The sequence below is a fragment of the Streptomyces deserti genome (assembly GCF_054782695.1).
In genome coordinates this window covers 1-57671 of sequence record NZ_BAAGRZ010000022.1, presented here as the reverse complement: position 1 = coordinate 57671, position 57671 = coordinate 1, and the positions used below count along the sequence as shown (strand labels likewise).

The 57671-nt window shown below is 70.6% G+C and carries 48 protein-coding genes, 4 pseudogenes and 1 riboswitch (1 of these 53 running past the window's edge); of the genes and pseudogenes, 28 read left to right on the top strand and 24 right to left on the bottom strand.

Annotation, left to right across the window (positions count from 1 at the left end; translation table 11 throughout):
* From ACYVMZ_RS28570 to ACYVMZ_RS28550, 5 genes are all read right to left on the bottom strand, one after another.
* Positions 1–197, bottom strand: the 5' portion of a protein-coding gene (locus tag ACYVMZ_RS28570) for a serine hydrolase domain-containing protein (RefSeq protein ID WP_461084638.1). Its footprint begins 970 nt before the window's first position; 197 of the gene's 1167 nt are visible here — the first part of the coding sequence; the start codon lies at positions 195–197; its stop codon lies off the left edge, out of view.
* A gap of 114 nt (positions 198–311) precedes the next feature.
* Complete coding sequence (locus tag ACYVMZ_RS28565; RefSeq protein WP_461084636.1) at positions 312–1280, bottom strand: acetylxylan esterase; 969 nt, start codon at positions 1278–1280, stop codon at positions 312–314.
* Between the two features lie 318 nt (positions 1281–1598).
* The gene (locus ACYVMZ_RS28560; protein WP_461084634.1) at positions 1599–2183 is read right to left on the bottom strand and encodes an Rv1733c family protein; all 585 of its coding nucleotides are present in this window, start codon (positions 2181–2183) and stop codon (positions 1599–1601) included.
* A gap of 512 nt (positions 2184–2695) precedes the next feature.
* On the bottom strand, positions 2696–3451 hold the full coding sequence (locus ACYVMZ_RS28555) for a ferredoxin reductase (protein WP_461084633.1): 756 nt from the start codon (positions 3449–3451) through the stop codon (positions 2696–2698).
* Complete coding sequence (locus ACYVMZ_RS28550; RefSeq protein WP_461084631.1) at positions 3444–4049, bottom strand: sulfite oxidase-like oxidoreductase; 606 nt, start codon at positions 4047–4049, stop codon at positions 3444–3446. The genes ACYVMZ_RS28555 and ACYVMZ_RS28550 overlap by 8 nt, the downstream gene beginning before the upstream one ends.
* Positions 4050–4126: 77 nt before the next feature.
* Here ACYVMZ_RS28550 and ACYVMZ_RS28545 point away from each other — a divergent pair, with 77 nt between their 5' ends.
* Positions 4127–4279, top strand: a complete 153-nt coding sequence (locus ACYVMZ_RS28545) for a GNAT family protein (RefSeq protein ID WP_461084629.1) — start codon at positions 4127–4129, stop codon at positions 4277–4279.
* Between the two features lie 219 nt (positions 4280–4498).
* Positions 4499–5323, top strand: a complete 825-nt coding sequence (locus ACYVMZ_RS28540; RefSeq protein ID WP_461084627.1) for a putative protein N(5)-glutamine methyltransferase — start codon at positions 4499–4501, stop codon at positions 5321–5323.
* A 92-nt stretch (positions 5324–5415) separates the two neighbouring features.
* Here the strand turns inward: ACYVMZ_RS28540 and ACYVMZ_RS28535 are convergent, their stop codons facing one another.
* A complete protein-coding gene (locus ACYVMZ_RS28535) occupies positions 5416–6519 on the bottom strand; it encodes an amidinotransferase (protein WP_461084625.1) in 1104 nt (367 codons plus the stop codon).
* A gap of 544 nt (positions 6520–7063) precedes the next feature.
* Between ACYVMZ_RS28535 and ACYVMZ_RS28530 the strand changes: the two genes are divergently transcribed.
* Positions 7064–7414, top strand: coding sequence for a hypothetical protein (locus ACYVMZ_RS28530; protein WP_461084623.1), 351 nt, complete (start codon positions 7064–7066; stop codon positions 7412–7414).
* 12 nt (positions 7415–7426) lie between these two features.
* Complete coding sequence (locus ACYVMZ_RS28525) at positions 7427–7621, top strand: hypothetical protein (RefSeq protein ID WP_461084621.1); 195 nt, start codon at positions 7427–7429, stop codon at positions 7619–7621.
* Positions 7622–7732: 111 nt separating this feature from the next.
* Here ACYVMZ_RS28525 and ACYVMZ_RS28520 read toward each other — a convergent pair whose 3' ends face one another.
* Together ACYVMZ_RS28520 and ACYVMZ_RS28515 are read right to left on the bottom strand one after the other, a co-directional pair.
* Positions 7733–8521 carry a hypothetical protein gene (locus tag ACYVMZ_RS28520; RefSeq protein WP_461084619.1) on the bottom strand — a complete coding sequence of 263 codons (789 nt, stop codon included), beginning with the start codon at positions 8519–8521 and terminating at the stop codon, positions 7733–7735.
* A gap of 153 nt (positions 8522–8674) precedes the next feature.
* Positions 8675–10753, bottom strand: a complete 2079-nt coding sequence (locus ACYVMZ_RS28515) for a SpoIIE family protein phosphatase (protein ID WP_461084617.1) — start codon at positions 10751–10753, stop codon at positions 8675–8677.
* Positions 10754–10999: 246 nt separating this feature from the next.
* Between ACYVMZ_RS28515 and ACYVMZ_RS28510 the strand changes: the two genes are divergently transcribed.
* Positions 11000–11368 carry a hypothetical protein gene (locus ACYVMZ_RS28510; protein ID WP_461084733.1) on the top strand — a complete coding sequence of 123 codons (369 nt, stop codon included), beginning with the start codon at positions 11000–11002 and terminating at the stop codon, positions 11366–11368.
* 36 nt (positions 11369–11404) lie between these two features.
* Here the strand turns inward: ACYVMZ_RS28510 and ACYVMZ_RS28505 are convergent.
* A pseudogene (locus tag ACYVMZ_RS28505) lies at positions 11405–12556 on the bottom strand (M20 family metallopeptidase); the annotation flags it as partial.
* Between the two features lie 98 nt (positions 12557–12654).
* Between ACYVMZ_RS28505 and ACYVMZ_RS28500 the strand changes: the two are divergent.
* Positions 12655–14670 carry an NADPH-dependent 2,4-dienoyl-CoA reductase gene (locus tag ACYVMZ_RS28500; RefSeq protein WP_461084615.1) on the top strand — a complete coding sequence of 672 codons (2016 nt, stop codon included), beginning with the start codon at positions 12655–12657 and terminating at the stop codon, positions 14668–14670.
* A gap of 42 nt (positions 14671–14712) precedes the next feature.
* Positions 14713–15264 (top strand): PadR family transcriptional regulator, encoded by a 552-nt coding sequence (locus ACYVMZ_RS28495; RefSeq protein WP_461084613.1) that lies wholly within the window; start codon positions 14713–14715, stop codon positions 15262–15264.
* Between the two features lie 123 nt (positions 15265–15387).
* Here the strand turns inward: ACYVMZ_RS28495 and ACYVMZ_RS28490 are convergent, their stop codons facing one another.
* Both ACYVMZ_RS28490 and ACYVMZ_RS28485 read right to left on the bottom strand, forming a co-directional pair.
* Positions 15388–15924, bottom strand: a complete 537-nt coding sequence (locus tag ACYVMZ_RS28490; protein ID WP_461084611.1) for a hypothetical protein — start codon at positions 15922–15924, stop codon at positions 15388–15390.
* A gap of 308 nt (positions 15925–16232) precedes the next feature.
* Positions 16233–17267 carry a fibronectin type III domain-containing protein gene (locus ACYVMZ_RS28485; protein WP_461084609.1) on the bottom strand — a complete coding sequence of 345 codons (1035 nt, stop codon included), beginning with the start codon at positions 17265–17267 and terminating at the stop codon, positions 16233–16235.
* Positions 17268–17895: 628 nt separating this feature from the next.
* On the opposite strand from ACYVMZ_RS28485, the gene ACYVMZ_RS28480 reads away from it, so the two are divergent.
* On the top strand, positions 17896–18531 hold the full coding sequence (locus ACYVMZ_RS28480) for a glycoside hydrolase family 75 protein (protein ID WP_461084731.1): 636 nt from the start codon (positions 17896–17898) through the stop codon (positions 18529–18531).
* A 69-nt stretch (positions 18532–18600) separates the two neighbouring features.
* On the opposite strand, the pseudogene ACYVMZ_RS28475 reads toward ACYVMZ_RS28480, so the two are convergent.
* Positions 18601–18946: pseudogene (locus tag ACYVMZ_RS28475) on the bottom strand (SDR family NAD(P)-dependent oxidoreductase); the annotation flags it as partial.
* Between ACYVMZ_RS28475 and ACYVMZ_RS28470 the strand changes: the two are divergent.
* Positions 18939–19088, top strand: coding sequence for a hypothetical protein (locus ACYVMZ_RS28470; RefSeq protein WP_461084607.1), 150 nt, complete (start codon positions 18939–18941; stop codon positions 19086–19088). The pseudogene ACYVMZ_RS28475 and the gene ACYVMZ_RS28470 overlap by 8 nt on opposite strands.
* 18 nt (positions 19089–19106) lie before the next feature.
* Here ACYVMZ_RS28470 and ACYVMZ_RS28465 read toward each other — a convergent pair whose 3' ends face one another.
* The 3 genes from ACYVMZ_RS28465 to dhaK all read right to left on the bottom strand — a co-directional run bounded on the left by ACYVMZ_RS28465 (position 19107) and on the right by dhaK (position 21252).
* Complete coding sequence (locus tag ACYVMZ_RS28465; protein ID WP_461084605.1) at positions 19107–19517, bottom strand: PTS-dependent dihydroxyacetone kinase phosphotransferase subunit DhaM; 411 nt, start codon at positions 19515–19517, stop codon at positions 19107–19109.
* Positions 19510–20109: a dihydroxyacetone kinase subunit DhaL gene (gene dhaL, locus ACYVMZ_RS28460; protein WP_461084603.1), complete on the bottom strand. Its 600-nt coding sequence runs from the start codon at positions 20107–20109 to the stop codon at positions 19510–19512. Before dhaL ends, ACYVMZ_RS28465 begins: the two co-directional genes overlap by 8 nt.
* Before the next feature lie 150 nt (positions 20110–20259).
* Complete coding sequence (gene dhaK, locus ACYVMZ_RS28455) at positions 20260–21252, bottom strand: dihydroxyacetone kinase subunit DhaK (RefSeq protein WP_461084601.1); 993 nt, start codon at positions 21250–21252, stop codon at positions 20260–20262.
* Between the two features lie 482 nt (positions 21253–21734).
* On the opposite strand from dhaK, the gene ACYVMZ_RS28450 reads away from it, so the two are divergent.
* A complete protein-coding gene (locus ACYVMZ_RS28450) occupies positions 21735–22673 on the top strand; it encodes a universal stress protein (RefSeq protein ID WP_461084599.1) in 939 nt (312 codons plus the stop codon).
* A gap of 92 nt (positions 22674–22765) precedes the next feature.
* Here the strand turns inward: ACYVMZ_RS28450 and ACYVMZ_RS28445 are convergent, their stop codons facing one another.
* On the bottom strand, positions 22766–23347 hold the full coding sequence (locus tag ACYVMZ_RS28445; RefSeq protein ID WP_461084597.1) for an Rv1733c family protein: 582 nt from the start codon (positions 23345–23347) through the stop codon (positions 22766–22768).
* 307 nt (positions 23348–23654) lie between these two features.
* On the opposite strand from ACYVMZ_RS28445, the gene ACYVMZ_RS28440 reads away from it, so the two are divergent.
* A complete protein-coding gene (locus ACYVMZ_RS28440) occupies positions 23655–23855 on the top strand; it encodes a hypothetical protein (RefSeq protein WP_461084595.1) in 201 nt (66 codons plus the stop codon).
* 170 nt (positions 23856–24025) lie between these two features.
* On the opposite strand, the gene ACYVMZ_RS28435 is transcribed toward ACYVMZ_RS28440, so the two are convergent.
* The 5 genes and pseudogenes from ACYVMZ_RS28435 to ACYVMZ_RS28415 all read right to left on the bottom strand — a co-directional run bounded on the left by ACYVMZ_RS28435 (position 24026) and on the right by ACYVMZ_RS28415 (position 27368).
* A complete protein-coding gene (locus ACYVMZ_RS28435) occupies positions 24026–24949 on the bottom strand; it encodes a phosphotransferase family protein (protein WP_461084593.1) in 924 nt (307 codons plus the stop codon).
* Between the two features lie 404 nt (positions 24950–25353).
* Positions 25354–25845: pseudogene (locus tag ACYVMZ_RS28430) on the bottom strand (SigE family RNA polymerase sigma factor); the annotation flags it as partial.
* 252 nt (positions 25846–26097) lie between these two features.
* On the bottom strand, positions 26098–26448 hold the full coding sequence (locus tag ACYVMZ_RS28425) for a hypothetical protein (protein ID WP_461084591.1): 351 nt from the start codon (positions 26446–26448) through the stop codon (positions 26098–26100).
* A 113-nt stretch (positions 26449–26561) separates the two neighbouring features.
* Positions 26562–26927: a DUF6479 family protein gene (locus tag ACYVMZ_RS28420; RefSeq protein ID WP_461084589.1), complete on the bottom strand. Its 366-nt coding sequence runs from the start codon at positions 26925–26927 to the stop codon at positions 26562–26564.
* Between the two features lie 36 nt (positions 26928–26963).
* Positions 26964–27368: a ChaB family protein gene (locus ACYVMZ_RS28415; RefSeq protein WP_461084587.1), complete on the bottom strand. Its 405-nt coding sequence runs from the start codon at positions 27366–27368 to the stop codon at positions 26964–26966.
* Between the two features lie 102 nt (positions 27369–27470).
* Here ACYVMZ_RS28415 and ACYVMZ_RS28410 point away from each other — a divergent pair, with 102 nt between their 5' ends.
* Entirely contained in the window at positions 27471–27869 is a 399-nt protein-coding gene (locus ACYVMZ_RS28410; RefSeq protein WP_461084585.1) for a ferredoxin, read from the top strand.
* 249 nt (positions 27870–28118) lie between these two features.
* Here ACYVMZ_RS28410 and ACYVMZ_RS28405 read toward each other — a convergent pair whose 3' ends face one another.
* A complete protein-coding gene (locus tag ACYVMZ_RS28405; protein WP_461084583.1) occupies positions 28119–28688 on the bottom strand; it encodes a histidine phosphatase family protein in 570 nt (189 codons plus the stop codon).
* A gap of 100 nt (positions 28689–28788) precedes the next feature.
* Positions 28789–28938: riboswitch (cobalamin riboswitch) on the top strand.
* A 34-nt stretch (positions 28939–28972) separates the two neighbouring features.
* On the opposite strand from ACYVMZ_RS28405, the gene ACYVMZ_RS28400 reads away from it, so the two are divergent.
* The 4 genes from ACYVMZ_RS28400 to ACYVMZ_RS28385 all read left to right on the top strand — a co-directional run bounded on the left by ACYVMZ_RS28400 (position 28973) and on the right by ACYVMZ_RS28385 (position 32110).
* On the top strand, positions 28973–29200 hold the full coding sequence (locus ACYVMZ_RS28400; RefSeq protein ID WP_461084581.1) for a CbtB domain-containing protein: 228 nt from the start codon (positions 28973–28975) through the stop codon (positions 29198–29200).
* Positions 29201–29225: 25 nt separating this feature from the next.
* Complete coding sequence (locus ACYVMZ_RS28395) at positions 29226–29987, top strand: CbtA family protein (protein WP_461084579.1); 762 nt, start codon at positions 29226–29228, stop codon at positions 29985–29987.
* 169 nt (positions 29988–30156) lie between these two features.
* Positions 30157–31335: an acyl-CoA dehydrogenase family protein gene (locus ACYVMZ_RS28390; RefSeq protein ID WP_461084577.1), complete on the top strand. Its 1179-nt coding sequence runs from the start codon at positions 30157–30159 to the stop codon at positions 31333–31335.
* 457 nt (positions 31336–31792) lie between these two features.
* Entirely contained in the window at positions 31793–32110 is a 318-nt protein-coding gene (locus ACYVMZ_RS28385) for a hypothetical protein (protein WP_461084575.1), read from the top strand.
* 277 nt (positions 32111–32387) lie between these two features.
* Here ACYVMZ_RS28385 and ACYVMZ_RS28380 read toward each other — a convergent pair whose 3' ends face one another.
* Positions 32388–32678 carry a hypothetical protein gene (locus tag ACYVMZ_RS28380; protein WP_461084573.1) on the bottom strand — a complete coding sequence of 97 codons (291 nt, stop codon included), beginning with the start codon at positions 32676–32678 and terminating at the stop codon, positions 32388–32390.
* A 442-nt stretch (positions 32679–33120) separates the two neighbouring features.
* Here ACYVMZ_RS28380 and ACYVMZ_RS28375 point away from each other — a divergent pair, with 442 nt between their 5' ends.
* The 9 genes from ACYVMZ_RS28375 (at position 33121) to ACYVMZ_RS28335 (ending at position 46067) form a co-directional block, all read left to right on the top strand.
* Positions 33121–34404: an ABC transporter substrate-binding protein gene (locus ACYVMZ_RS28375; protein WP_461084571.1), complete on the top strand. Its 1284-nt coding sequence runs from the start codon at positions 33121–33123 to the stop codon at positions 34402–34404.
* Entirely contained in the window at positions 34405–35421 is a 1017-nt protein-coding gene (locus ACYVMZ_RS28370; protein ID WP_461084569.1) for a carbohydrate ABC transporter permease, read from the top strand. It begins immediately after the preceding gene.
* The gene (locus ACYVMZ_RS28365; RefSeq protein WP_461084567.1) at positions 35411–36247 is read left to right on the top strand and encodes a carbohydrate ABC transporter permease; all 837 of its coding nucleotides are present in this window, start codon (positions 35411–35413) and stop codon (positions 36245–36247) included. Before ACYVMZ_RS28370 ends, ACYVMZ_RS28365 begins: the two co-directional genes overlap by 11 nt.
* Positions 36248–36346: 99 nt before the next feature.
* Positions 36347–38197 carry a rhamnogalacturonan lyase family protein gene (locus ACYVMZ_RS28360; RefSeq protein ID WP_461084565.1) on the top strand — a complete coding sequence of 617 codons (1851 nt, stop codon included), beginning with the start codon at positions 36347–36349 and terminating at the stop codon, positions 38195–38197.
* A gap of 4 nt (positions 38198–38201) precedes the next feature.
* On the top strand, positions 38202–39350 hold the full coding sequence (locus ACYVMZ_RS28355) for a right-handed parallel beta-helix repeat-containing protein (protein ID WP_461084563.1): 1149 nt from the start codon (positions 38202–38204) through the stop codon (positions 39348–39350).
* Positions 39340–41598: a family 43 glycosylhydrolase gene (locus tag ACYVMZ_RS28350; protein ID WP_461084561.1), complete on the top strand. Its 2259-nt coding sequence runs from the start codon at positions 39340–39342 to the stop codon at positions 41596–41598. The genes ACYVMZ_RS28355 and ACYVMZ_RS28350 overlap by 11 nt, the downstream gene beginning before the upstream one ends.
* Before the next feature lie 130 nt (positions 41599–41728).
* A complete protein-coding gene (locus ACYVMZ_RS28345; RefSeq protein WP_461084559.1) occupies positions 41729–43678 on the top strand; it encodes a glycosyl hydrolase 53 family protein in 1950 nt (649 codons plus the stop codon).
* 254 nt (positions 43679–43932) lie between these two features.
* Positions 43933–45246: an RICIN domain-containing protein gene (locus tag ACYVMZ_RS28340; RefSeq protein WP_461084557.1), complete on the top strand. Its 1314-nt coding sequence runs from the start codon at positions 43933–43935 to the stop codon at positions 45244–45246.
* A 413-nt stretch (positions 45247–45659) separates the two neighbouring features.
* Positions 45660–46067: a RidA family protein gene (locus ACYVMZ_RS28335; RefSeq protein WP_461084555.1), complete on the top strand. Its 408-nt coding sequence runs from the start codon at positions 45660–45662 to the stop codon at positions 46065–46067.
* A gap of 316 nt (positions 46068–46383) precedes the next feature.
* On the opposite strand, the pseudogene ACYVMZ_RS28330 reads toward ACYVMZ_RS28335, so the two are convergent.
* Positions 46384–46546, bottom strand: a pseudogene (locus ACYVMZ_RS28330) (IS630 family transposase); the annotation flags it as partial.
* A gap of 411 nt (positions 46547–46957) precedes the next feature.
* Here ACYVMZ_RS28330 and ACYVMZ_RS28325 point away from each other — a divergent pair.
* The 3 genes from ACYVMZ_RS28325 to ACYVMZ_RS28315 form a co-directional block, all read left to right on the top strand.
* Complete coding sequence (locus ACYVMZ_RS28325) at positions 46958–48001, top strand: transcriptional regulator (protein WP_461084553.1); 1044 nt, start codon at positions 46958–46960, stop codon at positions 47999–48001.
* Between the two features lie 341 nt (positions 48002–48342).
* On the top strand, positions 48343–50187 hold the full coding sequence (gene asnB, locus ACYVMZ_RS28320) for an asparagine synthase (glutamine-hydrolyzing) (protein ID WP_461084551.1): 1845 nt from the start codon (positions 48343–48345) through the stop codon (positions 50185–50187).
* Positions 50188–50245: 58 nt separating this feature from the next.
* The coding region (locus ACYVMZ_RS28315; RefSeq protein WP_461084549.1) for a type I polyketide synthase at positions 50246–57671 on the top strand (7426 nt) is incomplete at its 3' end.

The window sequence follows — 57671 nt, the reverse complement described above, 5'->3', positions numbered from 1 at the left end:
GTGTCCCGCTCCCACCGCCGGGTGCGGGCCCCGTCGGCCCAGCCGCCCCACAGATCCACCACCGGCACGCCGTCGACCATGACGGTCACGGCCGCACCCAGCTCCCCCCGCTCCCGGAAGTTCTCCTCGAACGCCGTACGGACCGCCGCGAAACGCGGATCGCACTGGCCGTGAACCTCGGCCTGCTCTTCGTGCATTGCCCCTCCCTCGACCGTCTTCAGGTCCGGGGCCGCGCTGCCGCGACCCCGGGCGCCCAGAACGTACCGACTGGTCGGACCAAGGGGGAACCCCGCGGGCGGGGAACGGCCGAATCAGGCGTACGACCGTATCCAGCGCAGCTTGGCCGCCTCCTGGAAGGGGCCGCCGCCCTCGTGGTCGTTGAAGTCGTAGACCTCGATCGCCTTGTCGTCGTGTGCCCAGGCGTTGAAGGCCGCGAAGACGGTGGAAGGCGGGCAGGTCTGGTCCTCCAGGGCGGCCGAGAACAGTGCGGGGGCCCGGCCGCGCGCGGCGAAGTGCACGCCGTCGAAGTAGGAGAGCGTGCGCAGGGCGTCCTCGCTGCGGCCCCGGTGCGTTTTCAGGTACAGGCCGATCTCCCGGTACGGGTGACGGTCCGTGAGGGTGGCCGCGCGCGGGAAGTCGCACAGGAACGGCACGTCCGGCGCGACGCCCGCGAGGTCCGGGACGAGACCGCCCACGGCGATCGCGATGCCGCCGCCCTGGCTGGCGCCGACCGCCACCGTGCGCGCCGGGTCGGTCAGCGGATGCGAGCGGGCCGCCTCGATGGCGCGCACCGCGTCCGTGAACACCCGGCGGTAGTAGTAGCTCTCGGGCGCGTCGAGACCGCGCGTCATGAACCCGGGATACGAGGGAGCGCCGCCCACCGGGTCCGCGGTGCCGCCGCCGGCGCCCCAGGCGCTGCCCTGGCCCCGGGTGTCCATCACGAAGTGGGCCCGGCCGGTGGACGCCCACAGCAGGTGCTCGTGCGGCAGGCCGCGCCCGCCTCCGTAGCCGATGAACTCCACGACCAGCGGCAACGGGGCGTCCGCGTCGGCCGGCACCGTCAGCCAGCCCTTGACCGGATGACCGCCGAACCCGGCGAACGTCACGTCGTACACCCGCACCGTCGCAAGACCCGTGTCGACCGGGTCGAAACGGGCGTCCAGGTCGTGCTCGCGCGTCTCCTGAAGCGTCTTCGACCAGAACGCGTCGAAGTCCTCGGGCTCGGTGGAGGCGCTGCGGTACTCGCGGAGTTCGTCGAGCGGAAGGTCGAACAGGGCCATGTAGGACCGCCTTTGTGGAGAGAAGGTGCGGAGACAGTGCGGTGATCACACCGTACGTGGGTGGTCGGAGGACTCGCCAGGTCTTTGCCGCGGTCCACGTCCGGAGCGCGCACGGGTGTGTGGACGTGATGCGCTGGTCAGGCACAGGGAACCGCCCACCGGGCAGGGTGGGCGTGAGGTACTGGGCGGCAGTGCGGTGAGGGCAGGTGACGGCGGGTGGTCGGGTCACCGGCCTCTTTCCGGCGGGGGAGACGTGCCTGTGCGGCGCGTGGGAGTGGCCTCAGGACCGGCGGTGGGTCCGCGCAGTGGGTGCGCGTCTCATGCCCGCCGATGGCTCCACTCCGGCTCCGTACGCGCCCACTCCCGCTCCCACTCGGCCAGTCGGCGGCTGAGCGCGGCTCGGCGCACGACGCCGTGCCCGAGGAGCACCACGGCCACCGCGCCCCCGGTGGCGCACACGCCGACGGTCAGGGTGTGCTGCCAGACATCGGCGCCGTCCACCGGCGGCGTGACGTTGCGCCCCCGGGAGTCGAACCACACGTCGACCTTCTCGCCCTGCCGCGTGTCTCCCGGCACCCGCGCGACGGCCGTGCGCTCTCCTTCGCCCGGTTCCGTCCAGCGCACCGTGGCGCGGTACGCGTGCTGGGCCCCGGCCTGCGCCGACGGCAGCGAGTCGCTGGCCCTGCCGACCACTTCGGCGCGTACGCGGTGCCGCTCGGCGCGCTGCTCCGCCGCGGCTTTCCGCGCCTCGCCATGGGCCCACCCGGCCGCGGCCGCCCCCACCAGGGGCGCGACCACGAGCAGCAGGACGGCGACGACCAGCACCGTCCACGCCTCGACGACATCCGACCGGCGCCGCAGCGGATTGCGCCGCCAGCGCCAGCCGCGCACCCGGGTTCGCATGTCGACCTCCTCGCCCGTCACCGCAGCCGGAGGGCCGGACAAGCCGTACGGGGGCGGCACCGCCGCTCCCCTCGCATCGCGCCACGCGTGCGAGTGCCCATACGGATCTGGTACCCCGTCCGACCGGTATCGATCGCTCACCGCGGCCCGGGTGCGACGGGCGCGGGCGGCTCAGCCACCCTGTACCGCTGCCACCCGTGGTACCGGCGGTACGGGTGTACGGCGTGCGGCCGTACGGAAGAGCCGGCCGCCGGGCGGCGCCGGTGCGGGCGGTCGTCCGTGCGCAGAGGGCGGATCGACGGTGATCCGTGGTGCTTGCCGAGCCCCCGGACAGGTGCCCGGCCGTGCCACGGTGAAACACCGGGGGTCACGTCCTGTGGCAGGGCGCGCACGCTCCCGCGCTGCCCGCTGCCGGAGGTGAGCCGTTGCCGTTGCCGTTGCCGTTGCCGCTGCCGCTGCCGCTGCCGTTGTCGCTGTCGCTGTGGCTGTCGTGAAGCCGGGCATCCCGGCGCTCAGCCGAAGCGCTCGATCCGGACCCTGTCCACGGGCTGGCCGGCTGCCACCAGCAGCCGGGAGGCGTGCTCGGCGAACGAGTTGGACCCGCACACATAGGCCTCCCACCCACCAGCGGGACTCTCGGCCAGGAGGGGCGCCACACGTGCGGCCGACACACGTCCCACGGGCACCCCCTCCGGCGCGCCGCGAGTGAACACGGTCGTCGTCTCCGCGCCGAACTCCCGCGCGTAGATGAGCTCCTCGGGACTGCGCGCGGACACCAGCAGCCGCAGCGGCACGGAAAGGCCGCGCGCCCGGTGGTGCCGCACCATCGACATCAGCGGTACGACCCCGGAGCCGGCGCCGACGAGCAGCGCCGGCCGGTCGCCCGGCCAGGCGAAGAAGCCGCTCAGCGGGCCACGCACCTCGACTTGGTCACCGGGCCGGGCCACCGTGTGGAACCAGCCGGAGACCTCACCGCCCGCCACGTGATCGAGGGTCAGCTCGATGTGCCCGGAGTCGTCGGGCGCGGACGCGATCGAGTAGTGGCGCTGGGCCGCATAGCCGTCCTCGGCGGTCAGCCGCAGCAGCAGGTGCTGGCCGGGCAGATGCCCCGGCCAGCCGGGCACGGCGAACCGGAAGGTCGCGGCGCGCGGGGTCTCGCGCCGGATCTCGGTGAGTGTGGCGGTCCGCCACACCGAGGCGGCCTGCTCGCTCACGGCGATCCGCCCCGGCACGGCGAAGGGGGTGGGAGGGACGAACGTCTCAGTCACCGGAGTACCGCTGCTCCTCCCAGGGGTTGCCGCGCGCGTGGTAGCCGTTCTGCTCCCAGAAGCCCGGCTCGTCGTGGTCGAGGATCCTCAGGCCCGCGATCCACTTGGCGCTCTTCCAGAAGTACAGGTGCGGCACCAGCAGCCGCGCCGGGCCCCCATGCTCGGCGGGGAGCGGCTTGCCGTCGTACTCCCAGGCGATCCAGGCACGCCCGCCGGTCAGGTCCGTGAGCGGCAGGTTGGTGGTGTAGCCGGTGTGCGAGTACGCCACGGCATGGGTGGCGGACCCATGGGGCCGGACCACATCCAGGAAGACGTCCAGGGACACGCCCCCGAACCGCATCCCGAACTTCGACCAGCTGGTCACGCAGTGGATGGCACCCTCGTACGCCGACGCCGGCAGCCGGTGCGCCTCCTCCCACGTCCAGGTGCGGGGCTCCGCCACCCGTCCGTCGATCCGGAAGGTCCAGTCGGCCGGCGCCAGGTCGGGGGTGACCTCGGCGGACAGGACGGGCCAGTCGTCGCCCGCGTCGTACTGGCCGGGCGGCAGCCCGGGGTTGTCGACGCGGGGTCGCCCGGTGAAGCCTCGGGTGACGTTCATGCGGGTCGTGCCTCCGTACGTGATTGCACCTTCAACCGTAAGGGGTCGTCCACCCGGCCCGGCCCCCGGGAGGCGCGGTGGCCGTCGCGTACGGCATCCGGCAACGTGGCGGAAACGTGCGCCTGCACACGGGGACCGGCAACACGAACGCCGTCCGGCTTGACGAGTCCCTGAGCTTCAGCCTCCGCCGCACCGCCGCGTTCCTCACCGCCCATGCGCCCAGCACCTGACGGTGACTGGTCGGTGGCGGCTGGAGGCGGAGCCGGGGCGCCCGGACCATCGGGTAATGTGGCCGTCCGGCTGCGGGCGGTCCCAGCCGTCGCAAGCCGAGGAGGTGAGACCCATCACCGTTGTGTCGGCTCGGGTGCTCTCCCCTCACAACAGCGCGGATCACCGTCAGTAGGTGGCCGCCGGAGCGCCCTTCGGTTCTCGAAAGGCTCTTGGCTTCCATGCCGTCTGTCTCTTCTGGCCCGTCGCCTTTCTCCTTCTCCTCGTCCCGGGACTCCGTCGTGGCCGCGCTGCGCGCCGCGGGCTGCGTCTTCGCCGAGGACGAGGCCGAGTTGATCCTCACCGCCGCCCGCACCCCGGACGAGGTGGCCGCCCTGGTCGAGCGCCGTGTCGCCGGGCTGCCCCTCGAACTCGTCGTCGGCTGGGCCGAGTTCCGGGGTCTGCGCATCGCCGTGGAGCCCGGGGTCTTCGTGCCCCGGCGCCGTACCGAGTTCCTGGTGGAACAGGCGCTCGCCCAGGCGCCCGAAGCGTCCGTCGTCGTGGACCTGTGCTGCGGCTCGGGGGCCGTCGGCGTAGCCCTGGCCGCTGCACTCGGCGGCGTCGAGTTGCACGCCGCCGACATCGACCCCGCGGCGGTGCGCTGCGCCCGCCGCAACATCGCCGCCGCCGGCGGTCACGCGCACGCCGGTGACCTGTTCGAGGCGCTGCCCGACGAGCTGCGCGGCCGCGTCGACATCCTCGCGGCCAACGTGCCGTACGTCCCCAGCGACGAGATCGGCCTGCTGCCCCCGGAGGCCCGGGACCACGAGCCGCTGGTCGCCCTGGACGGCGGCGCGGACGGTCTCGACGTCCTGCGCCGGGTCGCCGCCGAGGCGCCCCGCTGGCTGGCGCCCGGCGGCTGCGTCCTGGTGGAGACGAGCCGGCGGCAGGCCACGACCGCCGTCGACGCCTTCGAGCGCGGCGGCCTGACGACCCGTCTGACGGTCTCCGAGGAGCTGTACGCCCACGTCGTGATCGGCGTACGGCAGGAGACGGGGCGAGGCTGAGCGGTGACCGCCGACCCGGGCGGCACGTCAGTCGAAGCTGACTGCCGACCCGCGGCACCTCAGTCGAAGCTGACCGCCGACCGGGCCGCACCTCAATCGAAATAGGATTCGAGCGTGCCGCGACGCCGGACGTCGAGCGTCGCGCAGTGGAACGAGCCGCCGAACGGCGCGTAGTGCAGCAGGTCGCAGGGGATCGGCTCGAATCCCCACTTCTCGAGCGCGCGCAGCATGTCGGTGTGGTGCCGCTCCGCGATCACCCGTTTCTCGTCGACCATCAGCACGTTCATGCTGAGCCACTTGCCGCACATCGACGTGATCTTGAGCACGCGCTCGTCGATCGGGTTGGGCTCGGGGGCGATCAGGATGTCCCACGACCTCAGGACGTCCGGCAGACGGTCGATGTCGACGTATTCGGGATTGACCAGCACCTTGCCGGGCGCGAGCAGGACGAACGTCGTGTCGATGTGCATGGGGGTGCGGCAGCGGCTCTCGATCTCGTGGATGCGATAGCCGGGGCCGAGATGGCGGCGCAGCCAGTCGATGCCCATCCGGTTGGTGACGTTGCTGCGCGTCACGAAGAGGTCGCGTCCCGCGCGGACGAAGTCCGCGGCGTCGAACACGGGCTCGAACTCGGTGAGGATGTACCGCATGGGCTCGCCGGCCTTGGGGATGCGGAAATCCGCCTCGAACAGCTCGTCGGTGAGCTGCGGCCGGGGAGCCGCCGTCCAGCGCGCGCCGCGCCGGAAGTAGTCCTTGAGGATCGCGCGATAGGAATGCGTCTCGAAATAACGGCACGGCCATGCCATCGGCGTCTCGATGATCTCGTCGCCGATCACGAGCATGCTGTCCCGCGGGCAGGTGTTGCAAAACCCGCGCGACGACCAGTCGGGGGTGCCGAACCGTCGCCGGTGGTCGACCGCGTCCGGACGCCTGACCGTGATATCGAGGGACTCCAGGAGAGCGATGAACTGGTCGAGCTCCTGCTGCGCCCGCTCGATAAGCATCCGCGGATACGTGAAGCCGGCGGCGAGCCCCTGCAACCGCGCCGCCCAGGGGGGCATGTTGCAGGCCACGACCGGATGCTTCGAGGGGATCGTCGCGCCGTCGAGACGCCCGACGATGATCTCCTCCAGCGGGTCCCACTCGTTGTGTGAATTGACCGGCGAATCGAGCGGCTCCGCAGTGTCGTCAGTCATGGGAATGCCGGGCTCCTGCACTACCGCCATGCTCAACCGCGCTTTCGATCGCAGAACCTACTGATGCACTGTATCCAGCACGTCACTCAGAGTGCTCTTCGGAGCTGTCCGCGTCAACGAGCAGGGCCGACCCCGTGGCCGGATGACGACACACACCCCCCGGGGCACGCGGAGCGGCCCTCCCACTGTGGGCCGAGGGCGCCCCAGACCAAAGCGGATCCGTTCGGGACGGGCACCCCCGGCTCAGGGGGCGCGTACCCGCCGTGTCCGGCTCGACACCAGCCGTCGATGCGGCGCGCCGTGCCGCCGTTCGGTTCAGGCCACGGCCGGAGGGGCCGGATCGTCGCCCTGCGGCCGTCCCCCGCGCACGGGACGGCCCCCTTCCGCGCCGTCCGCAAATGTCCTCTCGCGCGTATGAATTTCGGGAAGTGACCGAATAGGCGGCCATATTTGTGCCATCGCAAATGCGGGTGTAACGCGGCAGGGCATGCCGGACGCAGAAGTGAGTGCAAGCGACAGAGCAACGCGTCAGATCGGATTTCCCATGAGCAGCACCGACCCGGCTTCCGGATACCGGACGTACGACCACCCGGAGCCCGACCGCTCCCCGCGCGGCCAGGCCGCCGCACGGCGGACCGCCCTGGCGGTTTGCACGGTCGCCGACATCGCGGCCGGTTTGCTGGGCCTGTGGATCCTGCTCTTCCTGCTCGACGCCAATCCTGCGAATGCGTTCGTCGAGTTCGTGCGTGAAACGGCGGACTGGCTGGCCTGGTGGGCACAGGACATTTTCACCATGGACACAGAGGGTCTACGAGTCGTCCTCAATTACGGTCTCCCGGCTGTTCTGTATTTGCTGATCGGCCACGGGATCGCCGCACGGCTCAACAGGGCCTGACAGCCTGACGGAATGGACAGCGGAAGGACCGGCACCGTGCCCCACACCCCCAGTGGAAACGATCACCTGCCGATCTATGAGGACCTGGTACGCGAACGCGGTGACGTCGTCGCGGAAGCCCAGCGGGCGGCCGAGCGCACACAGCACCAGGCAGCGGAACTGCTGAGCGGAACGGATCCGCACCAGCCGAACGTGCCGACGGGATGACGGCTGCCGATGGTGGGGCGGCCGGTGACGAACGGCCCCCCGCAGTCGGCTGCCCTCGTGGCAGCAGGGGTCAGGCCGTCGCCCTCCGGGCCGCCCTGCGGTGACGGCGTGTCACGTCGCCGTACCGTTGCCCGTCGGGCTCTGTGACGCCGAGGGGGACGGGAGCCGCCCGTCGCGCGGTCCGTGGCCCGGGAACCGGTCGCGCCAGTCACCCCGGCCCTTGCCCTTGTCCCTGGCCTTGTCCTTCTCCCATGCCTTCCAGGCGCCCGCCACCACCCGCGTGGCGGTCCGGTCGCCGTCGTCGGCACGGGTGCCGACCAGGGTGGCCTTCTCGCCCTTCTCCAGGGCACCGGCGCCCGTGCCGGAGGCGCCGTCGTGGTGCACCTTGGTGTCGGAGTTCACCGTCCACGTCCACTGGGTACCGTCCGCGCTCCGGACGGTGACCTGGTCGCCGTCCACCTTCTCGACGGCGCCCCGCTGCCAGGTCCGGACGACCCACTCGCCGGTGTCACGGTCCTTGACGGTCGCCTCGCCGTGCACGCCGCCGAACCCGAACCACGGCCCGTGCCCGTGGCCGTGCCGCCCGCCGGATCCGTCCCGCGGGGCCGACGCCGACGGGGACGCCGAGACCGAGGCGCCGTTCCCCGAGTCCCCCGAGGTCGCCGCGTAGGCGACGGTGCCGCCGAGGCCGAGCGCCACGACCGTGGCCGCGGCCGTCACCGCCCGGGCCCGCACGGACTGCCGCCGCCACAGCCCGCGCGGGACCGCCGACGGCCCCGCCCCGTTCACACCCACCCGCGCCGCATGCCCGGCCTCCGCCGGAACCGGCTCGTTCGGCTCGTAGGGCCGGTCCGGCGACTCGCCGCCGGCGGTGTGCTCCTGCTCCGGATCGTGCGTCACGGCTCGCTCCCCTCGACCACGGCACCCGGTATGTCCGTGCCTGTGCCGTGATTGTGGGACACGGCCGATAAGGACCCGGTAATCGGTTCCTGTGAAGGTCCGTGTGAAGGTTCCTGCGAAAGGCCCCGTGCAGGCGACCGTCCGGCGGTTCCGTCATTCGGGCGGCGTCGCCCGGGCGATGAGCAGGGCCACGTCGTCGGAGTTGTCGGGCTCGTGCAGGGTGCGCAGGAGCAGGTCGCAGACCTCCTCCAGGGGGCGGTCGGGTCCGTCGAGCAGGGCCAGCAGCGTGTCGAGCCGTTCGTCGAGCGGATGCCGTCGCGTCTCGACGAGACCGTCGGTGTAGAGCACCAGGCGATCGCCGGGTTCCAGGTCGACGGTGGTCGTGGAGAAGGCGACTCCGCCGACGCCGAGCGGCACTCCGGTGGGCAGGTCGAGCAGCTCCGGGGGGTGCCCGGCGCGCACCCGGACCGGCGGCAGGTGCCCGGCGTTGGCGATCCTGCACTGCCGCAGATGGGGGTCGTGGACGGCGTACAGGCAGGTGGCGATGGCCTGGTCCAGTCCCGCGGTGATCTTGTCGAGGTGCTCCAGGAGCAGCGCCGGGTCGAGGTCGAGGGAGGCCAGGGTGTTGGTCGCCGTACGCAGCCGTCCCATGGTCGTCGCCGCGGTGATGCCGCTGCCCATCACGTCGCCCACGACGAGCGCCGTCTTGCCGTCGTCCAGCGGGATCACGTCGAACCAGTCGCCGCCGACCTCGCTGGTGGCGCCGGCGGGCTGGTAGCGGGAGGCGACCTCGAGTCCGCCCGTCATGGGCGGGTGGCTGGGCAGCAGGCTGCGCTGGAGGGTGAGCGCGGTGTCGCGGGCGTTCTGGTACCAGCGGGCGTTGTCGATCTGCACGGCGGCGCGGGCGGCCAGCTCGCGCGCCAGGAGCAGGTCGTCCTCGCCGAACGGCTCCGGATTGCGGGTGCGCTTCAGGTCGAGGGCGCCGAGCACCTCGCCGCGCGCGATCAGCGGTACGGCGAGATAGGAGTGGACGCCCGCCCGGCCCAGCAGCTCCGCCGCCTCCGGGGAGCGGGCGATGCGGGGCAGGTCCTCGTCCGTGACCTGCGGCACCATCACCGGGTGCCCGGTGCGCACGCACTCGGTGACGAGGCGGTCGGGGGCGTAGCGCGCCACGTGGCCGGGCGGATCGGCCGCCTGGAGGGCCTCCGGCTCCCGGTCGGCCTGCACGGCCAGCGCGCGGATCACCGCGGACTCCGCCGGGCCGATGGTGCTGCGGCGGCCCTGCACCACCGCGTCCAGCAGGTCGACGGCCGCGATGTCGGCGAGTTCCGGCACGGCGACGTCGGCCAGCTCATGGGCCGTGCGGTCCAGCTCCAGCGTGGTGCCGATCCGGGCGGAGGCGTCGGCGATGAGGGCCAGGCGGCGCCGTGCGGCCTCCGCCTCCAGGCCCATCCGGTACTGTTCGGTGACGTCCACGGCCATGCCGACCAGGCCCAGCACGGCCCCGAGCGGGTCCTCCAGCCGGTACAGCGAGATGGACCAGGCGTGGTCCTCGTCGGGGTCGGCCGGAGTGCGGCCCACGATGCGCTGGTCGACGAGCGGACGGCCGGTTCGCAGCACCTCCCGCATGGTGGCCTCGATGGCGTCGGCGTCGACCTGCGGCAGCAGCTCCCGCACCGTGCGGCCGATCTGCTCCTCGGCGGGAATGCCGTTGAGCCGCTCCAGCGCCCGGTTGACCGACACATAGCGCAGATCGGTGTCCACGAAGGCCAGCCCGATCGGGGACTGCTCGATCATCCGCGTCGACAGCGCCACCTGCCGCTCCAGGCGGCGCACCGTCGACTGGTCGGCGCACAGCCCCAGCGCGTAGACGTCCCCCTGGTCGTCCTGGAGCCGCATGTTGCGGAACTCCACGAGCCGCGTGCTGCCGTCCTTGCGCCGAATGGGGAAGGCCCCGGCCCAGTTCTGGCCGGTTTCCATTACGTCGGAGAACAGCTTGACCACCAGGTCGAGGTGCTGCTCGTGCACCATGATCCGGGCGGCGTACTGCCCGAGCGCCTCCCGCGCCGTGTACCCGAACAGCTCCTCGGCCTGCGGGCTCCACAGCACGATCCGCCCCTGGGCGTCCAGGACCACCGAGGCGACGCGCAGCACCTCGAGCAGGCCGCTCGGCTCATGCGGCCCACGCGCCGGCTCGTCGCCCCCGGCCACGGGAGACCCGGCTGCACTCATCCCACGCCCGCCTTCGCCGTTCCTCGCGGCACGCCGTCACGGTGCCGACTCCCCTTGTTCTACCGCGCGAGGAGCCGTTTCTCCGACGCCTCTGCCGTCTCCTTCCACGATCCCCCAACACGGCGGCGGTCGCCCCGCAAAGTCACGAGGACGGCAGCTCTCTCGCCGGTAGTCCTCCCCGGAAGGTGGTGCTTTGCTGGGGTTGGGGCGGGGCACGGCAGCGCGGCCACGAGAGGAGCGATCACGATGGACAGTGAGCGACCGCACCCGGAGTCCGTCTCGGTGGAGATCAGCGGATGCAGCAAGGACGACGCCCGGATCGTGTTCGACACGCTGTGCGCCTGCTTCTCGTCCGACCGGCGCGCCGACGACATTCCCCAGGAACTGCACCGGACGCGTCCGACGGTGTGGCTCGGCACGTTCGACGTCGCCGAGGCGCACGAGGGCGCCCGCCCGGCCCGGCTGAAGTCCTCCGTCGACGCCGACGTGCACGGCGGCTACTGGGCGGTCGAGCGGTTCCGCAAGACCCTCGACTCCCTGTTCACCGTACACAGCCTGACCACGGTGCCGGGGGACCAGGAGGAGGAGCTGCACGTACGGCTCGAGAACCGGTGAGCGTCCTGAGCCGTCCAGCAGGCTGAGCACCGCCCGCCGGTAGACGGCGTGCACCACGGGCAGGTCCGCGAGGCGCACCCGCTCGTCGACGCCGTGCAGACCCTCGTACGGCAGGCCGAAGCCCGCCGTGGCCGGGATGCCCTCGGCCGCCAGCAGGTTGCCGATGTTCGACGGGCCCGCCGTCTTCGCCCGCACCCGCAGCCCCTCCCGGGCGGCGGCGTCGAGGAGCGCGGCGGCGGGCTGTTCGTGCTCCGCGAGCCGGTACGGCGGCCAGGCCGCCACCGGGCTGATCTCCGTGGGGCATGGGGCGGGCAGTACGGCGTCCAGCTCGGCCGCCGCCGTGCGGACCAGGGCCTCGGCGGCGCGGGCGTCGAAGGCCGGGATGGTGCGGATGTCCAGGCCCACCTCGCACCGGTCCGGCACGACGGAGAAGCCCTCGCCGCCGTGGCAGGAGGTGACCGTCAGTTTGGGCGGCAGCGGGAACTCCCCACCCGCGCCCGGGAGCCGGGCCTCCTCCAGCAGGCGCACGAGACGGGCCGCTCGGGAGACCGCCCCGGCCGTGACCCGGCGCGACCCGGAATGCCCGGCCGCGGCGTGCACCGCGACCGTGGCCCGCCACAGCCCGCGCCCCCCGACCACCACCTCCTCCAGCCTGGGATAGCCGATCATCACCCCGGCCGGGCGTACCGCGTCCGGGTCGGCGAGATACGCGCGGGCGCCGCCGAAGCCGCCGGTGTGCTCGTCGGCGTCGAGGAGCACCGCGAGCCCGCCGCGCAGCTCACCGGCCCGGGCCCGCAACTCGGCCGCGACATGGCAGAACAGCGCCGCGGCGAGCTTCGAATCGGCCGCGCCCCGGCCCAGCAGCCACCCGTCGGCCACCGCGCCGCAGTCCGGCGGGAAGGACCAGGAGGCCTCGTCACCGTACGGAGCGGTGTCCACGCAGGCGTCCAGCGCCCACCAGTTGCCGGGCCGGCCGCCGGCGACCTCCACCAGCAGCGCGCCCGGGCGGCGCGTGCCGTCGTACAGCCGGCGGTACGGCAGGCCGTGCGCTGCGAGCCAGTCCGCCAGGACGGCGAGGACCGGCCCGTGGTCGTCGATCCCGGCCCGGCTCGGGCGGCGGATCAGTTCCTGGGCGAGCTCCACCACGGAGGCGGTGACGCGGTCGTCCCGCCGAAGGTCACTGGTCATGGCCCCACTGTGCCCTCCATCCCCCTTGTGCAACTAGTTGCATAAAACCCCGGGCGTCCTCTACAACTACAGACACGACACCGCGCACGGAGGGCCCGATGACCCGTTACCCGCACCTGCTGACCCCGCTCGACCTGGGCTTCACGACCCTGCCCAACCGGGTCCTCATGGGCTCCATGCACGTGGGCCTGGAGGAGGCCGAGGGCGGCTTCTCGCGCATGGCGGAGTTCTACGCCGCCCGCGCCCGCGGGGGAGTGGGCCTGATCGTCACCGGCGGCATCGCGCCCAACGAGGAGGGACGGCCGTACGAGGGCGGCGCCAAGCTCACCACCGAGGCGGAGGCCGAGCAGCACCAGGTCATCACCGCGGCCGTGCACCGCGCGGGCGGGCGGATCGCGATGCAGATCCTGCACTTCGGCCGGTACGCCTACCACCGCGACCTGGTCGCCCCGAGCCCCCTCCATGCACCGATCAGCCCCTTCCCGCCCCGCGAGCTCACCGACGCCGACATCGAGCGGACCATCGACGACTACGCCCGCGCCGCCCGCCTCGCCCGGCAGGCCGGCTACGACGGCGTGGAGATCATGGGCTCCGAGGGCTACCTGATCAACGAGTTCATCGCCGCCCAGACCAACCACCGCACCGACCGCTGGGGCGGCTCGTACGAGAACCGCATGCGCTTCCCCGTCGAGATCGTCCGGCGGGTGCGCGAGGCGGTCGGTGAGGACTTCATCGTCATCTACCGGCTGTCCATGCTGGACCTCGTGCCCGGCGGCTCCACGCTGGACGAGGTGATCACCCTGGCGCAGGCCGTCGAGGCCGCCGGGGCGACGATCATCAACACCGGCATCGGCTGGCACGAGGCCCGCATCCCCACCATCGCCACCTCCGTGCCGCGCGGTGCCTACACGTGGGTGACGAAGCGGGTCATGGGCGAGGTGTCGGTGCCGCTCGTCACCACCAACCGCATCAACACCCCCGAACTCGCCGAGCAATTGCTCGCCGAGGGCTGCGCCGACATGGTGTCGATGGCCCGCCCGATGCTCGCCGACCCCGACTTCGTGGCCAAGGCCGCGGCCGGGCGCCCCGAGGCGATCAACACCTGCATCGGCTGCAACCAGGCCTGCCTCGACCACACCTTCAGCGGCAAGATCACCTCCTGCCTGGTCAACCCGCGCGCCTGCCACGAGACCGAGCTCGTCCTCGCCCCGACCCGGCGGCGCAAGCGCGTCGCCGTCGTCGGGGCCGGCCCCGCCGGGCTGGCCTGCGCGGTCTCCGCGGCCGAACGCGGCCACGACGTCACCCTCTTCGACGCCGCGAGCGAGATCGGCGGCCAGCTCAACGTCGCCCGCAAGGTCCCCGGCAAGCAGGAGTTCGACGAGACGCTGCGCTACTTCCGCACCCAGCTCGCCGAGCACGGCGTGGACGTACGGCTGGGCACCCGCGTCCAGGCGGCGGACGTGGCCGACTACGACGAGGTCGTCGTCGCCACCGGCGTCACCCCGCGCACCCCCGACATCCCCGGCGTCGACCACCCGAGCGTCCTCGGCTACCTCGACGTCCTGCGCGACGGCGCCCCCGTCGGCGACCGGGTCGCGATCCTCGGCGCGGGCGGCATCGGCTTCGACGTCGCCGAGTACCTCACCGACGGCGGCGACAAGGCGCACGAGGACCCGGAGACGTACTTCCGCCACTGGGGCGTCGACCTGGACTACCGCGCCCCCGGCGGCCTCGCCGCGCCCGAGCGGCCCGCCCCGCCGCGCACCGTCCACCTGCTCCAGCGCAAGGCCACCAAGGTCGGCGCGGGCCTCGGCAAGACCACCGGCTGGATCCACCGCACCGAGCTCAAGCACCGCGGCGTGCGCCTGGTCGCGGGCGTGCGCTACGACCGGATCGACGACGCCGGCCTGCACGTCACGATCGGCGGCGAGAGCACGGTCCTGGAGGTCGACACGATCGTGCTGTGCACCGGGCAGGAGCCGCGCCGCGACCTGTACGAGGAGCTGATCGCCACCGGGCGCGGCGCGCACCTCATCGGCGGTGCCGACATGGCCGCCGAACTGGACGCCAAGCGCGCCGTCAAGCAGGGCACGGAGCTGGCGGCGGCCCTGTAGGGGCGGGACCGGCCGCAGGGGGCGTCTCCCTAGGATGACCGCATGTCACTCCCGCACGCGATCCTCACCGCCCTGCTCGAGAAACCGTCGTCGGGGCTGGAGCTGACCCGCCGGTTCGACAAGTCGATCGGCTACTTCTGGTCGGCGACGCACCAGCAGATCTATCGCGAGCTGGGAAAGCTGGAGGCCGAAGGGCTGATCCGCGCCCTGCCGGCCGAGCAGCCGACACGCGGGCAGAAGAAGAGCTACGAGGTCCTGCCCGCGGGCCGCGCCGAACTGGCCCGCTGGACCGCCGCGTCCCAGGACCCCAAGCCGCACCGTGACGCCCTGCTGCTGAGGCTGCGGGCGGCGGCCGTGGTCGGCACCGCGGGTCTCCAGGCCGATCTGCGACGCCATCTGGAGCTGCACGAGAGGCAGTTGGCGGAGTACGAGGAGATCGAGAGGCGCGACTTCCCGCCCGGCCGGGACAGCACCCAGGACCGGCTCCGGCACCTCGTCCTGCGGGCCGGCATCGACCTGGAGACGTTCTGGACGCAGTGGCTCAGGCGCGCGCTGGAGGAGTTCGGCGAGCTGCCGGACCGGGAGCCGCACTGACGCCGCCCGCCGGTGGGCAGTGCGCCGGGCGGACGGCCGCCGCCCGGCCACGCCGGAAGGACGACCACCGTAGTCGTGACCGGATCGCCGCCCTCGTCACCGCGTCGCCGACTCGTGACCGGATCAGAGCCGGTACGGCTTGTTGCGCCGCCGCAGGCACCAGGCCGTGGCGATGAGACCGGTCCCGACCAGCGCGCCGCCCGCCACCAGCGTGACGGTGCCGTAGTCCTTCGCGGTCCCGCCGATCCCGCCCATGACCCCGCGGGACGGCGAGGCCGTGGGGGAGACCCTCGGCGTGGGGGGAGGGGAGACGATGACGGACTGGGTGCCCGCGGTGTGGCCGTCGGAGCAGATGACGATGACGGTGTACGTGCCCGGGCTGACGTTCGACCAGGCGGCGGACTGGTGGGTGGTCGTCCCCGACAGCGCCACCTGACGCCCCTGGGAGAAGTTCGCCTGGCTGCTGGTGAGCAGGGAGGCCGTGCCCCAGTTGCCGTTCATCTGGGTGCAGGCGCTGGTGGTGACCGAGACCGTGGAGCCGGTGGTGCTCACGGAGATCCCCGGGCCGGCGGCGACCGGGCCGGCGGCCAGGGCGAGCGGAAGCGCGGTGGCGGCTGCCACGGTCAGGCCGGAGCGGAGAACTGGCGATGAGTTGCGCATGTGGACTGCCCTCCGGCGGCACGGTTGGCGGTACATCCCTTGCGCCGCCGAGGATCGGGAACGCCCGTGCTGCCACAGCGTCAGCCAAGGTCCCCGGACGCCCCCGCGCACTCCGGCCGCCGCCGGGCAGGTGACGGATTCCTTCGTCCGGCGGATTCCGGGCCGGGGCGCCCGGGCCCAGGAATTCCGAGCTGGGGCGCCCGGTTTGGGGATTCCGGGCCGGGGCGCCTGGGCCGGGGATTCCGGGCCGGGGAGCCCGGCTCCGGCGATTCCGGGCCGGAGCCCGGCCGATGATTCCGGCCGGTGTGTCACCGCTGCGTGCCCGCCGTCGCCCCGTCCGCCGCACGACCGGCCGCCCCGCCCGTCGTCACCGTCCGCTCCGCCGAGAAGCCGCCCCAGGTCCCGTCCGGCAGCCTGGCCCGCAGCCGCACCCGGTGACTGACCCCGGCGTCCCGGCCCACGTAGAAGCTGTACGTCGCCCGGTCGCGCGGCGCCTGCCCGCCGTACACCAGCGAGGTGGCCGGACGGCCGTCCAGGTGGAGCTCGTACTCCGTGACCACGCCGTCCGTACGCGGCGGGACCCAGCTGAGGTCGATGTAGTACGCCCCGCCGGACCGGCGGCTCGTGGCCCGGAAGCCGGTGGGCGCCGTGGCCCGGCCGTCGTCGCTGCCCGGTGTGGCGAGGCGGACCGTGGCACTGGCGGGCGAGACATGGTCGGCCGCGTCCCGGGCCCGGACGGTGAAGGCATAGCGCCTGCCGGGCCGCAGCCCCGTCACCACGGTGGCCGTCTGCCCGCCGCCCACGCTGTGGATCTTCGTATCTCCCTGGTGGATGTCGTACGACACCACACCCTGGTCGTCCGCCGACGCGGTCCACGACAGCTGGACCGCTCGGCTCCCGACCACCCGGCCCCGGGGCGCCGAGGGCCGGGTCGGGGCCGAACGGTCGGCCGCGGTGGCCGCGGGCGTTCTCGCCCGGACCTCCCGGCTGCGCGGCCCGAGCCGCCCGTCGGCGTCCCGCGCCCGCACGGTGAACACATACAGGGTGGACGGCCGGAGCCTGGTGACATCCACCATGTGCTCCGACCCCGGCACCTCCTCGACCTTCGTGGTGCCGCGATATACCTCGTACCCGCTGACCCCGGCGTCCGCGGTCACCGCGTTCCACATGACGTGCACACTCGTCGCGCTGCCGGCCGCGGCGGTGACGCCCGTCGGCGCGGCGGGCGGCCGGCCGCTGTCGCCGTCGCCGTCGCCCGTCCCGCCCCAGGCGCAGGAGGAGACCAGGGCGAGCACCGTGCCGAGCGCGGCACAGCGCCGAACGGGAAAGGTCACGCCTCGCACGACTCTGCCTCCCCGGGGCGGCACACGGGAACGGCCCGGACGGAAAGGGTCCAGACCGAAATGGTCCGGACCAATATGGCGTCGCTGAGGTGATCGCATCAAGGGTGCCGTCGTTGGTGACCACGCGCGGGGGTTACGTATGCTGAAGCTCCTCACGGCCGAACTCCTTATGAGAACTGAGGAGTTCACGCCTGTGGCGCGGAAACCGCTGTCGTCGCAGATCCCGCGCCGACGCGGTGGTCGGGCGGCCTGAGCTTGCGCGGGCTCAGGCCCCCGGCCACTGTCGGGAGTTCGGGCCGGACCTGCCGGGAGTTCATGGCACGTGCACCGTCCGGCCCCCCACTGGTGGCCGCCCGGCGGTTCAGGGATCAGATTGGGCTGAGTGCCCGTCAGGTCCCCCAGGAGAGGCTTCCGTATCGTGCGTGTCCCGTCACTGACGCTGGCCGTGGCCGGCGCCGCTCTGCTCGCCCCGACGACACTCCTCGCCGCCCCGTCCGAGTCCCGGCTGCGCACCGAGCCCGTGGCGTGGCGGGAGGGTGCCATCCGCGCCGAGCCCGTGGGGTGGTGGGAGGGCGCCGTTCGCGCCGAGTCCGTGACCTTGCGTGAGGGCGCCGTCCGCGCCGAGTCCGTGGCCTTGCGGGAGGGCGCCGTCCGCGCCGAGTCCGTGGCCTTGCGGGAGGGCGCCGTCCGCGCCGCCGACCTGCTGGACAAGGTGCGTGACTGCACCCCCGTCTCCCCTGGCCGTTACCGCAGTGACGCCGGCAGGCCCGCGATCATTCCGGTCTGCGGCACCCCTGACGCCGTCTTCTGGAAGGCCGACATGGACATCGACTGCGACGGCCGCCCCGGTCCCCACTGCAACAGCACTACGGATCCGTACTTCTCCGCCAGTACGGCCTACTCGCAGTCCGACGGCCACCCGTTGAGTGCGGAGGAGCTCCCGTTCATCGTCGTGCCCGCCCCGAGCCAGATCTGGGACTACCGGGCCCATGGCGTCCGGGGCGGGTCGGTCGCGGCCGTCATCCACGGGGACCGCGTCCAGTACGCGGTCGTCGGCGACACCGGCCCGTACGACGTCATCGGCGAGGCCTCCTATGCCACCGCCAAGGCCCTCGGCATCCGCCCCGACCCGAGCGGCGGCGGCACGGCCTCGGGTGTCACGTACATCGTCTTCAAGGGCTCCCGGGTGACGCCCATCGAGGACCACGACGTGGCCGTGGCGACGGGGGAGCGGCTGGCGCGGCAGTTCGTCACCGGCCGCTGAACCGAGCCGCCGACGGGGCGTCAGACGACAGCCCCGAATGCCAGGAGACGCCAGGCTGCTGACGACGCGTCACACGGCCGACCAGCCGTCGTCGACGGGCAGGATCGCGCCGTTGATGTTGCTCGCCGCGTCCGAGGCGAGGAACACGACTCGCGGCGGCCTGCTCCTCGGCCCGCGCCACGCGGCCGAGGTTGACGAAGTGCGGGCCGAGCGTCATCGGCCCGTGGGCGCCCTGCTCGGCCTCCACGGTGATGCCCGTCCGCGTGCCGCCCGGGCAGATGGCGTTGGCGCGTATCCCCTGCCTCCGGTACATCACCGCCAGGGACTTCGTCAGCCCCACCACGCCGTGCTTGGAGGCCGTGTACGCGGCGCCCGCCGCGCTGCCACGCAGACCGGCCTCCGAGGCGGTGTTCACTTTCAACGCGGCCCTGCGTGCGGCGGTCGAACACCACGCCTGGCGGACCGCCGACCCACGGACCGGCCCGGCGACGGCGCGGGACGAGCTGGCGGCGACCCTGCGCTCGGCCCTCGCCGTCGCGGCGGACGGACTGACATGAACGTCCTGCGGGACGTCGTCACACCTTCCGGTACGCGTACGCCTCCGTGGCCGCCGCCTCCACCGCCGCGAGGTCGGCGCCCGTCGACGCCGTGACGACCGCGGCCACCGCGCCCTCCACGAACGGCGCGTCCACCAGGCGCGTGTTCTCCGGCAGTTCGCCGCCCTCCGCGAGCAGCGCCTTCACGGTGAGCACCGCGCTGCCCAGGTCGGTGAGGACAGCGACCCCGGCGCCCCGGTCGACGGACGCGGCCGCCGCGGAGACCAGCTCGGCGCTCGTCCCGAGCCCGCCGCTCCCGTTGCCGCCCGCCGGGGCGACGGGCACCGCCGCGCCACCGCCCGCCAGCCCCTTCGCCAGCTCGGCCACGGACGCGGCCACCTCCGCGCTGTGCGACACCAGCACGATCCCCACCAGCTTCTCGTCACTCACCGGAGGCCTCCTCCAGTGCGGCGATGAGCAGCGCCGACGACGTGGCACCCGGATCCTGGTGCCCGATGCTGCGCTCGCCCAGATAGCTCGCCCGGCCCTTGCGGGCCTGCAGCGGCGTCGTCGCCTCGGCGCCCTGCTCGGCGGCCGCCCGGGCCGCGGCGAACGAGTCGCCGAGCGCGTCCACCGCCGGCACCAGCGCGTCGATCATGGTCTTGTCGCCCGGCGCGGCACCGCCGAGCGTCATGACGGCGTCCACCCCGGCCCGCAACGCCTCGGTCAGCTGCTCCTCGCTGACCTCGGCGGCGTCCCCGAGCGCCTTGCCGGTACGGCGCAGCAGCGTCCCGTACAGCGGGCCCGAAGCGCCGCCGACGGTCGAGATGAGCTGGCGTCCGGCGAGCGTCAGGATCGCACCGGGCGTGGCGGGCCCCTCCTTCTCCAGCGCGGCCGTCACGGCCGTGAACCCGCGCTGGAGATTGCTGCCGTGGTCGGCGTCCCCGATGGGCGAGTCGAGGGCGGTGAGCCGTTCCGCCTCACGGTCCACGGACGCGGCGGTCGCCGTCATCCAACGGCGGAAGAAGTCGGCGTCGAGCACTGGATCTCCTTGCGTGGTAGGTGCACGTGGCAGGTACGCGGAGCAGGCACGCGTGTCGGGTTACGAGGAGCAGGCACGCGTGTCGGGTACGCGGAGCAGGTCCGCGTGTCAGGTGCGTCGTGATCGGTCAGCGATCGATCACCCCGCACGTCACATGCCCCAGCGCAGCCCCGGAGTCTTCACCGGCGCGTCCCACAGCCGCAGCAGCTCCTCGTTGATCTGGCACAGGGTGACCGAGGCGCCCGCCATGTCGAGGGAGGTGACGTAGTTGCCGACCAGGACGCGCGCCACGGGGACACCGCGCTCGGCGAGGACCCGCTGCACCTCGGCGTTGAAGCCGTACAGCTCGAGCAGCGGTGTGCCGCCCATGCCGTTGACCAGGACCAGGACGGGATTGCGTGGCGTGATGTCCGCCAGGATCGCGTCGACGGCGGCCTCGGCGATCTCCGCCGAGGTCATCATCGGCCGCCGCTCCCGGCCGGGCTCGCCGTGGATGCCGATGCCCAACTCCAGCTCACCGGGCGGCAGATCGAAGGTGGGGCTGCCCTTGGCGGGCGTGGTGCAGGCGCTCAGCGCCACGCCGAAGCTGCGGGAGTTCTCGTTGACCTGCCGGGCGATCGCCTCCACCCGCTCCAGCGGCAGACCCGCCTCCGCCGCGGCGCCCGCGATCTTCTCCACGAACAGCGTCGCGCCCGTGCCGCGCCGCCCGGCCGTGTACAGGCTGTCGGTCACCGCCACGTCGTCGTTGACCAGCACCTTCGCGACCTGGATGCCCTCGTCCTCGGCCAGCTCGGCGGCCATGTCGAAGTTGAGCACGTCACCGGTGTAGTTCTTCACGATGAACAGCACCCCGGCCCCGCTGTCCACAGCGGCCGCGGCCCGCGCCATCTGGTCCGGCACGGGGGACGTGAACACCTCGCCCGGACAGGCTGCCGAGAGCATGCCAGGGCCGACGAATCCGCCGTGCAGCGGTTCGTGCCCGGAGCCCCCGCCGGAGATCAGGGCCACCTTTCCGGCCACCGGCGCGTCCCGCCGTACGATCACCCGGTTCTCCACGTCCACGGCCAGCTCGGGGTGGGCGGCCGCCAGGCCACGCAGGGCGTCCGCGACCACGGTCTCCGGGACGTTGATGAGCATCTTCATGGGTGCCTCCTGGTGAGCTCAGTAGGTGGGCTTATGCCCTGTGTTCTCGCTGGTCAAGCCGAGTGACTCAAGTTGACGATCTTGGCGGTCGGTGGCGGTCGGAAGCGGGTTCCGGCGGTACTGGTGCTGACAAGACTCTGACTTTGATGATGGGCTGTCAGTCCAGCGAAGGTCGGTCGGGCGTCGGCTGGAGATCCGTTTGTCGGCAGTATCGACCTTGCGGCAGCGAAGGTCACCCTGCCGGCGCCCGGGGGTCGGCAGTAGGACGATCGAGGCGCCATCGACACCGTCCAGTATCTCGCCATGACCGGTGGGCCGAAGATCTGGCTGCCGGACGCTCCTGGAAACCTTGCTTCTCGAGTAGCCGCCGACGGCCCTCCGCCGTGCCCGGCAGATGCGCTCACCGCCGCGCTCCAGGGGGTGGTGCGCATCCTCCCCGAGGGAGGTGTTCGACGAAACAGTGAGGGCGCGAAGGCGGGAGAATGGAGTCATCTTCCCGGCGCGTGCTGAAGGCGGTGGGATCGATGACGCTGCCCCTGGTCGTGGGCGTCGACGGAACAGAGGCCGGCCTGTGGGCGGCCGAGTGGGCTGCGGACGAGGCCGCCCTGCACGGCCTGCCGCTGCGCATCGTGCATGCCTCCCTGTGGGAACGCTACGAAGGCCCCGTCTTCCCGCAGTCCACGGAGGTCCCCGCCGAGCACGCCCTGGCCGAGGGCATCGTCGGCCGCGCCGCCGAACGGGCCCGGCAGCGCAACCCGGACGTGAAGATCACGGTCGAGATCGTTCCCGACGACGCCGAGGCGGCCCTGTTGCGGGAGGCGCGCCATGCCGCCGCCGTCGTGACCGGGTGCCGGGGTAGAGGACCGATCACGGGCGCGCTGCTGGGCTCGGTCAGCCGCTCCCTGGCGACGCATGCCGCCGGCCCGGTGGTCGTGGTACGTGGCAGCCCGCGTAATCGGCAAGGAGCCAATGGCCGCATCGTGGTCGGCGTGGGCGATACCGCGACCAACGCGGCGGCGATACGGTTCGCCTTCCGCGAGGCCGAAGCACGGCGCTGCCCGCTGGACGCCGTGAGCGCCTGGCGTCGCCCCGCCCACCGCCCCCTGGCGCATCCGCTGTTCGCCGGTGATCCCGCCCACCACTACGAGGACCAGGCATCGGCCCTGCTCGACGACGCCCTGCGCACCCCGGAGCACGTACACCCCGGCGTGGCGGTGCATCGCGTCATCGTCGAGGGCCCGGCCCACCAGGTCCTGCTCACGCACTCGGCCACGGCCGACCTGCTCGTCCTCGGCGCCCCTCGACGCCACGGGCCTCTCGCCCTGCCCCTCGGTCGCGTGGCGCACGCCGCACTCCAGCACGCCGACTGCCCTGTCGCGGTGGTGCCGCAACGCAGCAGCAGCGTCATGGAGCCGCAGTGAAGCGACCGCACATGCCCGTTCGTAGCCCGGTGGCGGCCGTTGCGCCGACGCGGCGGTCGTTCCCGCAGTTGATCGGCCGATGACGCGGCAGGTCAGCCCGTCTTCCATCCCTTCCGGGTGTCGATGCGCTCCCACTCCGCGGCCCACTGCGCCATGCGGTGCCGCTCCAGTCCCAGCCGCACCGCCCAGGCAGCGCCCAGCACGGCGCCGCCCGCACCCGCGGCCGCCAGCACGCCTCCCGAGATGGCGTGCGGCCGGGTCTCCCCCTGGGTCAGGGGCTCGGCCGTGATCTCGCCGTTCCTGTCCGTCCACACGGTGACCGTGCTCCCGGCCCGGCTCCCGGACGGCACCCTGGCTTCGTCCGTGTGCGTCGTGCCGTCCGGCGTCGTCCAGCGCACCGTGGCCCACACCCGGTAGTCGGTCGCTGCCCGCTGCGGCAGCCGGTCCTCCGTGTCCTTGACGAGCACGGCCGAGACCTGCCGCCGCTCCGCCCGCTGCCGCTCGGCGTCCCGCTCGACCGCGGCCGCCGCCGTCAGCCCCGCGAGCAGGCCGCAGACCAGGGCGGACACCCACCCGACGACTATGACCCACGCTTCGACGACGTCGCTGCGCCGCCGCAGCGGATTCCGCCGCCACCGCCACAGCCGTACCCTCGCACACCGTGCCGCAGCCATCGGCCGACACCCCCTAGTGAGCACCGACAGCACATTTCCAGTGTGCTCCCGGTGGGGTGTGCCGCAGTGTTCTCGTACCGGATCGCAGGACCAGCGGCGGTGCTCGGCGGACCCGTCGGCCCGCACCGTGCCCCGTCGGGGAGAACCCGGGCGCAGTCGAGCCCGCACAGGACGGGACAGAGGATTTATCGTGGTCAGGAGACCCTGGTCGTAGGCCATCCAGAGGCCCGAGCGGAGTGCTCAGATAAGGAGTGCTCAGCTCCTTACGCTGCTCCTGCCGTCCGCGGGGGTCGAAATGAAGATCCAGATGATCCAACAGGCTGCCGACGTGCTGTTCGACGTGCCAGACGACATGCACGAGGAGATCATCACGCTCATCACCGCTGTGGCCCAGGACCGCAGGACCCAGGCGTCGGGTCTGTCCGCGGCGTTCGGGGAATGGTGCTGGCTGGTCTACACCCACCGCGGTGGCGTGATCGAAGTACTGGACGTCGGCTGCGCCCGGTGACGGTCAGCGACGCCTGGCGCCCGTACCAGGGCGCGCCTCAGGAGCCCGCCGCGGCTCCGGACGAGTCCGTGGCCGGCGAGGAAGAGGGCCCGCGCCCTGTCGCGGGCGGCCCGAGGACAGCCCGACCGAGTCGCGCGACCGCGGAGCACGCGGGCGGTTCGAGGACGGGATCAGGACGGGGCGAGGCGGTGGGCCAAGCCGGCCGTGAGCTGAGCGACCGCGTGGGTATAGAGACCGCTCCGCAGGTCCTCGGGCGTGTCGCGGCGGGTGCGGAAGTGCAGCGAGGAGAAGAACCGCTCGTACACCTCCCACGCGTCACGGCGCGTCTCGAGGACGTTCAGTGTCTCGTCGCAGGTGTCACAGGCGTGCCGCAGATAGCTCTCCAGGAACCGGCGGATCCGCGTACGATCCAGCGGCAGGTACCACGGCGGAGCCGGTACGCGGCCACCGATGTAGGCCAGGTCCTGTGCCGGGTCGCCGATCTCGGCCCATTCCCAGTCCACGTAACGTGGCGTGCCGGCGTCGTCGACCAGGATGTTGGGAACCACGAGGTCACCGTGGATGGGCGTGAACCGCTTCAGGCGCTGGAACGCGGGTTCCGCCGCCCCCACGAAGGCCGCCACGCGGGGGAGCAGGCGGCTTACCTCCGGGTCGTCGACCACGTGCGGGAACGTCTCGCTCCACCAGGTGAGGCTGGTGGTGAACAGGCGGGTCAGTGACAGACGCGTGGCCTGTTCCTCCGCCGGCGCGCCGATGGGACCGCACCGGTCGAATGCCCGGGCGTGGAGCATGCCCATCTGGCGGGCGTGTGCGGCCAGAAGGCTGTCGCTCCACTCCGCGGGCCGGAGCACGCGGCCGGGAACGTACCCGCACACCATGTAGGGGGACCCCAGCGGATGGTCGCGGGCCTGTTCCAGAAGCACGGCTGAGGGGCCGATGCCGTCGGGAAGGAGGCGGAGGGCGGCGAACTCCTGGCTCATCGGCCTGGGCAGGTCCTCGGGAGCCCGGCGTGTGACCCGGACGACCAAGGGAGGAGTCCCGTCGGCGTCGAGCCGCCAGGCCGTGTAGCTCTCTCCCCGCCCCAGCAGCCGCACCCTGGTGTTCCGTGGGGAAGGCGCTGGTGTCCGCGCGGGCAGGCCCAGGCGCCCGGGCTCGTCCCGCGCCAGGTGCTCGATTCGGGCGGCCAGTTCGTGCGTGGACGGCTCCGGGCTTACGGTGTCAGCTTTCCTCGTCGACCTGATCGCCACTCCTTCAGGACGTACCCCGCGTACGAGCCGGAGGCCAGCGCGGCCGTGCCGAGCACCGTGGCCAGCGAGGGCAGGGTGAGGCGGCGCAGGCCGACGGCGACGGGGACGAAGAGCGGGAAGAGGGGGAGCAGGTAACGCGAGACGTTGCCGAAGTACTGCTGGGTGCCCATCACCATCAGGTAGGACAGAACCGTGTAGACGACGAGCACGGCCGGTGGGCGCAGTTGCAGGAGCAGAACGGTCAGGACCGGCACGGTGTCGGACAGGAGCTGCCGCAGCCGGGCGACTCCGCGCGAGGCGTGGGAGCGGGCGGTGCCCACCGGGCAGCTCAGCGCCTGCGCGACCTGGGCCTCGGGCAGATCCTCGTAGTAGCGCAGCACCACCGCGGCCCGCTGCCGCGGTGTCAGCAGCGCCAGGGCGGCCTCCAGCCGGGAGCGTTCGGCCACGGCGGACGACACGTCACCCGGCTCGGCCCGGTCGGGCAGCCGCTCCACGGGACGCTCACCCCACCACCGCCGCCGGGCCGAGCGGGCCGCCATCCGCACCGACACCTGGCGGACGTACGCCTCCGGAGCCTGCTCGGCGACCTTCGGCCAGGCGAACCACAGCTTGACCAAGGCCTCCTGCACCAGGTCCTCGGCCCGCTGCCGGTCGCCGCCGGTGAGCAGACGCGCGACGTGGAGCAAAGCCGACCACCGGGCAGCCACGAACTCGTCGAAGCCGTCTGCCCGCAACCGCTCCATCCTCACCGTCCCCCGCGTCTGAGCAACCTCGTACACCCCTGAAAGGACGCTGGACCCGCACCACGATGCACCCCTGGCCTGTGATCCACCTCACGCTTCGAGGGGTGCCGCGCCGGCAGGCGCCGAGCGCCGGGGCAGCACAAAGGGCCCGCTTCGGCGCGGGCCCTTCTCCTTCTCGACAGCGCGGCTTCCTCAACAGCGCGGCGTCAGCGGCACCGGCGCACGGATGTCCGTACGCCGGTGCCGGCGACGCTACGTGCGATCACCCTTCGGCTTGCCGCGCTGGTCGGGGGTGCCGTGCGGCGGCGGGCTGAACGGCTCGGGCGAGGTCGCGGGCGACACCGGGGAGCCCGAGTGACCCTCGCCCTGCTCGGGGCGCACCGCTCCCGGGTCGCCGGACGTCGGCTGCGCGCCCGCGCGCAACTGCTCCAGCCGGCTCCCCAGCAGCTCGGTCACCGGCAGGCGATCGGCGTGCGACCGCTCGTACGCCAGCAGTTCCTCCACCTCGTCCGCGGACAGCGACCGCACACGGCTCTCGAGACCGCCGAGCGGCAGATGGTCGTAGTCCGGCAGCGGCAGGGTGTTGCGGGCGGGGTCGGCCATGGTTCTCACTTCCCTGTGTACGACGTGATGTACGACCCGGCGTGCCGGGTGCCGGGTGCCGTGCGGCGCGGCGTCGCCGAGCTGCCGTCCGGCACGGGCGCGGGTGCCGCGGGTCAGCGGCCGCCCGGGCCGCCGCTGCCGAACGAGCCGCTGCTGCCCTCGTTCCAGCGGGGCCGCTTCCCGGACGGACTCGTCCGGTCGCCCATGTTGCCGTGCGCCTTCAGCTCGTGCGGCGTCAGACGGTTCTCGCTTCTCGGTACCTCGTCGGGCTCACGGTTCTCCATCACCTCGCGGACCGGGCCCTCGTCCGGCACGCGGGGCTGCTCCTCGGGGCGCGGCGTGGGAGGTTCCCTGCGCTTGACGCGACTGCCCAGCACGAAGGCACCCAGCAGCAGGGCGACGACCACCACACCCGCCACGATCAGCCCGATGCCGAGGGCGCCCCGGCCCGCGGCCAGCTCCATCCATGCGATGTTCATGGCACGCGAGTACCCCTGGTCCTCTCCATGAACCGCTCACCTCTCCCGCGCGGCCCGGGTCCGCGAACGGTTCGCCTTGCGGATCGCGTCGAGCAGCTCCCCCTTCGACATCCGCGACCGGCCCTCGACACCGAGCCGCTTCGCGACGTCGTACAGGTGTTCCTTGGAGGCGTGCTCGTCCACGCCCTCGCCGCTGCGGCCGCCCTGCTGGCGGGGCCGCGCCGACCGGGGGTCCGAGGGGCCCTTGCGGCCGCCCTCCTTGCGCTCCCAGTGGTCGCCGACCTTCTCGTACATGTGCTTCAGCGCGCCGTAGGCCACGCGATGCGCGCGCTCGCCCTCGCCGTACTGCTCCACGGCCGAGTCGTGCGCCTTGATCCAGGTGCGCTGGGCGTCCTTCGAGGAGCGCTCCAGGGTCGACGGAAGCTCCTGTCGTCCGGGCATCTCACCCACCTCCGTCCGTCGTCGCTTCCGGGGCCGGACGAGTGCCCGGCAGGGGGCCCGGAAAAACCGGGCGGAACCCTTGCGAGCACGGGGTTTGACGGCATGGACGGGGGCTACCCGCGCGGTGTGACTTCGACGACATCGCAGCAGGAGCTGTTCCGGTTCCTGGAGGACCGCTTCGCCTGCGCTCAGGCGTGCACGGAGTGCGCGCGGGCGTGTGCGCTGCGCGCGAGCCTCGTGGATCCCGACGGAACCGAGAACCAGGAACTCGTACGACGCAAGGGCATCATGTGCGCGGAGGTGTGCGACGCGACCTGCCGTGTGCTGTCCGAACAGAACCAGGTGGACGAGAGCGCCATCCGCATGCAGGTGGAGTGGTGCAGGACGGTGTGCCTGGAGAGCGCGCACGTCTTCGACGCGCACCCGGGCGCGGAGGAGACGGCGAGTGCGTGCCGGGCGTGCGCCCGGGCTTGCACGGACTTCCTCGCGACCTTGAACTGACGAGCGGCGTGCTCCGCGACCGGCGGTGCGGGTGCACACCGTGGGAGGCGTGAACGACTGACGCCTGCGGCGAGCGGGGGCGGGGGCGAGGGCGGCCGACGGGGTGGTGGTCGGCCGGCTGCCCGGCGTACGCCGCCGCGCCGATCACTGGCGGCCTTCGGCCGATGAGCGGGCGGCGTCGGATCCGGTGCTCGGTTCGTGGCGCTTGCCGAGCCTCGCGGGGGGCGCGTACGGCGATGGGCCGTTGTGCTACACCTCGAGCGGCTGCCCCAACCGTACGTTCCAGCGGCCCGACCGGCCGCTGACCTCCACCGCCGTCAGCGGTGGGACGTCCGTGCGCCAGAACGCGGTCTCCGGGGCCCCGAGCACCTGTACCACCACGGCCCGTACGACCTCCGGCTCGACCACGGCCACGGTCCGGCCCGCCACCGCGGCGGCTGTCTCCAGCCAGGCCGCGACCCGGTCGCAGAGTGCGCGTACCGACTCTCCGCCGTGCGGTGCCGCGCCGGGGTCCGTCAGCCACCGGGCGAGGGCCTCCGGCTCGCGCGCGCCCACCTCCGCCAGGGTCGCCCCCCGCCACCGTCCGGCATCCAGTCCCGCCAGCTCCGGGACGGCGACGGCGTCGAGGCCGAGGGCGTCGGCCGTCTCCCGGCAGCGCACGGTGGGGGAGGCCCAGGCCTGCCGGGCCGCCGGAAGCGAGCCGGCGGCCGTACGGGCGTGTCGCAGCCCGGACGCGTCGAGGGGACAGCCGTCGTCGAAGCGGGCCTCCCGCAGGGCCGCGGTGATCGCGGGTGAGATCAACATCACTCGGCTGGTCATCCGTCCACTCCTGCGCTCAACATCCTTTACTCGTCCGCCACTTGACGGCATGTATCCCACTCCGAGGGGCGCTCGCGGCCTTCCGCGCGCCCTTGGCCGGATCCGCACGACGCGGTACGGTCTCGTCGACATTCACGACGGCACGGCGGAAGCCGGTGGGACTCCGGCACGGTCGCGCCACTGTATGCCGGGCACGCACGCGAGTGCGGGCCCGGTGAGTCAGACCCCCTGCCGTCGTTCGTGCACCACCGATTCGGGACGCGAGTTTCCCAGGAGGTTCTGCCATGGCGCAGTCCGCCGCCCAACCGGCCACCACCCCCGCCACCACTACCGCCCCCGCCAAGCTGCCGCTCGGCGCGATCGCCCCCTGGGCGGTCTTCTTCGGCATCCTGATGCTGGTCCTGCTCTACTTCGTCGGCGCCGAGCAGGGCGCCACATCCGTGCTGGCCGGGGAGGACGTGCACGAGTGGGTGCACGACGCCCGCCACCTGCTCGGCTTCCCCTGCCACTGACGGCGGGGGAGGAACGTACGAGCTCATGAACTCGACAACCGTCCGCACCCTTCTGGTGCGCGGCATGCTCGCGGGTCTCGCCGCCGGGCTGCTCGCCCTCGTCGTCGCCTACTTCCTCGGCGAACCCCGCGTCGACGCGGCGATCGCCTTCGAGGAGGCGCACGCCCACGAGCACGGCGGGGAGGAGATCGTCAGCCGCACGATGCAGTCCACCGCGGGCCTGTCCACCGGTGTCCTCGTCTACGGCGTCGCCTTCGGCGGCATCGCCGCCCTCGCGTACTGCGTCGCGCTCGGCCGGATCGGCCGCTTCGGGCCGCGCGCGAGCGCGCTGCTCCTCGCGGTGGCCGGCCTGCTCACCGTGTACGTCGTGCCGTTCCTGAAGTACCCGGCCAACCCGCCGGCCGTCGGCGACCCCGACACCCTCGACCAGCGCACCGCCCTGTACTCCCTGATGGTGGTGCTGAGCGTGCTGCTGGCCGTGGCCACCGTGATCCTGGGCAAGCGCCTCGCGCCGCGCCTGGGCAACTGGAACGCCACGAGCGCCGCCGGGGCGTTCTTCGTCCTCGTCGTCGGTCTCGCGTACGCCTTCCTGCCCTCCTACGACAACGTCCCCAAGGAGTTCCCCGCCACCCTGCTGTGGCAGTTCCGCCTGGCGGCGCTGACCGTCCAGGTGACCCTGTGGACCGCCTTCGGGCTGATCTTCGGGGCCCTGGCGGAACGGGTGCTCGCCCCCCGGCCCACCACGCACCAGCCCACCGCCGCGCGGCCGACTCCCGTGCCGCACTGACCTGTTCACCCCGCCCGACATCCCACCGACAGGGCCCCCGGCATCCCGGGGGCCCTGTTCCCTGTCGCCGCGACCCGTAGGTGCTTTCCCCTGCCGCGCCATTCCCAATTTCTGAAACACGTTCTACGGTGTGCGCCGTCAGGACCGGCCTTGGGAGCCTGGAGGCGCCGTGCATCTCGACTACACGCCCGAGCAGCAGCGGCTGCGGACCGAACTGCGCGCCTACTTCACCGAGTTGGTCCCGACCGGCGCCTCCGCCCGGCACTTTGACCCGGCCGCCCAGAAGCGGTTCTACCGCGAGACCATCCGGCGGCTCGGCGCGGACGGCTGGCTCGGCGTGGGCTGGCCGAAGGAGTACGGCGGACGCGGCCTGACCGCGATGGAACAGTTCATCTTCTTCGACGAGGCCGCCCAGGCCGGCGTACCGCTGCCGCTGATGGCGCTCAACACCGTCGGCCCGACGATCATGCGGTACGGCACCGAGGAGCAGAGGGCGTACTTCCTGCCGAGGATCCTCTCCGGAGAGATCGACTTCGCCATCGGCTACAGCGAGCCCGACGCGGGCACGGACTTGGCGTCCCTGCGGACGCGCGCGGTGCGGGACGGTGACACGTATGTCGTCAACGGCCAGAAGATCTGGACCACCAACGGCGACACCGCCGACTGGGTGTGGCTGGCCGTGCGTACGGATCCGGACGCCCCGCCGCACAAGGGCATCACCCTGCTGCTGGTGCCGACCACGGACCCCGGCTACTCGTGCACCGTCATCCGCACCCTCGCCGGACACGACACCACGGCCAGTTACTACGAGAACGTCCGCGTCCCCGTCACCCACCGGGTCGGCGCCGAGAACCAGGGCTGGCGGCTGATCACCAACCAGCTCAACCACGAACGCGTCACCCTCGCTGCCCACGGCACCATGGCGATCCGCGCCCTGCACGACGTGCAGCGCTGGGCCATGGAGACCAAGCTCGCCGACGGCCGCCGCGTCGCCGACCTGCCCTGGGTACGCCGCCGCCTCGCCCAGACCCACGCCCGGCTCGACGCACTGAAACTCCTCAACTGGCGGATGGTCGCCGCCGTCCAGGACGGCACCCTCACCCCGCAGGACGCCTCCGCCGTCAAGGTGTACGGCTCGGAGGCCCGGCGCGACGCCTACGCCTGGCTCATGGAGATCGTCGCCGCCCCGGGCGCGCTCAAGGAGGGCTCGGCCGGGGCGGTCCTGCACGGCGAACTGGAGCGCGGTTACCGCTCGGCGGTCATCTTCACCTTCGGCGGCGGCAACAACGAGATCCAGCGCGAGATCATCTCGTGGATCGGGTTGGGGATGCCGCGGGTGCGCCGCTGACGTCTCGGTGTGACGAAGGATTATCGAGTGCTGGGCGTGCCCAAACCTGCGGTGGCTCGCGGTCGGTGGCAGGCTCGGTGGGATGGTTCGCGTGATGGGCCTGCGCTGGGGAAGCCCCCGTCAGCAAACCGACGAGGACTCATGAACGATCGAGGCTGATCTCCTTGGATTTTGGCTACTCAACTTGATTGGGCGATGTCGGGTGGCGTGGGCCATCGGTCACCTGCGCCGGTGGCCGCCGCGACCCACATGGGCCGGCCCTCGGTGTGCATACTGTGACCGGCAGGGGGCCGTCGTCCGACCGAACGCGATGGGCAGGGCCGATAGGCCACGGGCCGGGCCGGACGATCAAGCAGACCAGCGATGGATGAACAGGAAAGCTTGCGCCGCTACGGGCTTCGCCCCGTCGGCGCGGACCTCGACGAGATCCGTGCACTCCTCAGAGAGCACACGGCGCGTGAGCGACGCCCAGGGCGAGGGCGACACCGTGCTGATGAAGCTCTGCTGCGTCCAACTGTTCAACAGCGGCGACCTCGACGACGTGCTCCTGGTCTGGAGTGCGAAGCAAGCCAGCTTCGACGCAGCGTGCTCGATCGACACCGAACTCCTGCTTGGGCACGGGCTCGACACCACGAAGGCCCACCTCTCGGCCAACCGTGCACCTTCTGCGGCGGCAGCACTGGGTCGACTGCGCGAGCTCGAGGCGGACGGTGAATTCGAGGGCTTCTCAGTGGAGGAGTACTCCGCCGTCTACGACCGGTACTACGTCGACTGACGAATCTGCAGCGCCGCTCAGTCGTCCGTGATGAGGCCGGTGCCCGCAAGGCAGCTGTCGACGAAATCCGGGCGGTACTGGATCTGCTTGAGCCTGCTGGGCGGCCTGGTCTCGCCGGCTACGTCCGGCCCAGACGGCCCGCCGCCCCCGTCGATGCAATGACGGCGGATCGTGGTGTTGCAGGCGCTCACGGCCAGGGCGGCAGGCGAGCCCTCTGTCGCGAGTGTGCTTCACTCGGCGTCCGACCGGGCATCGAGCTGTTACTCAACCAGGTCAGTCAGGTGATGTTCGGGTGCGCGTTCCCTGGCGCGAGGTGGCCGTCGGAGACATCGGCCCACCTCGAGGAGATCTTCTCCGGCGACGGCACTCGGCCGATGCGGTTGCCGGTGGCGGCGATCGTGGCGTTGCTGGGCGAGTTCGACGTGGCCGTCGGCGCCGCCCGTACGACGATCAGCAGGCTGGCGCGTCGAGGGGCGCCGGAGGGCAGTCGGCAGGGCGGTACGGCTCGTACCGACTGACGCGGGAGGCCGCTGTCGATCCGGTGGAGCGGCGGTGCCTCGATCGCCACGTCACCACGTGCCGGCCGACTGGCCTCGGTCCCGGGCGAGGGAAGTGTGCGTCGCGGTGGACGACGGTCTGGCCCTGAGTTCAGAGGGATTGGGTCGCAGCGATTGACAGATGAGAGTACGGTCGCGACTCTTTCTGTTATTCGAAATGGTGTGGGAGCGTTCACAGTCATGTGATCGCAGAGAGCAGATCGCATGCAGCGCTCCTCGCCGCCTCGGGCCTTGGTACCTCCGCATCAGTGGTGACAGGAGGCATCTCCATGCGTGAGTTACGGCTGGTCGGCTCGACAGTTGCGGTGGTTCCCCGCGTTCGCGTGGATCACGAAACGGCGGATGGTCGCGCCGACCCCTGTTCAACCAGAGCAGCTGTTCACGATGTCTGTTCGGTCACCACCGGAGCGATCAAGGGGTGGGCCGCTCGCTCGGAAGGTGGTGCACGCGCCCATGGCAGTGTCACGAAGGCGGCTTCTGGCGCTGGGCGCCGGAGCGGCCGCCGGAGGGCTCGGGCTGGCCGGCTGCGGGTCGCAGCGCTCGCTCGGCGACTCGGATGAGATCACGCTGTGGACCTGGGACCGGTCGGTGAGCGACGAGCTGGTCGCCCGGGCCCAGACGAAGGGCATTCCCGGGGCCGAGGGCTTCAGACTCAGCCGCACCAACATCGGCGGCCACTTCAACACCAAGGTGCGTACCGCGCTCGCCGGCAAGTCCCTGGTGCCGGACATCATCGGCATCAACTCCGACGTGGCCACCTACTTCCCCAACCAGGACGTGTTCGTCGACCTGAACGACTTCGGCGCGGCCGAGCTGAAGAGCCAGTACCTGGACTGGAAGTGGAACGAGTGCATCACGCCCGAGGGCCGAATGATCGCGTTCCCCATGGACACCGGCCCCACCGGGCTGTTCTACCGCGCCGACCTGCTTCAGGAAGCCGGGATCACCACCGACCCGAAGGAGCTGGCCGACCGCGCCCCGGACTGGGACGGCTTCATCGCGCTGGGCAAGGAGCTCCAGAAGTCCCAGGAGCGCGCGGTGGTCTGCCCCAACATCCGCCACGTCTGGGCCATCCGGCTGGGCCAGCTGGCCAGCAGGTTCATGACCGAGGATGGCCGGTACATCGGCGACCGGGACGAGCTGCGCGAGGCATTCGAACTGGCCTACCGGATCGGCAGGGACGGCCTGTCGGCCGGCGCCCGGGAGGGCTCCACCGACTTGTACGGCGTGGTCACCAGCGGCCGCCAGCCGGTCGGCATCGGCGCGGTGTGGTGGGGCTTCGCCTTCCCGGAGTCGGCCGCGCCGAAGACCGAGGGCAAGTGGCGCGTGGCCGACCCGCCCGGCGGCGCCGGCAACGTCGGCGGCTCCTTCCTGGCGATCACCAAGTACTCCAAGAACCCGGAGGCGGCCTACAAGTTCATCACCTGGCTACAGTCTCCGGAGAACCAGGTCAAGGCGTTCACGGAGATGTCGCTGTTCCCGTCCTCCCCGCGCTCCTTCACGAGGCCGGAGATGCGTGAGCCTCGGCCCTTCTACGGCGGGCAGCGCACCATCGAGGTGTTCGGCCCGTCGGCGCGGCAGGTCAAGACCGTCTACAAGAGCCCGTACGACCGGGTGATGGACCCCGTCTTCGCCGCCGAGCTCGCCAACGTGGAGTCCGGCAAGAACGTCGACACGGCATGGAGGGACGCCCAGGACACCATCGAACGCGAGCTGACCCGCGAGGGAGCGATCTGAATGGGCCTCGCCGATGCGCTGCGCGGGAAGGCCGTCGAGCCGCGCGGGAGCGCCGTCAAGCCGCCGCCGGACGGGTCCAGGCCGCTGCCCGGCTGGCGCCGCTACTGGCCGATGTACGCGGCGGTCTCCCCGTTCTTCATCCTCTTCGCCCTCTTCGGCATCTTCCCGGTCGGCTTCTCCGTCTACCTGTCGTTCATGTCGTGGGACGGCATCGGAGAGACGCAGTCGATCGGCTGGGAGAACTACGCGTACCTGGTGACCGACTCCGACTTCTGGCAGTCGATCGGCAACACCCTGATCATCTGGCTGCTGTCCACCGTCCCGATGATCTTTCTGGCGCTGGTCATCGCCTACGCGCTGCACACCGCAGTGCGGTTCAAGGCGTTCTACCGGGTGGCCTACTTCGTCCCGAACATCACCTCGATCGTGGCGATGACCCTGGTGCTCGGCTCGGTCTTCAGCGACAGCTCCGGGCTGCTCAACAGCGCGCTGCGGGCGATCCACGCCGGCGAGGTCGGCTGGCTGTCCGACCCGTGGGCGATGAAGGTCTCCGTGGCGGCGATCACCACCTGGCGGTGGGTCGGCTACAACGCCATCATCTGCCTGGCCGGCCTGCAGGCCATCTCCAGCGACGTGTTCGAGGCGGCCAAGGTCGACGGCGCCAACAACCGCCAGACGTTCTTCCGGATCACCATCCCCATGCTCCGCCCGGTGATCCTCTTCGTCGCCGTCACCTCCACCATCGGCGGGCTGCAACTGTTCACCGAGCCGCAGGTGCTGTTCCCGGTGGACGACAACGGGAACGTCGGCGGGCCCGGCGGCGAGGCCACCACCATCGTGCTCTACCTGTACCAGCAGGCGTTCATCTTCAACCGGTTCGGCTACGGCGCGGCCGTCGGCTGGGCGCTGTTCCTCCTGATCGCGGTGTTCTCCGTCATCAACTGGCGGCTGATCGGCGGCCGCGACGAGGACGCGATCGGCACCGGGAAGCGGAAGGGGAAGTCCCGTGCGCGCTGAGACGGCCGCCAGGTCGCGGACGATCGTGGGCCACGCCGTGCTCCTGCTGGGCGTGCTGATCACGATCTTCCCGTTCTACTGGATGTTCGTGATGGCCTCGAACACCACTGGGGACATCTTCGCCTACCCGCCCAAGCTGATCCCCGGCCCCCACCTGTGGGAGAACATGAACAAGGTGTTCGACGGCATCGACTTTTGGGGGTCGATGGGCATCACCGTCGTGGCCGCCACAGCCGTGACGTTCCTGGTGCTGCTCTTCGACTCGCTGGCCGCCTTCGCCTTCGCCAAGTACGACTTCCCCGGGCGGAGGGCGCTGTTCTGGATCGTGCTGGCCACCTTCATGATCCCGATGCAGCTGGCGCTGGTGCCGCAGTTCGTCACCCTGGCCTGGCTCGGCTGGGTCGGCTCGCTCAAGGCGCTGATCATCCCCGGTGCGGCCAACGCGTTCGGGATCTTCTGGATGCGCCAGTACGCGCAGGGAGCGATCGCCGACGAGCTGATCCAGGCGTCGAGGGTCGACGGGGCCGGGTTCTTCCGCCAGTGGTGGACGGTGGGGCTGCCGGTGCTTCGCCCGGGGCTGGCGTTCCTGGGGATCTTCACCTTCTTCCACATCTGGAACGACTACCTGTGGCCACTGATCGTGATGACCGACCCGGGCAAGGTGACGCTGCAGGTGGCCGTGCAGCAGCTGAACGGCGTCTACACCACCGACCAGTCGATGGTCATCGCCGGAGCGTTCATGTCGGTGATCCCGCTGATCGGGGTCTTCCTGATCGGCTCGCGCCACTTCATCGCCAACCTGGCCGCCGGCGCCATGAAGTTCTGAAGAAGCACGCACATGGTCGGCGCCTATCGAAAAGCAGTCTCCGCACCTGCGTCGAGTTCTTCAGGCAGGCACGAGCCCTGCCCCTGCACGGGAGGATCCATGAAACAGTCCATCAAGGTCTCGTTAGCCGGGGCCACAGCCGTACTCCTGTCCGTCGCGGCTACGACGCTCGCAGTAGACGCGGGTGCCGCGACGCCGACGGACGGCGTCGCGGCGGCCGCCAGACCGATGGAGAACCTCGGCCGCGGCGTCGTGGCCGTGCGGTCGAGCAACACCAGTGTTCTCGTCTCCTGGCGGCTACTGGGACTCGATCCGGACGGCATCGGGTTCAACGTGTACCGGTCCACCGCCGGAGGCCAGGAGGTCAAGCTCAACTCCGCGGTCCTGACCCAAGGCACCAATTTCACCGACAGGACGGCCGACTTGACCCGGTCGAACAGCTACCGGGTACGGCCCGTGATCAACGGCGCGGAGCAGCCACCGAGCGGCGCCTTCACCCTGACCGCCAACCACGCCGTCGAGCCGGCCGTTCGCATACCGCTGCGCGCCGGTGGCCCGGTGAAATTCGTCTGGGTCGGCGACCTCGACGGCGACGGTGAGTACGACTTCGTCCTGGACCGCCAGACATCACCGCAGACACTCGAGGCCTACCGGCGCGACGGGCAGCTCCTCTGGTCGGTCAACATGGGGCCGAACAGCACCAACCAGAACAACATCGAAGGCGGATCGTCCACCATCGACGTCGGCCACAACGACGGCGTGACCGTCTACGACTTCGACAGCGACGGCCGCGCCGAGGTTGCCGTGCGGATCGCCAACGGCGTCCGCTTCGGCAACGGCACCACCTTCACCCACAGCGACAACAACCGCCAGTTCATCGCGATTCTCGACGGCATGACCGGGGCGCCTCGCGCGACCGCTCCCGTGCCGACGGACTACCTGGCGGACGGCCCGATGTACGCCCGATTCGGTGTGGGCTACCTCGACGGTTCCCGGCCCAATCTGGTCGCCTTCATGAAGAACCGGAGGGGCAACGGGGCGTTCAACCTCATGATGGGCGCCTGGCAGTTCACCGGCCAGTCCCTGACCCAGCAGTGGACGTGGCTGCGCGGCAACCAGAACACACCCGACGGGCACAACACCCGCGTCATCGACGTCAACGGCGACGGGACCGACGAGGTCGCCGAGATCGGGTTCGTGCTCAACGGCAACGGCACCCTGCGGTACTCCCTGGGCCCCGCAGGCGTCATCCACGGCGACCGCTTCCACATCGCCAAGATGGACCCCAACCGTCCGGGCTTGCAGGGCTATGGCGTCCAGCAGGACAACCCCAGCGGTCTGCGCGAGTACTACTACGACGCCACCGACGGCTCCATCATCTGGCGACACACCGCGTCCGGCACCGCCGACGTGGGACGCGGCATGGCCGGTGACATCGATCCGCGGTTCCCCGGCATGGAGGTCTGGTCCTTCTCAGGCCTCTACAACGCACCCGCCAACCGCCTCACCGAACCGAACACCTCGCTGCGTCCCTGGCCGCAGCTGGGCCTGTGGTGGGACGGCGACATCACGATGGAACTGCTCAACGACGGCAAGTTCGAGAAGTGGGACCCGAACAACCCCAAGCCCAGCAACAGCCTGGCCCGGCTGCTCACCACCTCGAACTACGGAGCGGTCGACGCGAGCCAGGACGTCCAGCCCACCTTCTACGGCGACATCCTCGGCGACTGGCGTGAGGAAGCCGTGTACACCAACGCGAGCTACAACCAGCTGATCATCTTCACCACCGATCATCCGACGAGCATCAGGCTGTACACGCTCGCGCACAACCCCGCCTACCGCAACGCCATGACGCTCAAGGGATACATGCAGTCCCACCACGTCGACTACTTCCTCGGTGCCGGCATGACCTGGCCACCTCGGCCGAACATCACCTACGCCGGGAGATGACGCTGTGAGAACCGCGAAGTCCGTCACCCCTGCCCTCCTGCTCTCGGTGGTCACGGCGAGTTCCGTCGCGATGGCCCCTGGCTCGGCGTCCGCGAGCGATGCGGCGGCCGGAAACACCTATTACGTCGTCCCGAACGGAAATGACGGCGCAGCCGGTACGCAGGCCGCTCCGTGGGCATCGATCGCCCGTGCGCGGGCCGTCGCCAAGGCGGGCGACACGGTCTATTTCCGGGGCGCCACCTACGCCTACACCCGCGCGAACAGCGCCTGTCCGAGCCCGACCGCCAGAGTCGACGCGATCACCCTGAACAAGAGCGGCAGCTCGGGCAACCCGATCCGGTACTGGGCCCATCCGGGCAGCACCGGCCTGTTCATCAGCGGCGGGGGCGGCAACCTCGTCCTCAACTCGGACGCGCATGACAACTACGACCCGCGCAGCAATGACGGGCCCGGAGAGAACGCCGATGGCTTCGGTTCGCACTACACGCCGGCCGGCCGCCCCGCGAACGTGTTCCGGGGGTGCCGCGCGTGGTGGAACGCCGATGACGGGTTCGACCTCATCTCCACCTACTCGCCCGTGATCATCGAGAACTCGTGGGCCTGGCGCAACGGGTACGTGCCGGGGACGACGACGCCCTTCGGCAACGGAACAGGCTTCAAGTCGGGCGGCTACGGGGGCGAGTACGAAGCCAACGCGCCGAAGCACACCGTCCGCTCCTCGGTGGCGTTCCTCAACAAGGCGGCCGGCTTCTACGCCAACCACCACCCGGTGGCCAACGACTTCTTCAACAACACCGGTTACGGAAACCACCCCAACTTCAACATGCGTGGCGTCGACTCGAGCGGCGCCGCCGTCGGCCGGGGCAACCTGCGCAACAACATCGCCTATACCGGAACGCCGACGTCGTACATGACCGGCACGAACGCCGCGTACAACTCCTGGAACCTCGGCGTCCCCCTGTCGGACTCCCAGTTCCAGAGTGTGTCGACGTCCGGCTGGGACGCGCCCCGCCAGACCGACGGGAGCCTGCCCGTGCTGCCCCGCCTCCGTCTCGCGGCGAACAGTGCCCTGATCGACAAGGGCACCGACGTGGGACTGCCCTTCAGCGGAAGTACGCCGGACCTCGGCGCCTTTGAGAACGATGGAAGGTGACATCGTGAGGCAAAGATCGCGTGTCGTTTCGAAGTACTGGAAGGCGGCCGCCGCAGCGTTGTTGTCCCTGGCGTTAGCGGCACCGCTCTCGGAGAGCACCGCTGCGGCGGAGACGCCTGCGACGCGGACACAGGCAACACAGACTCAGGCAACACAGACACAGGCAACGCGGACACCGGCAACGGCGCTCCAAGACCAGGGTGCCGCTGCTGGACCGGCGGTGGATCGCGGCCTGAAGTACCTGGTGTCCGACTACCAGACCCGCACTCCGTCCAAGTACACGGCTGACTCCTGGAAACCCTTTGCCAAGGCGTTGAGGACCGCGGCCGATGTCGCCGACGACACATCGGCCACCTCGTCGGACGTCACCGCCGCGAAGACGGCACTGATGACCGCCGCCGCCGATCTGAAGGCCGCGGACGGGGGCACGTTCCAGACCATCACGAACAACACCTTCTGGAACGACACCAGCGGCAACCCCATCTATTCGCAGGGCGGCGGAGTCTTCAAGTTCGGCGACACCTACTACTGGTACGGCGTGCACTACACCGGCGCCGAGCTCTACCGGGCCAATCCGACGAGGAAGTACGACGGCGACATCAGCTTCGTCTCGATCCCCGTGTACTCGTCCAAGGACCTGGTGAACTGGAAGTTCGAGAACCGCGTCGCGACGCGCTCCACCGGCGTGGGCAACGGTGCCAACCTGGGTGGTGCGGGCTGGGTCGGGCGGCTCGGCGTCTCGTACAACGAGAACACCGGCAAGTACGTGCTCGCCGTGCAGATGTGGCACACGGGCAGGGGCGGGCACGGCGTTCTGCTGCTGCAGGGCGACTCACCCACCGACACCTTCGACTACGGCTACTTCCAGACCCAGATCACCAACTCGCCCACGACCGGCACCGGGGATCAGACCGTCTTCACCGACGACAACGGCAAGGACTACCTGATCTTCTCCAACCGCGAAGGACGCTCTCGCGCCTTCGTGGCCAAGTTCCGGGAGTCCGACTCGCTGCGGATCGAGCCAGGCGTGGAGATCCGCCGCGGCGACGGTCGCGAGGGCAACGCCATGTTCAAGCTCGACGGCAAGTACTACCACGCGGCGTCGGACCTGCACGGCTGGAACACCTCTGTCAACTACGTCAATGAGTCGACCAGCAGCAACGTCCAGGGCTCCTACAGCAGCGAGTACGTCCTTGCCGGCACCGAGATGGACTACAGCCACGTGACCCAGACCGGGTTCTTCGTGACGGTCAAGGGCACCAAGCAGAACACGGTGATCTACGCCGGCGACCGCTGGGCCGACTTCGCCTGGAACGGCATCGGGTACAACCAGTGGGTGCCGATCACCAAGACCGGCGCGAGGCCGCAGTTCCACTCGGTGAGCCAGTGGCAGTTCAACGTCACGACCGGCGAGTGGCGCGTCGGGCCGACGAACAACTACATCCTCAACCCCGACATCCAGGCCGACCGCATCATCGTCTCCAGTGTGCGCGGATGGCGGAACCTTGGCGGTTCGGTGACCAACGTCAACGGTGGTGCGAACGGGTCTCGCTTCGCCCTCCAGGTGAGCAACAGCGGCGGCGTCGAACAGCGGATCGCGTCGGTGCCCGCAGGCACCTACACCCTGTCCCTGCAGGCTCGGGGTAGCGCCGGACAGGTCGTGATCACCGACGCCAACGGCAGCCAACGCACCCTCGGCCTCCCGTCGTCGAGCGGCTGGGCCAAGCGCGAGCTCACCGGCATCCAGCTACCCAGCGGGGCCGCCACCGTCACCGTGCGGGCGTCGGGTTCGGGCGGCGTGATCGTCGACCAGCTCTCACTCGTCAAGACCTCTCCCGACACACCACCGCCTCCGGGGCGTTACGAGGCAGAGACCGCGCCGGCGGTGTGTCAGGGCACGATCGACTCGAACCAGGCGGGCTTCTCCGGTAGCGGGTTCTGCAACGGCAGTGCCGCCGCAGGGGCCTTCGCGCAGTTCACGGTGACCCGGGCGACCGCTGGTACGGCAACGGTAGCGATCCGGTTCGCCAATGGCTCCAGTAGCGGTGCGAGGCCGGCGAACCTGGTCGTCAACGGATCCACGGTGGGGACGGTGTCGTTCGAGTCCACCGGTGCGTGGACGACGTGGTCGACCAAGACCGCGACCGTCCCGCTGAACGCCGGCAGCAACACCATCCGGTTGGATCCGACCACGGCAGCCGGACTGCCCAACGTCGACTACCTCGATGTCGGTGCCACGACTGGCTGACATCCCACGCTCTGCCGGTCTCTTCGACCGGCAGAGCGTGCAGGGGCACGTTCAGTGCCCATGAGAGCGACGGCCGACCGCGTGGGAAACAGCACTTGCCGCAAGTACGTCACATCGTCAGGAGAAGGACATGAGCAGCAAGCGTCCGGCCCGCGTCATCGCGGGCACGACGACGTTGGCCACCATGATGTCCGCGACTTTACTCATGGTGCCCGCGCCGGCCCATGCGACCTTCGGAACCGCGGACATCAAGCCGATCGAAAGCAACATCGCTGCCAAGCCCTGGGCCTCGGCGACGGCCGGCGACGGCTCGTCGAACGCCGGGCTGGCCATCGACGGCGACCCGACGACGTCCTGGCAACCCGGTCGTGCCGGCGCCCGGCAGTGGCTCACCGTCGACCTCGGTGGAACCTACGACAACCTGCGTAAGGTCAAGGTGATGTTCCCGGACCGTGGCGTGGCCTACCGGTACGTCATCGAGGCTTCATCCGACGGTCGCCGGTGGAAGACCATCACCGACAGGTCCCACAACCGAGCCGTGTCACGAGGGGAAGTGCACCTGTTCACCCGGCCGGCAACGCGCTTCGTCCGGCTGCTGTTCACAGGTGAGCCGGGCCGTGCCCGGGCTGGTGTCAGCGAGCTCCAGGTCTTCAACTACCTACGCAACGACCTCGTCCTCGGCGCCGATCTGTCCTGGATGGACGACGTCCAGGACCAGCAGTACTGGGTCGATCCCCTGGCCGAAGACCGCGGCGCCGGGCCACACCTGCTCGACGTGGCCAAGGATCGTGGCATGCAGCACACCCGGCTGCGGATATTCAACGAGCCGCGCAGCGAGAGCACCGGCCAACCGACGCCGATACCGCGCCAGGGTCCGGAGCGCTCACTGGTCTCAGCGAAGTGGATCAAGCAGCGGGGCATGGGCCTGGGTATCGACTTCCACTACGCGGACTCATGGGCGGACCCCAGCAAGCAACCGAAACCACGCGCCTGGGCCGAGCTGGAGTTCGCGGACCTGACCCAGGCCGTGTACGACTTCACCGCCGACTACCTGGACCGGTTGATCCAGCAGGGCACCACGCCGGAGAAGGTGGCCGTCGGCAACGAGATCATCAATGGGTTCATGTACGGCAGCGAGGCGGCCCACATCGGCACGACGAATCCGCCGTATTTCGTCGACCAGGCCGATATCTACCAGTCGAAGCCCGGCGGTGGCCTGCTGTGGCGGTACTGGCGGTCAACCGACCCGGTGGAGCAGCAGCTCTACGACCAGGCGTGGGACCGGTTCACAACCCTGGCCGCGGCCGGGATCAAAGCCGTCCGCGACGCGTCACCGACATCCAAGGTCGAGATACATGTGATCGTCGACAAGGACAAGCTCGCCAAAACCATGGAGTTCTGGCACCAGTTCCTCACCCGGGTGAAGGCAAAGGGACAGAACCCTGATGTGCTGGCCATCTCGTACTACCCGGAGTGGCACGGTACGCCCGAGGCGCTGGATCTCAACCTGAACGCCATGGCCACCACCTATCCCGGCTACGAAATCGACATCGCCGAAACCGCCTACCCCGCCTCGGGCGGCGACGGTACGCCCTTGCCCAACTCACCCTTCCCGCGAACGATTCAGGGCCAGGCGGACGCTATCCGGAGGGTGTTCCAGGCCGCCAACGACGTGGTCGACAACCGAGGTTCAGGTGTGCTGGTGTGGGAGCCGGCCGGCTACCAGCCGATGTTCCGGGCCGTGCCCGGACTGGCGAACACGTGGGAGCCGCACGCGTCCATCAACGTCTTCAACGCCGGCCGCGCCAAGCACATCCTCCAGGACACCGTCCACACCGCCACCGTGGTGGGAGCCGCCCCGAAGCTGCCCTCCTCCATCCGCATGCTCACCACCGCCAACAACACGGTCACCAGTGTCCCCGTCCGCTGGCAGCCGTTGCCACCTGGCGCGACCGACAGGCCGGGTGAGGTGACAGTCACCGGGACGACCGACACGGGACCGGTCACGGCGGTCATCGACGTCGTTCCCAGACGCGACGCATATCAGCAGTCGGAGCCCGTGCAGGGGCGGGCGCGGTAGCCGAGCCGGCGGACGTGGGCCAAGACCCCGTACCCGTACACCACGGCCGACCACGACGGCACCGGCGACATCCTCCGGTGGCTCCCCTGACAAACGGCGCAAAGCTCCTGCCGCCCCTCGCGGGTGGCAGGAGCACCCACACCCGCTTTCGCGCCGCGCGTCCAGTCCGACCTGCCGCCTGACTGGACGCACCCGGCAACGGGCCCAGCCGAACGCCAGACGCTCCACCCATCCCTGCACCCAAGGAGTCATCCATGACCATGCAACGACGCACATTCCTCGGCATGAGCGCGGCCGCAGCGACGGGCGTGGGCCTGTCCCTGCTCGGCGCGGGACAGGCAACGGCCGCCGTCGGACCGCTGGACACGGCGCCGACCACGCCGTTCCCGGTCGGCGTGCGCCGGTATGACTGGACCCGCGGTAGCCGCCCGTGCACCACCTACGTCTACTACCCCGCCACCGGCACCCCCGGCGGCAACCCGGTGACGAACGCCCCGGTCGCAGGCGGTGTCTTCCCCGTCTACAACTTCACCCACGGCTTCCAAAGCAGCCCGCAGAACTCCCTGTTCATCATCCGGGCGCTGGCCGCGGCGGGCTTCATCGTCCCCGCCCCGCACTTCAACCACAACTTCACCGACGTCAGAAACGGCAACACCTCCAAGGACGTCTCGCAGATCCTCACCAACACCCTCGCCCTCAACACGAGCGGACCGCTGGCGGGGCACATCAACACCGGCATCGGCGTCGGCGTCTCGGGCCACTCCCTGGGCGGCATGATCACCCATGGCCTGCTGACCTCCTGGCCCGACAGCCGGATCATCTCCGCCAACCCGCAGTCCTGCGAGGACATGGGCAACCCCGCCGCCTCGGTCTCCGCCAAGGTCCTGTTCGTCCACGGCGACCGGGACTCGACCACGTCGTACTCCTCGGCCCGGCAGGCGTACACGGAGATGACCTGGCCCAAGGCGTTCCTCACCTTCGTCGGCGGCAGCCACACCAGCTTCTGGAGCGACAACCGCTTCCCGAACACCGTCGTGGACTGGGCCCGCTGGACGATGTACGGCGACACCGCCGCACGGGACCGCCTCCCGGCCGACGCGGCCGGGCCCAACACCAGGTGGGAAGCCCGGCTGGGTGAGTCACCCGGCGGCCCGGCCGCCTACACCCTGGTGGCCCAGCACAGCGGCAAGGCAGCCGACATCTACGAGGCCTCTACCGCTGCCGGCGCCCGGCTCGTCCAGTGGACCACCAACAGTCGCTCCAACCAGCAGTTCGAATTTGTGGACGCCGGCGACGGCCACGTCCGCGTCAAGGCCCGGCACAGTGGCCTGTTCCTCCAGCCCACGGGCACCGCGACCGGCGCGGACGTCGTCCAACGGGCCGACACCGGCGCCACCGGCCAGCAGTGGCGCGTGGTCGACCACGGTGGTGAGGTGATCAGCCTCGTCAACCGGGAGTCCGGCCTGGCCATGGATGTCTGGGAGCACTCGACCGCCGACGGCGCCCGCATCTCCCAGTGGACCTACACCGGCAACCCCAACCAGCGCTTCACCCGCCGCCGCGTCTGACCCGACCTGTCGGAGCACCGCTCGGGCAACAGGGCGGGCGGTGCCCCGACATGGCGCCGACAACCCTTCGCGACCACGCCAGGCACTCGGGCAGAGGCTTTTCGACACGCGGCCCCGCGGGGCCCTTGACGGAGAACGCGTCGCGGACCGGGTTCAAGGCATTGGCGAGGGTCTGCGCGGGGGGACGTTCCACAAGTCCCGCGGAACATCGAAGGACCGGGTCACCGCACGCGGGTTCTTGACTCAGTCAGAGCGCCGCATGCGGAGGGACCCGAGATTCTGCCACTCCTCATCATGATCGGCGGCTGCGGGCCTCACTTATTGGTCAGGTCAACTGCCCGGCTGTCGCGGCCGATTGGAAATTGCTCGCTTTGCTAGTGTGGCCGCGAAGTACCTGACAACGAGGAGTGTGCATGACCATCAAGTTGTTGAATCCGGATGGGCTGCCGAAACCGGAAGTGTATCGTCAGCTTTCCATCGCGGAAGGGTCCAGGATCGTGTTCTTGGCCGGCCAGGTGGCCCGCGATGCCGAAGGCAATCCGGTGGGCACCGGTGACTTCGCCGCGCAGGTGGAGCAGGCCTACCTGAACGTCGGTCGGGCGCTGACCGAGATCGGCGGTTCGTTCGACGACGTGGCCAAGCTGACGATCTACGTCGTCGACTGGCACCCGGACAAGTACCCGCTGCTGGGGGAGGGTGTCTCCCGTGCCGCCGCGAAGATGGGCGTCGACCCGCTGAAGCCGATCACGCTGCTCGGAGTGTCGGCTCTGGGCGAGCCGGACATCATGGTCGAGGTCGAGGCCACGGCAGTGCTGGACTGATCGGAGCGCGCGCCGCGACCGGTCCCGATCGCACTCCAGCTGTCGGTAGACCTCCGGGCGGCCGCCCGGATGACGAGCGGGAATGCTTCCATCCTGTATCGCCGCGCTGGGCAGGGTTTCGAGGCCCTGTCCAGCGCCGCCGGCCGTGGTCCGGGTGACGAAAAGCTCTCTCCACCAGCACGCGATGATTTCCCCGCCACGGCCGTTCCGGATAAGCGGATCAATCCAGTCCGGGAATCTCACCCTCCGTACTTTCACGTTGTTCGCCGCCGCCCATGTCGCGACCCGCTGGTACCGCTGCACCGGGTGCGACCCGACCTCGGCGGCCAAACTTGTGGAACACGTCCCGGAACCCGGTCCGGGCTGGTGAACTCACCTCGGCGATCTTCGCCACGGGGATGCCCTGTGCGGACAACAGCCCCACCTGGGCCCGCCACGGTCACCACCGAACCAGTGCCTCTTCGGATGATCCGCAGCACCTGCCTGCCTTCGTGTCAGCAATCTTCCGGGGAGTCGCACACGTTCAGCCACGTGATGATTCTGACCGTCAGGTACCGGGAGTTGGTGTAGTCGCGGATCTGCTCCGCCAGGACCTGGACGTTGAGAAGGCGCCGCGACCGATGGGCACGATCGCCCCACTCCGGCTTCCCGGCGGCATAGCTCGCCGGCAGTCAAGGTCTTGCATCGTCTCGGTCGTCCTGAAAGATTGTTCGGGTCGGTTCTCGACATTGCGTTACGGGGGAAGTTCGATGTTGTACCACATTCCGATAGCCCATCACAGCTCTTCCTGCCCTCGCCCCGTGGTTCGCCGCGCTGCCTGAAGTCATCCGTTGCCGGATGCGTCGTACGACAGCTGGTAAGTCCGCTGGAAGTTGGTAGGGGGAAGACCGATGGACCACGTCTCTGCATCCGCAGAGAAGCCGATACAACTCCACTCACGTCGTCCCGACTCGTTCCACGGGGCGCTTTTATCGGAGATCACCCAGGTTCCGATAAGCCGAATCCTGGTCGCGGACTCACCCCGGACGGGCGGGGAGGATCCACGGCACATCAACGCGCTTGCCGAGGTTTGCGCCGATCTGCCGCCGATCGTGATCCACCGGCAGACGATGACCGTCATCGACGGTGTGCACCGGCTCAGGGCGGTTGAGCGCAGCGGCGCCACGCGCATAAGGGCCGTGTTCTTCAACGGTGACGAGCGAGAATCCTTCGTGCTCGCGGTCAAGTTGAACAGCAACCACGGACTGCCGCTCTCCCTGGCCGACCGCAAGGCCGCGGCCCTCCGCATGCTCGCCGACTTCCCGGAGTGGTCGAACCGGCGGCTGGCCGAGATCGCGGGCCTGTCGGACAAGACCATCGCCGCGCTCAGGCGGCGGTCGGGTGCGGAATTTCCGCACCCGACCGCCGTGCGACTCGGGCGTGACGGGGTGACCTACCCGGTGGCGGCGGCCGAAGGCCGCAGTCGTGCCCTGGCGTTCCTCGCCGCCAACCCCGACGCGTCCGCGCAGGAGGTGGCGCTCGCCGCGGGCATCTCGCTCACCACGGCGAAGGATGTGCGAAGGCGGGCGCGCTCTTCCGGAGAGGAACGGCAGACGACGGCGCAGTCGGACGACGGGTCGTCCCGGGACGGCGGGACCGGCGGTCGTGCGGTCGTGAAACCTCCCAGGGAGCGCCCGGGGAGCGCGGATCTGTCGGCGACGGTCCGGCGGCTGCGCGCCGATCCCTCGCTCCGGTTCACCGAAGTGGGCCGGAAGCTGCTGCGGATACTGGACGTCTCGGCCGCGCAGCCGCACGACTGGACGGCGATGGCGAGCAGCCTCCCGATCCACTGCGCGCCGATGATTGCCGAACTGGCGCGGCGCCACGCCGAGAGCTGGCAGCTCCTGGCGGAATCGTTGACGGAACGGATCAATTCCCGAGACACTGACGCATAGTTGTTCCACCGGTTCAGCAGACAGCGTTGCCGGAATCCTGGGATGCATTCGGTGCATCCGGTTGATTTCGTCGGCATCGTCTTCGTCCAACTTCTTCCGGACTCCTCCGTAAAACGCGGCCGCAACTGATTCGCGGGCACCCGTGGGCTTTTCACCCACGGGTGATCGCGACTGCCGGCGGACGGGGCGACCGGTCGCATCGACGTCTGTTCCGACTGAGTGGTGAACGAGTAGTTTCCGGATGAATTCTGTTCTGCTGAGGGGCAGTTCGATAACTCGCTGTTCGAGTCGAAACCGTTGCAGAGTGCTGGGCGTAGCTCGGTTGTCGGAAGGTGTGGGACATGTGTGGAATAACCGGCTGGGTGGACTTCGGGACGGATCTGCGCTCGTGCCGTACGACGGTCGAGTCGATGACGGACACCATGGCGTTGCGCGGGCCCGACGACGGCGCGGTATGGATGTCGCCGCACGCCGCGCTCGGCCATCGGAGGCTCGCGGTCATCGACCCGGCCGGCGGCGCGCAGCCGATGGTGCGCGGCGCCGCGGTACTGACGTACAGCGGTGAGGTGTACAACTTCCGCGAACTGCGCACTGAACTGGCGGCCAAGGGGCACGAGTTCACCACCAGCAGCGACACGGAAGTCGTCGCCCGCGCCTATGCCGAGTGGGGCGAGGACTTCGTGAGCCGGCTCAACGGCATGTTCGGATTCGCCATCTGGGACACCGAGAAGGAAGAACTGCTGCTGGTCCGGGACCGGGTCGGCGTGAAGCCCGTCTACTACTACCCGACCGACCACGGGATCATCTTCGGCTCGGAGCCGAAGGCGATCCTCGCCAACCCCGCGGCCCGCCGGGTGGTGAACCCGGACGGATTCGCCAGCTTCCTCATGCTCCAGGCGAACATGGCCGGGGTCACGCTGTTCGACGGGATGTACGAACTGCAGCCCGGCGAATACCTGAAGGTGAGCCGGAAGGGGATCGACAAGCGCCGCTATTGGCAGCTGGAAGCCCGGCCGCACGAAGACGACCTGGACACGACCGTCGCCAAGGTGCGCTCGCTCATGGAGGACATCGTCGAGCGGCAGCTGGTGTCCGACGTCCCGCTCGGCATGCTGCTGTCGGGAGGCATCGACTCCAGCCTGCTCACCGCCCTGGCCGCCAAGGCGAACACCGGCGACGTGCTGCACTCGTTCTCCATCGACTTCGTCGGCTATTCGGACTCATTCGACTCCGGCGCGGACGGGCTGCGCACCACCGACGACGCCCCGTTCATCCGGCAGGTCGTGGACCACGTCGGCTGCCTGCACGAGTCCGTGGCCGTGGACACGCGAGGGCTCAGCGACCCGGACGTCCGCCGGGAGGTGCTCGCGGCCTGGGACCTGCCCAACCACCTAGGTGACATGGACGTCTCGCTCTACCTGCTGTTCCGCGCCGTGCGCGAGTACTGCACCGTGGCGATCTCCGGCGAGGGTGCCGACGAGGTCTTCGGCGGCTACCCGTGGGTGCACGACCCGAAGGTCCTCGAGATCCCGATCTACCCCTGGATGGCGTTCCAGGTGCTGCGGGGGACACCCGGTCCGTTCAGCCTTTTCAGCTCCGACGTCATCGAGCGGACGGGCATGATGGAGCGGCTCGGCGGCATGTACAGCGAAGGGCTGGCCGAGGTTCCCCGGCTCGACGGCGAATCACCCGAAGACGCGCGGATGCGTGAGGTGAACTACCTCGACGTCACCCGGTTCATGCGGGCGCTGCTGGACCGCAAGGACCGGATGAGCATGGCCTTGGGGCTCGAAGTCCGGGTCCCCTTCTGCGACCACCGGCTGATCGAGTACATGTTCAACGTGCCGTGGTCGATGAAGAACCGGAACGGCGTCGGAAAGTGGCTGCTGCGCGCGGCCGCCGGCGATCTGCTGCCGGAATCGGTGCTGCAGCGGCCCAAGTCGGCTTTCCCGGCGACGCTCGACACCGGTTATGACGACATGCTCCGCATGGATCTCAAGCGCATTGTGGACAACGGCGACGACGAGCCGATCCGTCCCCTGATCAATGCCGAGGCGGCACAACAGGTCATCGACGGTACCGATTCGGCCGGTGGCGGTACCTGGAACCGCCTGCGCACCGAAAGCCTGATTCGCGCCAACACCTGGATCAAGGAGTACCAGGTGGACGTGAGCCCGCTGTACTGAGCGCGCGCCTACAGCCCCGTTCCAGCGTTGACCTTCGGAAATTAGGTGTGGGTGCCTCGTGAACGAGAACGTTGTTGAGGATCAGTCGTCAGCCCGGCTTGTGGAGTACCTGAAGAAAGTAACGCTGGAACTCCTCGAGACCCGTGACGGCCTGGAGCGGTTGCAGGCCAGGATGGACGAGCCCATCGCCATTGTGGGTATGAGCTGCCGGTACCCGGGCGGTGTCGAATCGCCGGAGCAGCTGTGGGATCTGGTCGCGTCGGGGCGGGACGCCATTTCGGAGTTCCCGTCCGACCGCGGCTGGGACCTGGACCGGTTGTTCGACCCCGATCCGGACAAGCCCGGCACGTCGTATGCGCGTGAGGGCGGGTTCCTGTCGAACGCGGCGGAATTCGACGCCGGTTTCTTCGGGATCGGGCCGCGTGAGGCGTCGGCGATGGATCCCCAGCAGCGTTTGTTGCTCGAAGCGTCGTGGGAGGCTCTCGAACACGCGGGAATCGATCCGACGTCGTTGCGGGGCAGCGACACCGGTGTGTTCGCCGGCGTCATGTACCAGGACTACGGGTTCGCGGCGCAGTCGACCGCCACCGAGGGATACGTCGGCACCGGTTCGGCGGGCAGTGTGGTGTCGGGCCGGGTCGCGTATGCCTTGGGTTTGGAAGGTCCGGCGGTCACGTTGGACACGGCGTGTTCGTCGTCGTTGGTGGCGTTGCACCTGGCGTGTCAGGCCCTTCGCCAGGGGGAGTCGTCGCTGGTGCTGGCGGGCGGTGTGACGGTGATGTCGACGCCGTTGCTGTTCGTGGAGTTCTCGCGGCAGCGGGGCTTGTCGCCGGACGGCCGGTGCAAGGCGTTCTCGTCCGCCGCTGATGGTGTGGCGTGGTCCGAGGGTGTCGGTGTGGTGGCGTTGGAGCGTCTGTCGGACGCTCGGCGGCTCGGGCACAACGTTCTGGCCGTGATCCGTGGTAGTGCGGTGAACCAGGACGGTGCGAGCAACGGTCTGACCGCGCCGAACGGTCCCTCGCAGGAACGCGTGATCGCCCACGCACTGGCGAGCGCCGGGTTGTCGCCCGCGGACGTGGACGCGGTGGAGGCGCACGGCACCGGGACCACCTTGGGCGACCCGATCGAGGCGCAGGCGTTGATCGCCGCGTACGGGCAGGACCGCGCCGAGCCGCTGCGGATCGGGTCCTTGAAGTCGAACATCGGTCACACGCAGGCCGCCGCCGGCGTGGCCGGTGTGATCAAGATGGTGCAGGCGTTGCGGAGTGAGCGGTTGCCGCGGACGCTGCACGTGGACGAGCCGTCGCCGCATGTGGACTGGTCGGCCGGTGCGGTGCGGCTCCTGACCGAGCCCGAACCGTGGCCGGCGACCGACCGGGTCCGCCGGGCGGGTGTGTCGTCGTTCGGGATCAGCGGCACCAACGCGCACGTGATCATCGAGGAGGCGCCCGCCGAGTCCACGGCGCCGGACGCGTCCGACGCCGAGCCCCAGTCGGGTGAGGCACTCGTCGCCACTGACGTCGTGCCGTGGCCCCTGTCGGCAAAGAGCGAGGCGGCGCTCCGGGCGCAGGCACAGCGGATGCACGACTGGCTGCTCGCGCACCCCGGGGCGGACCTCGCCGAGGTCGCCCAGGCGCTGCTGAAGTCGCGGGCCCAGCTCAACCACCGCGGTGTGGCGGTTGCCGCGGACCGGGACGGCATGCTCGCGCGCCTGGCCGAACTGGCCGCTGGTTCCGCGTCGTCCGCAGCGGTCGTGGGAACCGTCGGCACGGGGAAGACGGCGGCCTTGTTCACCGGCCAGGGCGCGCAGCGGGTCGGTATGGGCGCCGGGCTGTACCAGGCGTTCCCCGTGTTCGCGGCCGCGTTGGACGAGGTGTGTGCGCGCCTCGACCCGTTGCTGGGGCGTTCGCTGAAGGACGTGATGTTCTCCGGTGACGACGTGCTGGACCGGACCGACTTCACCCAGCCCGCGTTGTTCGCCTTCGAGGTGGCGGTGTTCCGGCTGCTGGAGTCGTTCGGTGTCACACCGGACGTGCTGATCGGGCACTCCGTCGGAGAGATCGTCGCCGCCCACGTCGCCGGGGTCTGGTCGCTGGAGGACGCCTGCACGCTGGTGGCCGCGCGAGGCCGGCTCATGGCGGCGATGTCCGAGGGAGGGGCGATGCTCGCCCTCGCGGTCCCTGAGGCCGTGGCGGTGCAGGCGATCGCCGGATTCGACGGCCGGGTGTCCATCGCCGCGGTGAACGGGCCCGCAGCCGTGGTGCTCTCCGGTGATCGGGACGCGATCGAAGAGATCCGGCAAGGGCTGTCCGCCGAGGGGCACAAGACCTCGTGGTTGCGGGTCTCCCACGCTTTCCACTCGGCCCACATGGAGCCGATGCTCGAAGAGTTCGAGGCGATCGCGCGCACGATCGCCTACCACCCGCCGCGGATTCCGGTGGTGTCGAACGTGTCCGGCGCGGTCGCCGGGGCGGAACTGCTCGACGCGGCCTACTGGGTGCGGCAGGTACGGGCCGCCGTGCGGTTCGCGCCGGGTGTGGAGACGCTCGCCGCCCTCGGCGTGCGGCGGTTCCTGGAGACGGGGCCCGATGGTGTCCTGGCGGCGCTGACCCGTCAGTGCCTGCCGGAGGACGTCGAAGCGCGGTCGCTGGTCGCGACGGCCACGCGGCGCGGCGAGGACGAGGTGGGCCAGGTCCTGTCCTTGCTGGGCGCGGCACACGCGGCCGGCGTGGACGTCGAGTGGGCCCCGTTGTTCGCCGGACGCCGGACCGCCCGCGTCCCCCTGCCGACCTACGCGTTCCAGCGCAGCCGGTACTGGCACGACCCGGCGTTGGGGGACACCCGGATCGGTGACGTCACGCAGGCCGGGCTGATGTTCCCCGACCACCCGTTGCTCGGTGCGGCGGTACAGCTCGCGGGCCGGGACGAGTGGTTGTTCACCGGCCGCATCTCGGCGCGGAGCCACCCGTGGCTCGTCGACCACGTCGTCCACGACGCGGTCGTCGTGCCGGCGGCGGCCCTGCTGGAGATCGCGTTGTGCGCGGGCGGCATGCTCGGTTGCGGGGGGATCGAAGAGCTCACCTTGCAGGCGCCGATGGTCCTCGCCGCGGACCGGGCGACCGAACTGCAGGTCACCGTTGGTGCCGCCAACGCCGACGGCGCCCGGTCCGTGACCTTCCACTCCCGCGTCGAGGGCGATGCGGACGGAGCGGGCTGGGCGTTGCACGCCGAGGGCTTCCTGTCCACCTCCGGACCGGGGGAACTCCCGGACAGCGACGACTGGCTTGAAGCGGACGAATCGGCTGAATCGACGACCGGTGACGCGCTCTACGACCGGTTGACCGAGCTCGGATTCGCCTACGGGCCCGCGTTCCAGGGTGTGACGGCCGCGTGGGGAGACGGCGGAGAGGTCGTCGCCGACGTGTCGCTGGACGAGACCGCCGCGCAGCAGGCGTCGCGGTTCGGCATCCACCCCGCGCTGCTCGACGCGACCATGCACGCCGCCATCGACTTGCTCGCGCCGGACGTGCCGGCCGGACAGCTGCCGTTGCCGTTCGCCTTCTCCGGCGTGCACGTCCACCGCCGCGGCGTCGACGCCGTCCGGGCGCGGATCACCCGCATCGCCGCGAAGAAGATCGTGATCGAGGCCGTCGACACGACGGGGGCCGCCGTTCTGACGGTCGAGTCGGTGCTCGCGCGGCCGATCGACGCGCAATCGCTCGAAGCCGCCCGCGGTGACGGGCGCGGCACGGTGCTCGCGGTGCGGTGGACCGAGGCGCCCGCCGCGGCCCCGACCGCCGAGTCGATTGCCGTGCTGGGCAGTGCCCTGCACGGCATCGAGCGCCGTTACCCGGACCTGGCCGGTCTTCTCGCTGCCGAAGCGGTCCCGGACTGCGTGGTGTGGCCGATCGAGACCGACGACGACGCGGAACCCGTGGCGGCGACGCACGACCGAGTGCACGGCGCCCTGCGGGTGCTGCGCGACTGGCTCACGGCGGAACGGCTGACCGACACCCGGCTGGTGGTGGTCACCCGCGGGGCGGTCGCGCTGCCGGGGGAGCGGCCCGACCTCGCCGCCGCTGCCGTGTCCGGTCTGGTACGCAGCGCGCAGTCGGAGAACCCGGGCCGGATCGTTCTGCTCGACCACGATGGCGGCGAGCTCCCGGCCGAACTGGTGTCGGCGGCTCTGGCTTCGCAAGAACCCCAGGTGGCCGTGCGCGGGCACAAGCTGTTGATCCCCCGCGTCGCCGAAACCGGCCCGGCGTCGACCAGGACAGCCGAGGCGTTCGGATCGGGCACGGTGCTGATAACCGGCGGCACCGGCGGACTCGGAGCCCACGTGGCCCGGCACCTGGTGACCGCCCACGGCGTCCGGCGGCTGCTGCTGGTGTCCCGCCGGGGCGCACAGGCCGAGGGTGCGGCGGACCTGGTGCGGGAGCTGACCGAACTCGGAGCCGACGCACGAGTGGCCGCCTGCGACGTCGCCGACCGCGCGGCACTGGGGGACCTCCTCGGCACCATCCCGCCGGAGCACCGCCTGACGGGTGTCGTGCACGCCGCGGGTGTCCTGGACGACGGCACACTCCAGACCCTGACCGGCGAGCAGGTGACCAGGGTGCTGGAGCCCAAGGTCGACGCGGCCTGGAACCTGCACGAGCTGACCCGCACGGACGACCTCGCCGCCTTCGTGCTGTTCTCGTCGGTCGCCGGGATGCTCGGTGCTCCCGGACAGGGCAACTACGCGGCGGCGAACGGGTTCCTGGACGCGCTGGCACAGCTGCGGCGCACCGAGGGACTGCCGGCGGCCTCGCTCGCCTGGGGACCGTGGAACCCGGACAGCGGCATGACCGGGAATCTGGACCGCACCGCGCTGGCGCGCATGGCACGGCTGGGTATCCGCCCGCTCGACGACGAGCACGCCCTGTGCCTGTTCGACCGGGCCTTGTCCACCGGCGACGCGGCGCTGTCGGCCCTGGTCGAGCTCGACCGTCCTGCGCTGGTGGCGCAGGCGCGTTCCGGTCTGCTGCCCGCGCTCCTGAGCACGCTCGCACCCGTTCCGGCGCGGCGGGCCGTCGCGACCGCGGCGCTGGCGCAGCGGTTGGAGACCACCTCCGACGACCGGCGGGACGCGGTGGTGCTCGACTTCGTCCGCAACCAGGCCGCAGCGGTGCTCGGGCACGACTCGGCGGAGGCGATCGGGCCGGAGGTGCCGTTCAGCGAACTCGGCTTCGATTCGCTGGGCGCGGTGGAGTTCCGGAACCGGCTCGCGAAAGCCACCGGGCTGTCGCTGCCGTCGACGCTGGTGTTCGACCACCCGACCGCGCTGGCGATGTCCGCGTTCGTCCGCTCCCGGATCGAAGGCACCTCGGGACGGGCGACCACGCGACGTCGGGCATCGAGGGCGCGGGTCGACGAGCCGATCGCGATCGTGGGCATGAGCTGCCGGTACCCGGGTGGCGCCGAATCGCCCGACCGGTTGTGGGAACTGCTGGCCTCGGGGACGGACGCGATCACGGGGTTCCCGTCGGACCGCGGCTGGGACCTGGACCGGCTGTTCGACACGGACCCCGACAAGCCGGGCACCGTGTACACCCGCGAGGGCGGCTTCCTCGCCAACGCCGGTGATTTCGACGCCGGTTTCTTCGGGATCGGCCCGCGTGAGGCGGCCGCGATGGATCCCCAGCAGCGGCTGTTGCTGGAAGTCTCGTGGGAGGCGTTGGAGAGCGCCGGGATCGACCCGACGTCGCTGCGGGGCAGCGACACCGGTGTGTTCGCCGGCGTCATGTACCAGGACTACGCCATCGGCGAGCCGTCGGCGCACTCGTCCGCCGAGGGATATCGGGTGACCGGTTCGGCGGGCAGTGTGGTGTCGGGCCGGGTCGCGTATGCCTTGGGTTTGGAAGGTCCGGCGGTCACGTTGGACACGGCGTGTTCGTCGTCGTTGGTGGCGTTGCACCTGGCGTGTCAGGCCCTTCGCCAGGGGGAGTCGTCGCTGGTGCTGGCGGGCGGTGTGACGGTGATGTCGACGCCGTTGCTGTTCGTGGAGTTCTCGCGGCAGCGGGGCTTGTCGCCGGACGGCCGGTGCAAGGCGTTCTCGTCCGCCGCTGATGGTGTGGCGTGGTCCGAGGGTGTCGGTGTGGTGGCGTTGGAGCGTCTGTCGGACGCTCGGCGGCTCGGGCACAACGTTCTGGCCGTGATCCGTGGTAGTGCGGTGAACCAGGACGGTGCGAGCAACGGTCTGACCGCGCCGAACGGTCCCTCGCAGGAACGCGTGATAGCCCAGGCGCTCGCCAACGCCGGCCTGACCCCTGGTGACGTCGATGCGGTCGAGGCGCACGGCACCGGGACGACGCTGGGCGACCCGATCGAGGCCCAGGCGCTGATCGCCGCGTACGGGCAGGAACGCGCCGAGCCACTGCGGATCGGGTCGATCAAGTCGAACATCGGTCACACGCAGGCCGCCGCCGGTGTGGGTGGCGTGATCAAGATGGTCCAGGCACTTCGCCATGAAGCTCTGCCCCGGACGCTGCATGTGGAGGAGCCGTCGCCGCATGTGGACTGGTCGGCCGGTGCAGTGCGGTTGTTGACGGAGCCGGAGCCGTGGCCGGCGGGGGAGCGGGTTCGCCGGGCTGGTGTGTCATCGTTCGGGATCAGTGGCACGAACGCGCACGTGATTCTGGAGGAGGCTCCGGCGTCGCAGCCGGTTGCGGCTGTCTCGAGTGGCGCTCCGGTCGGTGTGGTGCCGTTGTTGGTGTCGGGCAAGGGCGAGGCTGGTCTGCGTGCGCAGGCGGCCAGGCTGCGGGAGTGGCTGCTGGATCGGCCCGATGCCGATCTGGTGGATGTGGGGCGTGCGCTGGTGGGGTCGCGGGCGCAGCTGGAGTGGCGGGGCGCTGTCGTCGGAAATGGCCGCGACGAGTTGCTGGCGCGTTTGAGCGTTCTGGCCGAGTCGGGCACCGGGGCCGGTGTGGTGTCCGGTGCGGTGGGCTCCGGCTCTACCGCCTTCTTGTTCACGGGTCAGGGTGCTCAGCGGGTGGGTATGGGTGCTGGGTTGTATGAGGCGTTCCCGGTGTTCGCGGCCGCGCTGGATGAGGTGTGTGCCGGGTTCGATGGGTTGTTGGGTGGTTCGCTGAAGGACGTGATGTTCTGCGGTGGTGAGGTGCTGGGTCGGACGGAGTTCACGCAGCCTGCGTTGTTCGCGTTCGAGGTGGCGTTGTTCCGGTTGCTGGAGTCGTTCGGTGTCGTGCCGGATGTGTTGATCGGGCATTCCATCGGTGAGTTGGTGGCCGCGTATGTGGCTGGTGTGTGGTCGCTTGGGGATGCGTGTCGTCTGGTGGCGGCGCGGGGTCGGTTGATGGGTGCGCTGCCGGAGGGTGGGGCGATGCTGGCTGTCGCCGCGACCGAGGCGGAAGTCGCCGGTGTGATTGCGCGGTTGGGTGAGCGGGTGTCGATCGCGGCGGTGAACGCGCCCGGGGCTGTGGTGATCT

Excerpts from the sequence above, each read along its gene's own strand:
- ACYVMZ_RS28565 (WP_461084636.1), bottom strand. The coding sequence starts at position 1,280 with ATGGCCCTGTTCGACCTTCCGCTCGACGAACTCCGCGAGTACCGCAGC.
- ACYVMZ_RS28560 (WP_461084634.1), bottom strand. The coding sequence starts at position 2,183 with ATGCGAACCCGGGTGCGCGGCTGGCGCTGGCGGCGCAATCCGCTGCGG.
- ACYVMZ_RS28550 (WP_461084631.1), bottom strand. The coding sequence starts at position 4,049 with ATGAACGTCACCCGAGGCTTCACCGGGCGACCCCGCGTCGACAACCCC.
- ACYVMZ_RS28540 (WP_461084627.1), top strand. The coding sequence starts at position 4,499 with ATGCCGTCTGTCTCTTCTGGCCCGTCGCCTTTCTCCTTCTCCTCGTCC.
- ACYVMZ_RS28535 (WP_461084625.1), bottom strand. The coding sequence starts at position 6,519 with ATGACTGACGACACTGCGGAGCCGCTCGATTCGCCGGTCAATTCACAC.
- ACYVMZ_RS28530 (WP_461084623.1), top strand. The coding sequence starts at position 7,064 with ATGAGCAGCACCGACCCGGCTTCCGGATACCGGACGTACGACCACCCG.
- ACYVMZ_RS28525 (WP_461084621.1), top strand. The coding sequence starts at position 7,427 with ATGGACAGCGGAAGGACCGGCACCGTGCCCCACACCCCCAGTGGAAAC.
- ACYVMZ_RS28515 (WP_461084617.1), bottom strand. The coding sequence starts at position 10,753 with ATGAGTGCAGCCGGGTCTCCCGTGGCCGGGGGCGACGAGCCGGCGCGT.
- ACYVMZ_RS28510 (WP_461084733.1), top strand. The coding sequence starts at position 11,000 with ATGGACAGTGAGCGACCGCACCCGGAGTCCGTCTCGGTGGAGATCAGC.
- ACYVMZ_RS28500 (WP_461084615.1), top strand. The coding sequence starts at position 12,655 with ATGACCCGTTACCCGCACCTGCTGACCCCGCTCGACCTGGGCTTCACG.
- ACYVMZ_RS28495 (WP_461084613.1), top strand. The coding sequence starts at position 14,713 with ATGTCACTCCCGCACGCGATCCTCACCGCCCTGCTCGAGAAACCGTCG.
- ACYVMZ_RS28490 (WP_461084611.1), bottom strand. The coding sequence starts at position 15,924 with ATGCGCAACTCATCGCCAGTTCTCCGCTCCGGCCTGACCGTGGCAGCC.
- dhaK (WP_461084601.1), bottom strand. The coding sequence starts at position 21,252 with ATGAAGATGCTCATCAACGTCCCGGAGACCGTGGTCGCGGACGCCCTG.
- ACYVMZ_RS28450 (WP_461084599.1), top strand. The coding sequence starts at position 21,735 with ATGGAGTCATCTTCCCGGCGCGTGCTGAAGGCGGTGGGATCGATGACG.
- ACYVMZ_RS28445 (WP_461084597.1), bottom strand. The coding sequence starts at position 23,347 with ATGGCTGCGGCACGGTGTGCGAGGGTACGGCTGTGGCGGTGGCGGCGG.
- ACYVMZ_RS28440 (WP_461084595.1), top strand. The coding sequence starts at position 23,655 with ATGATCCAACAGGCTGCCGACGTGCTGTTCGACGTGCCAGACGACATG.
- ACYVMZ_RS28425 (WP_461084591.1), bottom strand. The coding sequence starts at position 26,448 with ATGGCCGACCCCGCCCGCAACACCCTGCCGCTGCCGGACTACGACCAT.
- ACYVMZ_RS28420 (WP_461084589.1), bottom strand. The coding sequence starts at position 26,927 with ATGAACATCGCATGGATGGAGCTGGCCGCGGGCCGGGGCGCCCTCGGC.
- ACYVMZ_RS28415 (WP_461084587.1), bottom strand. The coding sequence starts at position 27,368 with ATGCCCGGACGACAGGAGCTTCCGTCGACCCTGGAGCGCTCCTCGAAG.
- ACYVMZ_RS28410 (WP_461084585.1), top strand. The coding sequence starts at position 27,471 with ATGGACGGGGGCTACCCGCGCGGTGTGACTTCGACGACATCGCAGCAG.
- ACYVMZ_RS28405 (WP_461084583.1), bottom strand. The coding sequence starts at position 28,688 with ATGACCAGCCGAGTGATGTTGATCTCACCCGCGATCACCGCGGCCCTG.
- ACYVMZ_RS28400 (WP_461084581.1), top strand. The coding sequence starts at position 28,973 with ATGGCGCAGTCCGCCGCCCAACCGGCCACCACCCCCGCCACCACTACC.
- ACYVMZ_RS28395 (WP_461084579.1), top strand. The coding sequence starts at position 29,226 with ATGAACTCGACAACCGTCCGCACCCTTCTGGTGCGCGGCATGCTCGCG.
- ACYVMZ_RS28375 (WP_461084571.1), top strand. The coding sequence starts at position 33,121 with ATGGCAGTGTCACGAAGGCGGCTTCTGGCGCTGGGCGCCGGAGCGGCC.
- ACYVMZ_RS28370 (WP_461084569.1), top strand. The coding sequence starts at position 34,405 with ATGGGCCTCGCCGATGCGCTGCGCGGGAAGGCCGTCGAGCCGCGCGGG.
- ACYVMZ_RS28360 (WP_461084565.1), top strand. The coding sequence starts at position 36,347 with ATGAAACAGTCCATCAAGGTCTCGTTAGCCGGGGCCACAGCCGTACTC.
- ACYVMZ_RS28350 (WP_461084561.1), top strand. The coding sequence starts at position 39,340 with ATGGAAGGTGACATCGTGAGGCAAAGATCGCGTGTCGTTTCGAAGTAC.
- ACYVMZ_RS28345 (WP_461084559.1), top strand. The coding sequence starts at position 41,729 with ATGAGCAGCAAGCGTCCGGCCCGCGTCATCGCGGGCACGACGACGTTG.
- ACYVMZ_RS28340 (WP_461084557.1), top strand. The coding sequence starts at position 43,933 with ATGACCATGCAACGACGCACATTCCTCGGCATGAGCGCGGCCGCAGCG.
- ACYVMZ_RS28335 (WP_461084555.1), top strand. The coding sequence starts at position 45,660 with ATGACCATCAAGTTGTTGAATCCGGATGGGCTGCCGAAACCGGAAGTG.
- ACYVMZ_RS28325 (WP_461084553.1), top strand. The coding sequence starts at position 46,958 with ATGGACCACGTCTCTGCATCCGCAGAGAAGCCGATACAACTCCACTCA.
- asnB (WP_461084551.1), top strand. The coding sequence starts at position 48,343 with ATGTGTGGAATAACCGGCTGGGTGGACTTCGGGACGGATCTGCGCTCG.